The organism is Myroides gitamensis, assembly GCF_029894455.1.
Lineage (GTDB): Bacteria > Bacteroidota > Bacteroidia > Flavobacteriales > Flavobacteriaceae > Flavobacterium > Flavobacterium odoratum.
Map to the genome: position 1 here is coordinate 748,944 of NZ_JARYHN010000001.1, position 57,671 is coordinate 806,614.

Below are 57,671 nucleotides of genomic sequence, written 5' to 3' on the forward strand. Positions count from 1 at the left end.
AGGACAACAAGCTATTGATGCAGGTATGTTATCTGCAATCGCTGGTTTAATCGTTGTTTGGTTATGGATGGCATTCTACTATGGTAGAGCTGGTTGGTACGCAAATATTGCGTTATTAGCTAACTTATTGTTCATGTTTGGTATTTTAGCAAGTTTAGGTGCTGTATTGACATTGCCAGGTATTGCGGGTATCGTATTGACCATGGGTACTGCAGTAGATGCGAATATTATTATTTCCGAACGTGCGAAAGAATGTTTGCGAAAGGGTATGAGTTTGGCGGATACAATCAAAGAATCATACAGCTGGCATGGTGCTATGCGTCCAATCGTAGATGCTAACGTAACGCACATCCTTACAGGGGTTATCTTATTCGCTTTCGGATCAGGACCTATCAAAGGATTCGCAACTACTTTATTAATTGGTATCGCTACTTCATTATTTACTTCTATTTTCATCGCTCGTATCTTTATGGATAGAGATGTGAAAGCTGGTAGAACATTAATGTTTGCAACGAATATCACGAAAAACTGGTTTACAAACTTCAACTTTGACTTCTTGAAAATGAAGAAAGCAACGTACGGTCTTTCAGCTGTAATTGTTGTTGTTTCTTTTGCTTCATTCTTTATCAATGGATTTGATGAAGGAACGGATTTCGTTGGAGGTAGAACGTTCCAAGTGAAATTTGACAAAGAAGTTTCTGCGAATGATGTAAGTGAAAAATTAGGAGAAGCATTCGGAGTAAACGTTGAGGCTAAAGTTTTTGGTAACAAAGAGCAGTTGAAAATTACTACGAAATACAAAGTAGAAGAAGAAGGTGCTACAGTTGACCAAGAAGTAAACGAATTGTTATACAAAGGATTGAAACCTTACTATGCAAAAGATATTACATACGAAGAGTTCGTTAATGCTACAGAAGGAAAAGTTTACGGAGTTATTCAAGCTTCTAAAATCGGACCAAGTGTTGCAAAAGACGTAAAACAAAACGCATATTGGGCTGTTTTAGGTTCAATGGCTGCTATCTTCGTTTACTTAGTAATTTCATTCCGTAAATGGCAGTATTCATTAGGTGCTATTGTATCAGTTGCGCACGACGTAATCTTTGTATTAGGGGTTTACTCGTTGACATACAAATTTATGCCTTGGCACATGGAAATCGATCAACACTTTATTGCAGCAATCTTAACTGTAATTGGTTACTCGATGAACGATACTGTAATTGTATTTGACCGTGTACGTGAATTTATCGCTGGTAAAACAAAAGGAGATTTCAATAAGATTGTAAACGATTCAGTGAATACAACATTATCAAGAACAATTAATACATCATTGACTTTAATCTTTGTATTATTAATCATGTTCATCTTTGGTGGAGATTCAATTCGCGGATTTATCTTTGCTATGTTGATTGGTATTATTGTAGGTACTTATTCATCTCTATTCTTAGCTACGCCTGTATTAGTTGATACAATGCCTAGAAAAGATAAAGAGGAAATCGAAAGATTACACCAAGAAGCTCAAGAAGAATTAGCTGTTGAAAAAGCATAATAGCTAGCTTCAATCTATAAAAAGAAAACACTCTACATCAAGTAGGGTGTTTTTTTTTTGCAGGTAAGCGTCAAAAATGGAAAATTAAAGGGTATATCTGGACTTATAAACCTACTTGAAGTAACTATTTATAGGGGTTTGCGCAAAAAAAATGTGTTAATTATTTTTAATTGTTGTATTTTTGATACACGAAAAAGAAAGTTGGTTGAATAAGGATGATAGATTCTTCTTTACCTGCGAATGGAATTAATAGTAACCGTATAGATCCAATGAATAATTGAAAGAGCAAGGCAAGTAGGATTGGCGTTGTTTTTCGTTTTGGAAGTTATACAAACAAATGAATTGGAAAAAAAGTGCTAGAACATTCTTTACAACAAGCCATCAAAGTATATGCGAATGCAGATGAAGCATCTGCATACGTAGCTGATAAAATTGCGCAAATAATTAAAGCAAAGCAAGAGAAAGGCAACCTTGCTATTTTGGGATTAGCAACTGGATCTACTCCGAAAGGGGTATATAGAGAATTGGTGCGTTTGCATCAAAGTGAGGGACTAAGTTTTCAAAATGTAGTGACCTTTAACTTAGATGAATATTATCCGATGCATCCTGTAGAGGAACAAAGTTATGTTGCCTTTATGAAACAAAATTTGTTTAATCATATTGATATTCCAGCGCATCAGATTCACATTCCTGATGGAACGCTAGAATTGAGTGCGATACAAGCCTATTGTGATTTATATGAACAGAAAATTGTTGATTTTGGTGGGTTAGATATGCAGCTATTGGGCATTGGTCGCAGTGGACATATCGGATTTAACGAACCAGGGTCATTAGAGGAGTCTTTAACGCGTTTGGTACAATTGGATACTATTACACGTGAAGATGCCGCAGATGACTTCGGAGGAGCTGATAAAGTACCTACGCAAGCGATTACCATGGGAATTCAAACCATCGTTCAAGCGAAACAAATCTTTTTATTAGCGTTGAGTGAGCGTAAAGCCGCAATTATTCAGAAAGCTTTAAAAGGAGAAATTTCGACTGCAGTACCAGCAACTTTTTTACAGCAACTGGAACATGTTGAGTATATTCTAGATCAGAAAGCTGCAGCTTTGCTGTAAGAACTAACTGAAAAAGAACGTGATAAAATATAGATAAGCCAATCCTGAGGATTGGCTTTTTTTATCGTTAGTAAGTGGTAAATAGTTTCCGATGCATTATTCCAGTCTATACGTATCCATAATCGAGCGAAAAAGTTCAGCATTCGATGGAGGAGTTAAGATGACTGCGCTAATTTTCTTATTTACAATAGAGTGTAGGGAGTCGAACGTTTTGCCTCCAGTTGAAATAATAGGAAAATCAGGGTAGTTGCGTTGTAAGTGTTCAACGATTGCCACCGTATTAGAGCCTCCCGTAACGTTAAAACAAGATACTCCCGATTGGATGCGTTGATCAAAATCAAAATTCAACGTGGATACACTCGAAATAATAGGGATTGATAATTGCTGTTTCAATTTAGCAATGTCTTCATTTTTTAAAAGGTTGATTAACAATAACCGCTGCTGCACCATATTTTTGAGCCTGAATCGCTATTTCAATAGCGTGTTCCCCTTGGGTCATTCCGCCACCAATGCCACAAATAACCGGCCTATTCGAAAATTCGATGAGCGTTTTGATAATTTGTATCGAAGGAGGAAAAGGATATACGGCTAATAGTGCATCTGCATCGTTATTTTCAATCAATGCCAAATCAGTGGAATAGAGAATGGTTTTAATTTTATTTTTCTGCAATTCCAATCCTTTACAGTTTTGGGTGATATGTTTAGGGGTCGGTATTTTGGCTTGTTTCTTAGGCAGAGACTTCCAAAATAAAAATAAGTTCCAAAAACGCCTTTGAGGCATTTTGGAATTCCATATAGAATTTAGATTGGCTGTTGTAGACATGGCTTGCGTGTTTAAAAGATACAACGCAAAGATGTAAAATTTAGGTAATTCTAGAGCTTTACTGTAATTAGTTCATGTAAAACTGTAATGAATCTCGAATTTTTTGTAATGTAATTTAGATGAAAAACGCAAAAATGGAGTTAAATTAAATGGTGATCGGTAGCTATTTTAACCAATTCAATCATATTTTTAGCCTTAAATTTCTGTAAAAGATTTCTGCGATGTGTTTCGACAGTTACGAGAGAGATAAACAAATTTTGAGCAATAATAGCGGACGTATCTCCCTGAGCAATAGCCAAGAGAATCTGATGTTCTCTTTTTGTTAACCTCGGAATCTCAAAGTGGTTATGCGTAGGTCGAACCATAATTTCTTGAACTTCTTTACTCAGTGCTAGCTTACCTTCAAGGGCTTTTTCAATGCCTTCGAGAATTTCTTCTGAATCTGCATTTTTTAGAATATACCCCGATGCACCGTGTTCCAGCAGTTTAAAGATAATACTGCGTTCCGTTTGATTACTTAGTCCAATCACTAAAATATGAGGATACTGTTGTTTGATGCTTTTGCAAAAATCTAAACCATTGCCATCACTTAAAATAATGTCAAGCAAGACAAGGTCAACCTGGTTGGTTTGGATAAAATCCAATAAAGCCGTTCCTTTCGTAAACGAAAAGATTTGAAAATTAGAATCACTCAATAAGGATTTTATTCCAGCTATAATCATCGGATGATCATCTACAATTGCTAAGGTGAGTTGTTCTTTTTTATGCATGACAAGTAATGTTTAATGTGGTGCCTTCACCAGGAGCTGTGTTGATTTCTAAATGTCCTTCAATGAGTTCAACGCGATGAGTGATGTTTTTTAAACCTAGACCATAGGTAATCGTTTCTTGATTGAATCCCATCCCATTATCTTCAATGGTTAGGCTGAGTTCCCTTTCATTTTGACTGATTTGCACAATAATACTAGTGGCATGTGCATATTTAAGTACATTGCTAATGGCTTCTTGTGTAATGCGATAGAGGGCCAGCTGTATGGAGAAATCAAGACCATCTTGTATATCATAAGCTTCAAACTGAATAGGAAGATGCGGGTGACTCATGGATTCACACAATTCTTGAAGCGCTATTTCTAGCCCAAGATTTTTAAGCGTTTCAGGCATTAAATTACGAGAGATTCGCCTCATTTCTGCAATGGAATAATCCAATTTGCTCAGTAGATCTTGTTTCGATTCTGGTTGTGTTGCATCTTTCGAAACGGTCATTCGAATATTCGCTAAGATACCTCCCATACTATCGTGTAAATCTTGAGCGATGCGCTGTCTCTCTTGTTCTTCGCCTTGTAATATGGCTTGTGTTGCTTCATATTTGCGTTCGTTGTCAATGTGGAGCAGTTGCTCTTCATGTCGCAGGCGAATTTGTTTGTTGAGTTTCTTCTGATTTTTAAAGTTAATCCACGCCAAAAAGGCAATGATCAAACATAAAATAAAGGCAATAATCAGTAAAGTAAACTTTAAATTTTTATTCTTATTCAACAATTCACTTTCCTTTTTTTCTTGCTCCAATTGGTCTATTTCCTGCTGCTTTTCCCGCCGTTTGAAGCTGAATTTCCAATTGATTCATCTTCTCAAAAAGCTTTTGCTGATGTAAGCTATCACTTAAGATACTCGCTTTTTTCTGCCAATCATACGCACTTTTGAAATCCTGAAGGACTTCATTAACTGATGCTAATTGCGTATAGGTTATTTTGCGGTTGACGGGCTCTTTGACGATAATATTTTCCTTGAGAATTTGCTCCAGTAGTGCTTTGGCTTTGAGGTAATCCTTTTGCATCAAGTACACATTATACAGACGGAAATACAACATATTGAGTACCCTCAACTGTTTTTTACTTTTAGCTGAAGCTATCCCAAGATGCAGTGTTTCTAAAGCCTGTTTAAACTCTTGCCGTGTCGTATAGTACATGGCTACTTGGTAGTAGTAGTTGGGATAGTGTTGAGAATTAGGAAACTTTTTTAGCAGCTTGGTTGCTTGATCCAAGTAGATTTTAGCCGATTCACTATCTGGTTTATAGCAATAATTACTTACTAAATTCAAGTAGGTAATTAAATGTACTGTGCTTTGAGGTTCAATTTCTTTTATTACCTCTAAGGCTTTATCATGATATTCTTGAGCAGTATCCAGTTGGGCAACAGACATAAAGACAAGTCCCAGTTGAGTATAAAAATAGGCGAGTGCCTCTTTATTTTCTGTTTCTTTGGCCCATGGTATGCAGGTTTCTGTCAGTGTTTTGACCAAGATATCATAACCTTTATCTTCAATTTGAAGATAGGCGTAACTGTATTGGGCTTTGATGCGGATGTCTGCTAGATAAACTTTGGATTTAAGTTGCTCTATGGCTTGGAGATAATACGCTTTAGCCTTGTCTTTTTTACCCGTATTGGCATAGTATATCCCTTGGTAATAAGCAAGTGTACCTGTGTGAAGTTGTTTAACAGTAGGTGCTTGAAGAACCTTTTGTAAGGCCTTATAACTTTGAATGCTATCAGTCGGCGCCCAATATTCCGCTAAGAGGAGGTAATTTTTTAGTGCAATTGTATCTTGTCCATGTGCTTGGATTTGGGTATTAATTTGCGACAAGTATTGTTCCTCATCTAGAGGAATTAAGTACTGAGCAAAGGTTGTATTACAACCCAAGACGAATAGAAATAGAGATAATAGCGTTTTCGGCATCCGATGGTAATTAGGAAACAAATATCTGAATAAAAAAAAAATATTCGCAATAGGTTGTAAAAATCAGGGTAAACCCGTAGAAAAAAATCACGGTATGCGATGATTGTCGAAAAAGTAGAAGATAAAGAAATTTGTCTCTCACAACAAAAACAAAAATTAGTATGAAAAAATTCCAAGGAAAAGTGAGCCTATTAGCAGCAGTAGCTGTTATGGCTACCAGCGCATTTGTTACAAGCTGTAGTTCAAGTGATGACAATGGCGGAATTGATTTACCAGAAAGAGGATCAATTGACGCGGCTGTTGGAACGTATAAAGGATCAATGAGAGTCTATGATGATTTCACAGGAACAGGAAAGTATGAATTTTTTGATGTAATTATCCAGGTGACTAAAGTTGATGCACAACACGTGAAAGTAACAGCAAAATCAGGTGAAATTTATTCTCGAGTTACTGAAAAAGTAATGAAAGTAGAAGGAAATTACAACAATGATATCACTACTGTCACAGGGGATCTATCGGGTATATTTTGGTATCATGCAGATACAAAAACCATGGATGTTCACACAACTAAACAGGCAGAAGGAGAGATTATATACGTATTTGAAGGCGCAAAACAAGCTGGAAAATAAGCAATTCGGATGTTCCCATTAACTGATAAAAACTAGAATTAGTAAGAGGAAAAGCTCTTTTCTACACCTTGTAGGAAAGAGTTTTTTTTATGGTGTATCCTGAGGAATGGTCCATTGTGCCATATGCCAATTAACCTGATAAGGATACGATTCGTAATAGGCGTCATCTTCATTGATGGTATAGCCTTGTTTGGCGTTTTCTTGCGCCTTTAGCATGATATTTCGAGCTTCTGTTTTGTTGTTTTGAGCGAGAAAACACATCCCTTTATAGTACTGAGCATCGGAGAATTTAGGGTATTCTATCAATGCTTTATCCAAGTAATATTGGGCTTGGGTATATTCTCGTAGTTCATAGTAAATAATCCCCATGTAAAAGAGATCCAAGTAATGCAACCAAGATTCACCATGCTTTTGAATGGTGCGATTTAGATCTTTTTCTAAGGTGTTTTTGGCCTCTTCAAACGCATTAAGTTGTAAATAGCACAAAGCAATGTAAAAAGCGTATGAATGATCATTCTGATAGTCATAACCAAATTCTTGCTCTGCTTGTTGCATGTCTTTGATTGCGCTTTTATAATCCCGCTGAAAAATACATTTGAGGTATCCTCTTCGTCCCAAATAATTTTTTCGATCGTACCGTACCGCCTGATCATAACAAGCCACAGCTAAGTCGTACTTTTTGGTTTTCCAATACGGGAGTGCTTTATTCTGCCAAAGGATTGCAAGCGTAGAATCCTGTGCAAGGGCTAAGTCTATTTGATCTTGCCATCCTTGTTGAGTATAATGATAGCGATAAGCACCGTGGGTAAGGTATTGATCGATTAACTTTTCTTGCTTGGATTGCCCCCAACTAGCGAAAGATCCCCATAGAAAAAATAGCAGTATAAGTGTTTTCATTAGTAGGTGTTAATGAATCGTAGGATGTGACGACTAATATAGTAAGAAAGAGAATATAAATATTAGCTGATTGGCAATTCTACTTTATTTATTGAGAGATAACTATTCCAAATCGTTTTTTGAATCCGTTGTATTTTGAGATACCATTCAAAAAGAGCATCTTATTTAGTTTCATTTATTCTGTTTTTATATAAGAAACTGATTTTTACTGTATCTTGTTGTAAAATGTGCATTAGTATGGAAAAGAAAAAGATTTTTATTAGTTTACTTTTAGTAGGATTTCTTTTCAGTTGTACAACAAATAGAAAGATAGAAGAATATCAGGAAATACCTGATTATATTGAGTATGAGTCGTTGAAATTAACCTATTTAGATAAGATAAAGCGAAATAAGTATTACTTGATTCAAGCTATAAATAGTAAGAATGAGGTTGTTTACATTATTTCTTATACTAGAAATAAAAATAGTTTTACAAACCCGAGAGATAGACAAAAAATAGCACTACGTAAAGGAGAAGCTTTTGATTTTGTGACAACATCTGTATTTGAAAATGTAGTTCAAAATTTTAACTATATACGGCATATTATTATTTTGAAAGATACAATTTGGAGTAATGTAGAAAAGGAAAATAGACTATTCCAAACAAAGCCAAAAATATACCAAGGAATAAATACTGTTGGTTTAACTATTTATCAATAGAGTTTTTGAATTGATTAAAAAAAATAAGAGAATTGAATAATAAGTTAGTTAAAAACAAAAGGCATGAGGATAAATAAATTTTTAATAATCAGCTGTTTGATTTTGTTTTTTTCTTTCAGTGTGGGATGTCAACGCAGTGGAAGTTCTTATGATTTGCAATTGGATCATATGATGTTGATGTATGGAAAGGATATAGAAAAAGATATAGCGTGGTTGAAAGAAAGTCTTGTTCTAAAGAAGGATAGTACGGAAAAACGAGAAACAGAGTTGAAATACGCCACTGTAATTCGAGATATGGAATCCTATTTTATTTATTTAGAACGGCTTGATTCTATTAGTTTGGCTCAAGAAAAGAATCTTTTTTATACAAATACGAACGAAATAACGGGTGAAGGTAAAGTCTTTAACAAAAAGAGTAAGGAATTAATGGAGCAATTAGATCAGCTAGTACATGAACCATTCCTAAAAAGACGAATAGTGACATTGTTGGGGGTTTCAGATGTGAAAAATGAAGAGAATATTTATTTCAGATATATGGATTATTATTTTTTAGGACTTCCTCCAAAGACATTCAACTACCTCATTAAAATGCGCAAAAGAGATGTACTATTGATCATGCACGAAGTATTAGAACAATGACCAAGATTTACAGTTTTTGGCCTATTGTCATTACAACATCCTAATCTCACAACTTCAAAAAATTCAAAATATCCTTCCTAATTATTTATCCTATGATAAATGTAATGTAGGGCACGGACCTTAATTTTGTCCCGTTATTTTAACTCAAAAAAATAAAAAAAATGACAACTAAAAAAGTACTATTATCCGAGATTTTTCCAACTAAAACTAGAATTCGATTAGTAGCTGTATGGCTAATTGTGATTTTATTCCTGCTTTTTGGGCAAAGCTTCTTAGGTGATTCAATCACAGGGATGATTGCATTAGGAACATTCTTAGTTTTACTTTTTACTATTATTGGTGCAGCATTTGGGGTGGTGAAAGAAGCCGATGAACTGGCGCACAAATTAGGTGAGCCTTATGGAACGTTGATTCTAACTTTATCCATTGTGTCCATTGAGGTAATCTTGATTGCAGCAGTGATGTTAGGGCCTGGAGAAAATCCTACTATCGGGGAAAGACTCTATTTTTTCCGTGATGATGATTATTATGAACTTGGTTATTGGACTGTGTATCCTTTTAGGCGGTTTAAAGTTTGGTGAACAAGAATACAATGCTCAAGGAACGCTTTCCTATATGGGGATGATTATCATGCTTGGGGGAATTGGATTGATGCTACCTAACTTTATACAAGGAGCAGGTGGAGGTCAATTTACAACAACGCAAGCTGTTGTATTAGCTGGATTGGTAATTGTACTCTATGGTTTTTTCTTGTTGTTGCAAATGAAGCGCTACAAGCATTTGTATATTCAACCGAAGGCGGGAAACATGGAAATTTTATTTGCACAACGCCATGAAGTGGAAGAGAAGGAACATGCAGATGTAGAAGCAGTACCCGTGAACAAGAAAGAGATTTGGGTGCGTACCTTGATTTTACTAGGGATGATTCTACCTATTGTTTTGCTTTCTCATAATATGGCTGTGGTGGTAGATTACGGAATTAAAGCAGCGAATTTACCTCCTTTATTAGGTGGGGTATTGATTGCTATTATTGTATTTACGCCAGAATCTATGACGGCTGTTAAAGCCGCTTTAAACAACGAATTTCAACGTGCAATTAACCTATGTCATGGGGCATTTGTATCTACTGTTGGGTTAACAATTCCTGCTGTATTGCTTGTAGGGTTAATCACAGGGAAAACCGTGTTGTTCGGAATGACGGCCACAGAGACCATTCTCTTTGTCATCACTTTATTGCTGAGTTTGATGACTTTTATTGGCAAGCGAACCACACCCATTATGGGAATGATGCATCTAGTGCTCTTTGTTGTATTCATGCTTTTAATTTTTAATCCTTAATATAAAAACGTAAAATGGAACAGAATAAAGGACCCGTTTCACAATTTTTAGCAAGTAATTTTTTACATTTTAATGCTGCTTCAACGATTGATGCTGCCAAAGGTTATGAGGCACATCTAGCTGCAGGAGGGAAGATGTTGATTTCATTAGCTGGTGCAATGAGTACCGCTGAGCTTGGTATTTCATTAGCTGAAATGATCCGTCAAGGTAAAGTAGATATTATCAGCTGTACAGGTGCCAACTTAGAGGAAGACATCATGAATCTAGTGGCACATTCACAGTATAAGAGAATACCTAATTACCGCGATTTAACGCCTCAAGATGAATTGGATTTATTGCAAAATAAATACAATCGCGTAACGGATACTTGTATTCCAGAAGAGGAAGCTTTCCGCAAGATTCAACATCACATTGAAAAAATATGGAAAGATGCAGAAGCACAAGGAGAGCGTTATTTTCCACATGAGTACATGTATAAATTGTTGTTGAGCGGTGTACTAGAGCAAGAGTATGAAATTGACCCTAAAAACTCGTGGATGCTTGCTGCAGCAGAACGCAATTTGCCAATTGTAGTTCCAGGATGGGAAGACTCAACGATGGGGAATATTTTCGCTTCTTATGTCATTAAAAGAGAGCTACAAGCCTCAACGGTAAAAAGCGGTATTGAATATATGGTTTGGTTGGCTGAGTTTTACGAACAAAATGCTGTAGACCAAGGTATCGGATTTTTCCAAATTGGAGGTGGTATTGCGGGTGATTTCTCGATGTGTGTCGCTCCAATGCTCGTACAAGATTTAGAGAAAGACAACGTATTAAAATGGAGATATTACTGTCAGATTACAGATTCTACAACTTCGTATGGTTCGTATTCTGGTTGTATTCCAAATGAAAAAATAACTTGGGGAAAACTCGATGTCGATACGCCAAGCTATGTCATTGAATCAGATGCTACTATTGTAGCCCCACTTATATTTGCTTGGATTTTAGGTAAATAGTTTAATTCTTTACCCGTAGTTTGTCTGTGTTGTCAAACTACGGTTTTTCTTTTGTTATTCCCCTTTATTTTTAGTGATTGATGCCCTACTATTGATGAAAAAAGCCTACATTAGTTCTGTATGCTAAAGGACACACCATCATGGCTTTAAAAATTTATCCCGAATACCCTCTTGATGAATTAGAACAACTGATTATCAACGGCAATAAAGTACCCTACGGGGAATTTTTAATTTATGGAGACTTGGTGGAATCGCTAAGTAAAAGTGAGCACGATTGGTATGTGTGGTACAGCTTGCGCTTGCCTTTTCACGATAATACGAGAATTCAACGAGCCAAAGCCGATGCAGAACTCGATTTTATCATCGTTTCTCGTTTTGGTATCATTGTATTAGAGGTAAAAGGAGGCAATGTCTTTATTGACCAAGGGCGTTTTTGCTTTAAAGATGGAGATCACACCAAATGGTTGCCTCAAAATCCTTTTGAACAAGTAAAAGGCTACAAATACACCTTAATGAACAAGGTGTTCCCAAACTTCAAGCAGGTGCAATTTTGTGAAGCTGTCGCTTTTCCAACGACTAAAATAGCAATTGAAAGTACTATTTACGATAAGAATTTGATTTACAGTGATTATACACGAAAAAATGACTATGAAAACATAGAGCATTTCCTCTTGCATATCTATAAATACACCAAAGAAAAGCTAGAAAGTGTGCACCCTATTTCATTTAAAAAACTGAAGAGGAGTGATTTGAGCTATATCGTAAATACGTTTAGTCCTAAAGTACAAGACACCAATGTATTTGCTTCGAGAAATTCATTCCAATGGCTCAAAGAGCGAAACTTAGATTATTTGTACTCGTTGGCAGAGAATCCGCGCTTGATGATTGAAGGATCTCCTGGAACAGGAAAAACAACAATGGCAATGGCCTATGCTGAGATGCAAGTGGAACGCGAAGGAATTTACTTGTGTTGGAACGCGTTACTTTGTGCGTATAATCAACAGCGATTCAAAGAGCGAAATGTGCGTATTGATTGCATTACTTTTAAACAATTTATTGCAAAATATCATCCTCATGTAAACGAAAAAGAGGTGTACTATTTAAAACCATTGTCTTGTGCCAAATTAGTACAAGAAACAATGGAATATCTAGAGCAACAAGAACAATTGCCCGATTATGATTATATGATTATAGACGAAGCTCAAGATCTATTTGATCGAAATTTAGTGCTTTTGATTGACAAGCTTTGTGGTGATGCACAAGGATTAACACAAGGTAATGTGATGTTGTTGTATGATTTAGACCAAAGTTTTTCCCTTTTTGGCCGTGACGTTACGGAATATGCGTACTTTTTGAAAGACTATTTTACCCATTTCAAATTGCACAAAATAAGGCGAAGTGCACAGAAATCGCAAATTCGCCAAATCGCAGAACACATTCAGGAATCGCCGGAAGAATGGGAAGAGATAACGGTACATCAAGCGGAATACGATGAGATTGAATTGCGTTCTTTTGATGAGGTAGCCGTATTAAAAGAGGCAATCAAAGCCGTGATTGACAGTATTAATGATCCACATTCATCTCTAGAAGCACAGGATGTAATTGTCTTGGTGCAAAGTAAAGTTTGGCAACGCAGAAACAACGTAGCGAATTTGATCGCCGAACTACAAATGGAAGAGTTAACACCTGCGAATTTGACACTAGAACCGACGCAATTACAGTATACAACAGCATTGAAATACAAAGGACTAGAGCGTAAAAACGTGATTCTCATTGTCGATAAACCCGATCAGTTTACTCCTTTTGAATGGTATGTAGGTTGTACAAGGGCGATTGATAACTTAAATATTTGGCAGTTGCATACGTATCAAGAGCTTGAGGAAGATTAAGGAATTTGTGTGATTTCGTTGAAACAAGTATTTTTGCCCTAGAATAACCCATGAATTATGAGCGTAGCAGAATTATTAAAAAAGAGAAAAGAACAGTTAGAACAAGCCAATAAAGAAGAGGGAGCTCAATTTTTAGTTGCTTTTGCTCAAGGCGAGGAGGTGGTCGTTTTACCCTCGGGAATTGCATATAAAATTTTGACTTTAGGGACAGGGGAGAAGCCTACACTTGCAGATAAAATTGTTTGTCACTATCACGGAACCAATACTAAAGGAGAGGTGTTTGACAGTTCTATTGACCGTGGTCAACCGAGTACATTTACACTGCAAAAACTAATTAAAGCTTACCAAGAAGTAGTTCCTCTACTACCCATAGGAACGAAATTCAAAATGGTTACTCCACCTGAATATGCGTATAAAGAAGAGCACATCAGCAAACAAATCGGACCTTATAGTACCTTGATGTTTGAAGTGGAATTGCTTGCAATCGTGTCTTAATTAGGACACGAGCTATTTATATATTGCCTTTCTTTGCCTTTTGACGTAAGACATACACATATAAACTTTCCGTTTTTTCTCTTGCCCACGGTGTTTTTCTCAAGAATTTTAAAGCAGAATTAATACTTGGATCATGGGTGAAACAGCGGATATTAATTTGCTTGCCCAAGCCTTCAAAACCTTGATAATAATCGACTAATTCTTCGAGAATATCGGCGAGCTTTTTTCCGTGTAAAGGATCTTTTGAAGTTTCCATACGATTTGTTTTTTGGCAAAGATACCGTTTATTCTTTGTTTGAGCATGAGAGGATGCGTTTCAAGTTATCATCTTGATACAGTTTTTCTGCTGTATCATTTTTCGCATGCCTTTAAACAACGCTTTGGAGTAAATCCGTCTACTCTTTAGCCATCAAATTTTGGTGTCACCAATACAACAGCAGAAGTTACGAAAAAAAAAGAGATATAAAGCTGTTAAGTATCATGTTTTTACAATTTTTATAGGGGGAACTTTATCCTAGAAAATAAGAAAACTATGAAACAAAGAGTACCCATTTCGCAAATCATGACGAAGGTATTAATTGCAGTACCTACGACCAAAAAAATTAGTGAAGTCAATCAATTATTTACCGATTACAACATCCGACATATTCCCGTAGTAGAAGGGGAGCAGTTGGTGGGTATTATATCGAGTAATGATATTTTAAAGATCGGGTATAGCACTGCTAATATGGATCTAGAAGCAATCAATGCCATCTATGACGCTTATAAATTAGAGGATATTATGACGGTTAATCCCGTTGTAGTTGAGGATGATGTAACGATAAAAGAAGTAGCCGAATTATTAGTTGAACAACAATTCCACTCATTACCAGTGGTGGATAAAAACAAAACCTTGGTCGGAATTGTTACAACAACAGACCTCATTAATTATTTAATCGCTCAGTATTAAACAATACATGAGATTTGCTTTTTTGCCTTCTATTCTTAGAATAGAAGGCTTTTTTGTGGATGAACAGCAAGGAAAATGAAGGGATAAAAAAGGACAAACTGTAAAAATCCCATAAATAATAAAGGATGCCGCACAAAAATTCTACCTTTGTAGGGAAACCAAGTGAAGTGAAAATGAATTCTTTTGTTGCTTTAGATTTTGAAACTGCCAATGAACATAGAAGTAGTGTATGTAGTATTGGGTTAGTCTTTGTTGAGAACAGACAAATCGTCGATAAGTATTACGAGTTAATCAAACCTACTCCTAACTTTTATAGCTATTGGAATACAAAAGTGCACGGATTAACGGAAAGAGATACCACCCGAGCGGAGGAATTTCCTGAAATATGGGATTATTTACGCATGCGGATCAAAGATTTACCTTTGGTCGCGCATAATAGTGCATTTGATCAAAGCTGTTTGAAAGCAGTATTAGCGAGTTATAATCTACCCATTCATCAAAATCCATTCTATTGTACGTTTCGAAAATCGAAGCAAGTATTTCCAACTTTGCCCAACCACAAGCTCAATACTGTATCAGAATATTTGGGCTTTACACTAGATAATCACCACCATGCACTAGCAGATGCAGAAGCCTGTGCGCATATAGCGTTACACGTTTTTTAATTGATGCCTCAAGTAAGTTACGAATTGAAAAAGATGAATTACTTCATTATAGGTGATATTCACGGATGCTATTATACGTTGAATCAACTCTTAACCCATTGGAAGAGGGAAGAAGAAATGTTGATTTTAGTCGGTGATTTAATCGATCGCGGAAAGTATAGCGCTGAGGTTGTTTTAAAAGCGATGGAATTAACCAGCACCTATGACAACTGTATTATTCTCAAAGGCAATCACGAAGCAGAGCTCATTCAATATATTATAGAGGGAAGCAATGAAAATTGGACTCGTCAAGGTGGGGATGCAACTTTAGTTCATTTTGCACAAAAGGGGATTCAAAATGAGGTTATTTTGCCTTGGCTTGTAGAGCTCCCTTTGTGTTATGAAACGCCTCATTTTATAGTAACACATGCAGGTATTGCTGAAACGGAAGATCCTTTTTTAGAAGAAGGAGACGACAGTGTATTGTGGAATAGAAAGCCATTGAAGGCTATAGGAAAATTGCAAATACACGGACATACCCCTTTGAAATCGAATCAAGCGCAATACACGCCTGATTCTGATTCGTGGAATATTGATACTGGAGTGTATTATGGGTATGGCTTAACAGGGCTTAGAATTGCTGTTGATGCCACAGTAATAGAATGTTTGACCATTCCTACAGATCAACGAGATATACGCTAATTAGCAGTTTAAAAACAAGACGATTGCCATTCCCTGCTGAAGATTGGATTGAATCTTTAATTCCGCTTGAATGAGTGCCGCTCGTTCCGCCATATTACTTAAACCAATCCCGCGATGGGTTGTTTTTTTCATCCCGGAGCCATTGTCCTCAACTTCAAAAATAAGATGCGTATCATTGGTGTATATCTTCAATTTACAAGTGCTTGCTTGGGCGTGTTTATTGACATTCTGAAGCGCTTCTTGAATAATCTGATAGATGTTTACCTTTTGTATTGTTGATAGTTGATTCAGGCTTACATTATCTTCTACCGCAATGGAGAAATCCGTTTTGTATTTATTCGATTGCTTGTGAACCAATTCTATTAATAAGTTTTCAAACGATTTATTTTTAAAAATATTAGCCTGTGAAAAGGAATGAGAAATATCGCGGATTTTATTTTCCAAGTATACCAATTCATTCACTAACATTTCTTTTAAACTCTTGTTGGGAATTTCGAGCAATTGCGTATTAAAACGCAAGGTAAATATACTGTTGATGACTCCATCATGAAGATCTTTAGCAATGCGATTGCGTTCTTTTAGTGTCGTTACATGTTCGATGGAGTTGTTCTCAATCAGTAAGTTTAAGATTTGTTCGTTTTTGGATTTTTGACTATTGGTGTGCTCTAATTCTCTATTCTTCGATTTTAATCGAAACCAAATAAGGAAGAAAAGCAAACTGCCAATAACAGCAAAAGCACTCACATATAAGAGGTATATCTTTTGCTTTAACGTCTCGTTTTCTTGTTCCAAAAGAAAGGAGTTGTATTCAATTTTAGCAAATTTACTTTTGGTTTCAACCTGTGTATTCTCTAGGAGTTGCGTTAAGTCAACTAATTCTCTAATTAATTCTGTCGATTGTTGATCTGCATGAAAGAGCAGGAGTTCTTGTACAGCAAATTTCTTTTGCTTGTAAAACTTATTCTCATCCGCTAAATTATAGGCTTTTTGTAGCCAAAATAATGCTTGTTCGGGTTGATCGAAATCGTTATATATATTTGCAATTTCATGACAAGTATCAATGGCATAAAAGGGGTGATTGAGTTTGGTGTAAATTTCATAAGATTCAGTCAAATGCTCAATAATATTGTCGTCTTTCCCCTGATTATAGAGGGAGAGGTAATACGTCGTTTTTAGATGGGCATATAATTGTTTTGGGGCATTGCTTTTCTCAAAGTATTCAAGGGCTTTTAAAACAAAAAATTCAGCTTGTTTCAAATCGTTTAGTTCTTCATAAAAGACGGCTATATTACCCAATAAATTAGACATTGCCAGATTGTATTTTTCTTCCGGTAACGTCTTGTATATCCCTTCGTCTTTTTTTAGTATTTCATAGGTATCCAAAAGCGTTTGCAAAGCCTCGGGATGTTGAAAAAGATCTGTTACATAGAAGGTTTTTAATTGATTGGATTCAATGTGAATCGGATGATCTGGTTTTTTTTCCAATAGTTTTAATGCCTGATATAGCTTGTTTTCAGATTCTTTGTGGAACCCTACTTCGAATAATAATCGCGCTTGATAGTAGATATTTTCAGCCAAGGCTAAGCTATCTGCACTTTTGCCATAAAATCTTTCTGCTTTTAAGTAGTACGAATAGACGCTGTCTAATTGTTGATTGTCGTGATAGAAAACAGCGATATCTTCATAGATATCAGCCAAACGGGTATAATCTTTTTGTTTTTTCGCCTGTTTTTCAGCTATAGTAATTAAGGTGAAAAAAGCTTCTTGATTGCTGCTCCAACGCAATTGATTAATTAAATGATCCAATTGTTCACGAGACTGATCCTCGGATTGGAGGAACGCAGTAACTTCAGCTTCATATTTTTGTGAAATGCTGTCTTTTTGAGCGGGTGTTCGCTTATAAGCAAAGAGGTTGTCTAAATCCGTTTCGTGTTTGGATTGCTTGGGTTGACAACTGCTGCAAAGAAGTGACACAATAAACAAGATGTAGAAGGAGGGGGCTAATATCTTTTTGTAAATCATGAAAAAAATAAGAATGTTGTTGTTTATGTATTGCAAGCTATGCTTTAGGTAATTGAATGGTAACTAAAGTATAGTGTCCAAGTTCAGATTCAATGGTTAAATGTCCTTGGTGTATCGTAATAATTTTAAAAGCTAAGGATAGGCCTAATCCCGTTCCTTGAATGGGAAATGCATTCGATGAACGATAGAAAGGCAGCGTTAATTTCTCCAAATCCTCTGCTTTAATACCAATTCCACTATCCTTAATTTGGATGATAATGGACGTATCTGAGCTGTCTAAGAGAAGATCTATGGTTTGATTAAAGGAGAATTTATCCGCATTTAATATAATATTGGATAGGGCAAGACCCAACAGTTGTTGGTTGCCTTGAAGGTGTAATTTATGTAACTCTTCTTTTGTTTTTAGAATGAAATTAAGCTTTAAATCTTTGTGATGTAGCATGAGGTTATCAATCGTTTGCCACCAAAAAGACTCGAAATCAATAGGGGATACATCGTGATTTACTTGATCTAGTTTAGCTAATGTGAGCAAGTTATTGATGATTTGATCGGTGTAAATGGTATCCTGAATGATGGATTGTAAAGCTTGTTGATAGGCTTGCGGATCTCGCTCTTGGGTTAAGGTAATTTCAGCGGTCCCCAATACAGCGGCAATCGGTGTTTTTAATTCGTGTGACGCATGAGCAACAAAGGCTTTTTGACTTTCAAAGGATTCGTGTAATCGCTCAAATAAGGTATTAATTGCCTCACTCAAAGTGCGGATTTCATCCCTGGACATTTCCGTGGTAGAAATAGGCTCAGCTAAGGTATCTACATTTCTCGATTGTACGTGATGAATGATTTTCTTGATGGGTTGTAGAAACGATTCAGCAAAGAAGCGAGATAGAATAAAAGTAATTAAAAGGGCAATCAACAAGCTGATTAACATGATAGAACGCAACTGTTTTAGGGCATCTAATCCCGTTTGGTCAACAGCCTTAGCCATCACGATATAATCACCAGAATTATCTTTGTACAATACACCGAAAACGTATTCATCTCCTTGTTTGAACCACACCTTATTGTCATCCACAACCGCTTGTAGCACATCCTTATCCCATTTCAATTCATTTTCTGCAATGAAAATAGGATTAAAGTCAAGGGTGTAAATGCGGATCTGTTCTTGAGGGAGTGTGCGCGGAAATTTGCGCAATACTTCTTGAAATTCCGCATACGTAAAATTGTCTTCTGCTAAATAGTTATGCCCAACAATATACGCTCGATCCTCCAGTTGTTTGAAAAAGTTTTTCTGCCAATGATTCGCTACCACAAAATAAATAGCGACTAGTACAATAGAAAGTAATATGGTGAATAGACCTAAGAATTGGAGGGATAGTCGAGTGCGAATTTTCATTACAAAGTCTTTGTCTGTTAGTTCCAATTCACCTTCTTATTGCGGATGAATTGTTCTTCTTTAGTATTCGTTTCTATCTCAAACGCATAGCCTGTCTCTTTCTAGTTGTACTACAACAACAATTTTCAATCAGCTAGGAATGAATGACCCCTAAAGTAAGCATTTATCCTTAAATCACAACTGTATTCGACAGGGTTTACGTTAATTCGCAGGACAGCGCAAAGGTACGATTTGTTTTTATTGTTCCTTTTCGGATTGATAAAAGCAGATAAATAACTAGATTATAATAAAATAGATATAAAAAAAACGGAGTAAAAGATAGCTTTTACTCCGTTTATAAAGGACCACATCAGGGTGGTGTCTTATTTTTTTATGCGAATTTCTTGTGCTTCGTATTCGTCTTGATCTGCTGTAAAGATTTTAAATTTTACGTCAAATCCTTCTGGAACGTAAATTACGATAGGCATTCTTCCATTGTAACGTGTCGTTTCTGGTTGACCTGATACAAATAAATTTCTTTTTGGAGCATCAGGACATGCCATTTGAGTAGAGAATGCATCCCCATTGCTTTGGAATACATAGTAGTCATACCCCCAACCTTGTAAGTCTTTTTTCTCTAAAGTTCCCATTAAGCCGTAGTTGTTGCAACCATCTACTTCCATCATTTTTCCTACTCGAAATTCAATCTTTTTATTGCCATCTTGAGCAGAATGAGGTACTTCAATTACCATTTGTTTGTACCCTTTTTCTGGCTTTGGAAAAACAGATACATCTACTTTTTGCGCCATACTTGCTGTAGTTAAACTTAAAAAAACAATTAAAAATCCGATTACTTTTTTCATACTAAACTTTTGTTATTAAGAATTAATATGATAAAAGTAGTGAATTATATGCCGACATGTGAATTTTTAATAAAAGATTATCGTTTTACGTTTACTGTTTGTGTAGAGATTCAACGTGAGACTTCGCAAATAGAATAGTAAAACAATGGCGATTAGCAGTATAGGAATATTGGATGGTCCATTGGTGTAATTTGACAATTTCACTTACAATGGCTAAACCTAATCCTGTTCCATTTTTCTCTTCCGTTGCTCGATTAAAACGCAGGAAAATACGTTCAGGATCCAAGGCAGCCTCTCCAGTATTATAAAGTTGAACACCCGTAGCATCCAAGTGGAGGTGAATACACCCTCCAGTAGGGCAGTATTTAATCGCGTTGGATAATAAGTTGCTAAATAGCGATTCAAGCAAGAAGTAGATGCCTTCAACATTGGTGGTTGCATCTAGCGTTTGGGTAATTTGAATCTCTTTTTCAGCCGCTAATTCTTCGAAAAAACTCCATTGCGTAGCGAGTAGCTCCGCAAGGTTGATGTGTTGAAACTGTTGAAATTGATTGTTTTCAATTTTAGCGAGTAGCAAAAGATTTTTGTTTAATCGATTGAATCGAGAGGAAACGTTGTAAAGCGATTGCAACAAGTGCATTTGTTTTTGCGTAAGGTCTGTATCTTGTAAAAGCAAATCCAATTGAGAACGAAAAACCGCCAAAGGCGTTTGTAATTCATGGGAAGCATTGTCGATAAATACTCTTTGCTGCTTGAAAACAGCCAAGTTATTTTCAATCAGATGTTGTAGGTTGTTATTTAGCCGATTAAATTCTAGTGTTTTAGTGGGTTTGAAAACAGGTACATGACCTTTTTCTAAGTTGTAATGTTCAATTTGATTCAACGTTTGATAAAAAGGAGACCACAGTTTTTTGGCTAATAATTTTTGAATCAATACAATGGATAAAAAGAAAATCAATACGATTAACCCATATTCATACAGTAGGGTATGAAATAAGTCAATGGGTTCCACCATGGCAATTCTCGAGAGTAGGAGATAGGGTTGATTTTCAATGGTAATAGACGTGTATAGGGTTCGATATCCTACTTCATATCCTTCTGCTGGATTGAAAAAAGAAATCAATTGTGGTTCATTAACAAGGATAGCGGTATCATGTGGGATAATCTGCAAATCATAATTGTATTTATTCCACATGGTGATGTCTTGCTTCGTGAGTTCAGGCAGTTGATTATGCGTAAAATCATGGGTGCGATATTCGATCAATTCATCTAAATCTTCCGCATAACAAAACTCCATGACCCAATAAAATAAAGGAGCACAACCAATCAACAAAAGACTAGCGTACAGGATAAAATAGCGCTGGTACGTACTTAATAAACTCTTCATTCTTCAATCCATTGATAACCAATTCCGTATATGGTTTTTATTGTACAGTCACATTGATGATCCTGTAATTTTGCTTTCACATTTTTGATATGGGCATAAACAAAGTTTTGATTGTCAAGCATATCAGCCATATCTCCAGAGAGGTGTTCTGCAATCGCATTTTTTGAAACTACTCGTTTCTTATTACCAATAAGAAATAAAAGTAAAGCATATTCCGATTTGGTCAACAAAACGGGGTTATTATTTACAGTTACTTGTTTACTCAATAAGTTAATAGTCACATTACCCGAGATTAAATCATTGGTGGCAGTGGCTAATCGACGTCTCAATTGGGCGTGAATACGGATGCTTAACTCAGGTAAAGCAAAGGGTTTCGCTAAATAATCATCGGCTCCTAATTCAAGACCTTGAATTTTGTCTTCTAAGGCATTGCGGGCAGAAATAATCAAAATAGAACTGTCGATGTTTAGTTTCTTAATTTCTTCTAGTAGTAAAAGACCATCACCTCCAGGTAGTCCCAAATCCAACAAAATACAATCATAGGTATATAACTTCAATTTATCCATGGCTTCACGGAACGTGAAAGCTTGTTCGCATACATAATTAGCCTCTAAAAATTGAACTATGTTGTGAGATAGTTCGCGTTCATCTTCAACAAGTAATAGCTTCATAAGGAATGAATTTGAAACAAAGGTAGTCGGCAAATTTATAGAAATTTTGAATTTCAGTTTTCGTGCTGCTTTTGGATTAAAAAAGTGAAATTTTTCTAAAATTCAAATTTTCTACAAAATGAGTTCTTCCTTTTGTGTATCAATTCTAACGAATAGAATGAATTAAATGTACAACTAAATTTAAAATTACTTGTCGTATGATGCATGTAAATCGCTGGAGCAATATATCCGCAACTTCTTGTTTTGACTTACTAGGACGCACGGTTAAGCGCTTAATTGGCCTTGCAGTCGTGATTGGTTTCTTACTTCGAATGGTTTTGGCTTTTCAAGTAAGGGAAGATTTAACTCTACTCTCTTTCTTTAAATTGAGTGTGCTAGGCATCATCAATGATGTTAGTTTGACGTTATTAGTCTGCTTGTTTCTTGGAATACAATTCGTGGGAGTTTCCCATTTTAAATATAAAAAACCTTGGGGCTATCTTATTTTTGGATGCTATGCGTTGTTACTTGTTTACGTGTTATTCTTTACTACTATATTTCATGAGTATGGCAGTGTAGTACCAACAATTGCTCAAGGTTTTTTCTTGTATAAAACGCTGAGTTTTGGCTTGCGCTTATTTATACCTAAAATTCGAAGCGCTTGGAGCTATGGGGTTTATTGTGGCATTATATTTATTTATGCGGTTGTTTTTGTTCAATTTGTAGGACTAGGGGAGTATTTGTTTTGGGATGAATTTGGTGTGCGTTATAATTTTATTGCGGTTGATTACTTGATTTATACCAATGAGGTTGTTGGCAATATTGCAGAATCATATCCCATAAAAACGATTCTGATTGGCGTTGCAGCCGTAGCCGGTGTATTGACTTATTGGATCACAAGAGGAGCTCGTCCCGCATTTGAACAACCAATGGAAGCAAAGCAGAAGATGAGTGTTGTACTGGGGTATTGTATCTTGAGTTTAGGTTGTGTCGGAATTTTGAACTATACCACAAAGTTCCAAGCCACAGATAATGTTTATTACAACGAATTACAAGCCAATGGCGGGTATAAGTTTTATCAAGCATTTAGAAGTAGTCGCTTGGATTACAACCATTTTTACGAAAAATTAGATGAAAAACAAGCACAAGCTATTGTCAATACCATGTACAATAGTAAAGGTGTTGAAAATATACAAACCATCGTGGACTCTTTGCCTGCACATAAGAAAAATATTGTTTTGATTACAGTAGAGAGTTTAAGTGCGTCCTTTATGGAACGCTATGGAAATACAGATCAAATCACGCCGCATTTGGATCAATTAGCCAAAGAAAGCTTGGTATTTGACAATTTATTTGCAGTGGGTAATCGCACCGTTAGAGGGTTAGAAGCTGTGACCTTATCTCGACCACCTAGTGCGGGTGAGAGCTTAGTGAAACAAGAAGATAATGCTGATTTATATTCGCTGGGGAAAGTATTAAAAAATCAAGGGTATCAAGTACAATATTTATATGGAGGTGATAGCTATTTTGATAATATGAAGACCTTTTTTGGTGGGAATCACTATGAGATTATTGATAAAAGCGATTTAAAACCCAATGAAATTACGTTTAGCAATATTTGGGGCGTTTGCGATGAGGATATGTTTGATAAGGCCTTGAAAACGTTTGATGCCAATAGTGAGAAAGGACAGCCTTTTTTCAGCCATATCATGACGGTAAGTAATCATAGACCTTATACATATCCAACGGGTAAAATTACTATTGAGGGAGAGGAACAATCCCGTGATGGAGGAGTCAAATATACGGATTACGCGATTGGAAAGTTTATCGAGGAGGCAAAAACGAAACCGTGGTTTAAAGACACTGTTTTTGTTGTAATTGCGGACCACTGTGCATCTAGTGCTGGAAAAGCAAGTTTACCCCTAGAACGATATCGTATCCCAGCCATGATTTATGCGCCAGGGTTTATTGAACCCAAAGAAGAAAAGCGATTGGTTTCTCAAATTGACGTGATGCCAACCTTGCTTGGCTTGCTACATTTTTCGTATGATTCTCGTTTTTATGGACAAGATATTTACAAGAAACAATATGAAGAAAGAGCCTTTATTGCTACATATCAGAACTTAGGGTATTTGGAAAACAATATTTTAACCGTTTTATCACCCAATCGAAAAGTAGAACAGTTTCAAGTATCTGAGAATGAAGAGGGCGGTTATCTCATGGAAAAACAAAATCAATTGGACGAACATTTAGTTCAACGAGCAGTAGCGAATTATCAAATATCGAGTATAGTAAGGTGAAGTTGGTGAAGATGTGAAGTTGGAGGTGAGTTTGACATTTTTGTAGTTTGGTTTTTAAGAGGTTATTTGTGATGTTTTTGGTTCATCACAGATAGCCTCATTTTTTAGTACAAAATAGCCTACTTTTACGGCAGAATGGATTCCGTTTAACTAAAGATTTCGACTATGTGGTTTGTTTACGCCTTATTATCTGCTTTTTTTGCCGCACTAACAGCAATATTTGCCAAAATAGGAGTTGCTAATATTAATTCCAATCTGGCAACGGGAATTCGAACCATTATTGTATTATTTATGATTTGGGGAATTGTCTTAGTTAAAGGAGAGGCTAAAGGAATTAGTAGCCTTTCCAAAGAGAATTTAATCTTTTTAACCATTTCAGGTGTGGCAACAGGTTTATCCTGGATTTTTTACTTCAAGGCACTACAGCTTGGTGATGTTTCACAAGTAGCTCCTGTTGATAAATTAAGCGTAGCCTTGTCCATTATTTTGGCCGTTTTATTTCTCAATGAATCACTTACGTTGAAAACCGCAATTGGTGCTGGTTTAATTATTGCTGGAACTATTGTATTGGCCATAAAATAAAGCGGGTTGTTTTTTATGTGCGGTGTTTTTTGTAGGTTGCTTTTTTGCGGACTTGTATGACAATAGAGGCGTTTACGAGATGATTCATAAAAAAACAACTTTACGACTTTACAAATAGCAACTTCACTCAATAAAGATTATTTCCACAATTCCTTTAAAAACACCGTTTAAATTTTATTAGTTTTCAAAGAAAGATTGATTATAATCAATGATATATTTCTGTTCTATATAATCTCCCGATTTAAAATACTTTCTTACTTTACGAAAATCTATACTTATGCTATCACCTTTATTATTCAAGTATTTCTCGTAATAACGAGGTAAATCTCTTTTAAATTCTTTAAGCGTGATACCCTCTATTAAATTATCTCTGCTCTTTCCTTTCTTTTTAAAATAATCCCTAATCTGATTCTTATCTTCTTTCTCAATACAATGCAAAATACCATAGTAGTAATAGCGATAATCATCCTTTATCATTACATTTCTTCCATTATAGGGTACAAATCTATCTACTTTCTCTCTTTCTATAGGATAAACAGAAAGATTATAACCACCACTACAACTGTAATATTCTCCTTCAAAGCTTACTAAGGATATACTAATAATATCTGAAGGTTTTCGAGGTGTTATAGATAATTTTATTTTATTATCCAGTTTATAGATTGTATCTATAACCTTATCATTCTCAATCTCCAACTCATATTGTAAAGCAATAGAATCTTCTATTTCAAATTTTACCTTAATTCCCTTTCTACTAGTACAACTACTGAGTAAACAAAAACAACACAATAGTAGAACTACTTCTCTCATATACTAATCTTTTAAAAATATTGAATCAATTATACTTACTTCCGCTCCTCGGCGTTTGGCTATAATCTAAAAAATCTTTTTGCAATACTTTTGCAAGTACATTTTCGGATATTCCTAACAATTTATAGCTATACTTCTTTGTTGTTAGAGTTTTTAAAAAATTGTTCTGCAAATCTTTCCACTCTCTATTTGTTATAAAAGGCACATGTTATGAAGGTGTGCTATGAAGTATTAAAAGTAGGTACATCGAATAATTGAAATTTCACTCATAACCATAATCCATAACCTTCATCACCCTTTTCCATCAAGAAATATAATTCCAAATACTCGTATTCTGATTCAAACGGTTTAATTTCTCCTTGATTTTCGCGTGATTGGGTTGTTCCAAAGTTGGATCTTCTTTGAGTAATTGAATGGCTTGATGTCTTGCGTAGTGTAAAATCTCTTGATCTTGTACAATATCTGCAATCTTTAGCGGTAGGGTACCACTTTGTTGAGTGCCCATAATATTTCCAGGACCACGGAGTTTTAAGTCTACCTCTGAAATCTCAAAACCATCGTTGGTACGACACATGGTTTCCATGCGTATTTTACTGTCGTTACTCAATTTATCCCCTGTCATAAGGATACAGAAACTCTGTTCAGCACCTCGACCAACACGACCTCTTAACTGGTGTAATTGCGATAAACCGAAGCGTTCCGCACTTTCAATAATCATAACGGAAGCATTGGGTACATTTACCCCCACCTCAATCACTGTAGTGGCAACCATGATATTGGTTTCACCACGAGCAAAACGATCCATTTCTTTGTCTTTTTCTGCGGGAGTCATTTGCCCGTGAACAATACTCACGCTGTATTGTGGAAGAGGAAAATCTCTTGAAATCCCCTCATATCCTTCCATTAAGTTTTTGTAATCCAAGGTTTCACTTTCCTCAATCAGAGGATAGACAATATACACTTGTCGACCTTTTGCTATTTCTTGTTTGATAAAATGCCAAACAGCCAAGCGTTTTCCCTCAAAATAATGCATGGTTTGAATGGGTTTACGACCTGGAGGTAATTCATCAATCACAGAAATATCCAAATCTCCATATAAGCTCATGGCTAAGGTTCGCGGAATAGGTGTAGCCGTCATCACTAAAATATGCGGTGGAATCGTATTTTTCTTCCACAGTTTGGAGCGTTGTTCAACTCCAAAACGATGTTGCTCATCAATAATGGCCAACCCTAAGTTTTTAAAGATTACTTTGTCTTCAAATAGGGCATGTGTACCAATAAGGATATGTAAACTACCTTCTTCTAAATCGTGATGAATTACTCGTCTTTCTGCTGTTTTAGTGGATCCCGTGAGTAATTTTACTTGTATTCCCAAGGGAGCAGCTAATTCAGAAATACCAATAAAATGCTGTGTTGCTAAGATTTCAGTTGGCGCAACAATACACGCTTGAAACCCATTATCTAAAGCAAACAGCGTACTGATAAACGCCACAATGGTTTTTCCCGATCCTACATCCCCTTGTAATAGGCGATTCATTTGGGCGGGAGCTCCTACGTCATTGCGAATTTCTTTAATTACCCTTTTTTGAGCATTGGTCAGTGGAAAGGGAAGGTGATGGTTGTAAAACGTATTGAAATACTCACCTACTTGCGAAAAGGGAAAACCTTGAATCTTGCCTTTACGCGCAATATTTTTAATCAACAATTGCATTTGAATGTAAAATAACTCTTCAAATTTCAAACGAAATTGCGCTTTGTTTAATTCATCTGGATTTTTAGGGAAGTGAATATTCACCATGGCTTGATTCATTGGCATTAATCCCAACTTCGTGCGAAAATCTTCTGGTAAAGAATCGCGAAAAAGTGGGTGCGTTTCCTGAACCAATTGGTGCATTAATTTATTCATCGCCTTATTGGATATTCTAGCGCCAAGTTTCTCTGTAGAAGGATAGACCGCTTGCATACTTGAGGCGATATTATTCTTGTGTTCTTCTACGGTTTCCATCTCAGGATGAGGCATCGAATACACATAGTTAAAATGGTTGAGTTTACCGAAAATAACATAGGGTGTATTGAGCTTTAAATTTTCTTGTATCCATTTGAACCCTTGAAACCATACCAGTTCCAATTGGCCAGTGCCATCCGTAAACGTAGCGACCAATCGTTTGCCTCGTTTTTGTTCTACCGTTTTGAGGTGAATAATTTTTCCTACCAATTGCACTTCTGCTAACGTAGTTGTAAGTTCATTCACTTTGTAATAACGTGTGCGATCAATATATCGATTGGGATAGAGGTGCAGCAAATCACTGTATTTAAAAATACCTAACTCTTTTTTGAGTAAATCACCGCGTTGAGGTCCAACGCCTTTCAAGTATTCAATAGGGGTGTCAAGTAAATTATTATACATTTTGGATGAATGTCAAATTAAAAACCTCTAAGATACGGGTTTTTCAACGAAAAGATAAAGGAGTTTTGGTTAGAATCTGTCGCAATTTATTCTATTGATTTTTGTTTTGTTTGTGTTTTTATTTGGTTAGATTTAACAAAAAATAAAAGAAATGAAATACTTTGCTTTGTTGCTGATGGTGTTGCTGTTAACTTCTTGTGCAACAGTTCTTAATAAAGATTTACGATCCATTTATTTTTATTCTCAAAAAAATGTGGAAACCATAAAGGTGAAGGATTCTATTTACGAATTACCTGTTCAACTTAATTTACCTCGTGCAAAAGAAGATTTGAAGGTCGTTATGATGACCGATTCAACCGATTTAAACTATACAATCAAATCGCAATTAGATAATAAATTTATCGCTTTAAATTTAACCGGACTTATATTTGCGCCAGTCAATTATGCCGTAGACTTAACGAATCACAGGCGATTTGAATACCCGCGTATTGTTTATTTGGATCCGATGATGGCAGATGGAATGCCTCTCATAGAGGAGCAAATGCCAAAACGCATAAACAAATATATGGGCTATAAACCAAACACGAAAAAAGGTGAGATCTATTTTTATGGAACATTTACGCCGTATAGTTATATGTCGTTAGATATTCCTGATGTGAATGACAGACAAGAAGGGATAGGTTCTGGATTGGGAGAAATTGGATTTTCATATTATTACAGCAATAGAAGTTATCTTAGTGTAGGGGCTGGATTAAATACCACAATTAGGATTTTACCTATTTTTAATGATTTTGTTTTATATGCTTATACTATTAAACTCGCTAATTTTCATCAAATTAACCGTTTAAATGTTGGTTATGGTGTTTTTTGGGGACGCAACCAACGTAGCGAAGATATTGAAGGAAGAGGGCATAGTGATAAAGACTACGTCAAAATTAATAGCCATAATACTATAGGATTAGTAGCGGCAGCGAATGTTGAAGTGCTGAAAAATTTTCATATCGGATTGAGTTATAAACCCTCTTTATATCGTGTAAGTGCACCTAAAGGGCATGTGAACAATCACTTACTTAGTTTAGAGCTTACTTATAAATTGCGATTGCGCAGCAAATAGGAAGTTATCTTTAAATTCCTATACTTCACAAGAAGTTAACAGGTTTAATTGGCATAGTTGGGTTATTTGGCGTATTTTAGAAGGAAACTTAACGTAGGTTAAGTGCTGAGGTAAAAAAAGGAATGTAGTTTTACTTCAGAGAAAAATAAACGTTTAAAAAACCACGCAAATTATGTCAAATGTAGATTTAGTTATTGAAGAAAGAGCGGCAAGTATTGGTAATTTTCTAGTAGGACGATTACTGCCTTTCCGTCAAAAGAGAACCGTAGGTCCCTTTGCCTTTATTGACCACATGGGTCCAGCAGCAGTAAAAGAACATGATAATTTAGATGTTGACCCTCATCCGCATATTGGTTTATCCACGTTAACCTATTTATTTGAAGGCTCTATCATGCACAGAGATAGTTTGGGGAGTCATGTTGAAATTACACCTGGCGCTGTCAATTGGATGACTGCAGGTCGTGGGGTGGTTCACTCAGAACGCATGCCTGTCAATATACGCCAAGAAAAACCAGATACCGTATTGCACGGTTTGCAAATCTGGATTGCTCTACCTAAAGAGCTAGAGGAAATCGAACCTTCATTCGTACATATCGAAGCTAGTGAATTGCCAAGTTGGCAAGAAAATGGAGTGGATTATAAATTAATTGCAGGAAAAGCCCTAGGGCATGAATCTCCTGTTCCTGTGCACAGTCCGTTGTACTATATCGAAATTAAATCCAAAGATGCAGCAACAATCAATATTGGTGCGGGTTTATTTGGAGAAGCAGCTCTGTATATTCTCGAAGGAGAAGTGAAAAGCGGGGAACATACCTATGGAAATAAAAACATCTTAATCGCCAATGATAGTACGTTGTGTGAATTTGAGATGGCTCCGAATACGACCGTTTATATTTTTGGAGGAGATCCCTTACCAGAAGAGCGCTACATTCTTTGGAACTTTGTTTCGCATGATGTAGAACGCTTAGAAAAAGCAAAACAGGATTGGATTGACCAAAATTACGATGCTTTCCCTCTTATTGAAGGGGATGATAAGAGTTATGTCCCTTTCCCAGAAGGAATGAAGAATTTTAGAAACAAAACGAGTTAAATCAGAAAAAAAACATGGAAGTAAAAGTAATAGCCACATTAGGCAGTACCCTATATCAAACAGAAGTAAAAGCAGGAAAAAATAGCATCATCAGTGATGAACCAGCCGATTTGGGTGGTGGAGATACAGGATTGAATCCATTTGAATTATTGGCCTCTTCTTTAGCTACGTGTACAGCGGCAACGTTGCGCATGTACATCAACATGAAGAAATGGGAGGTAGGTGAGATTATCGTACAGGTTGAAATGGAGGATGATAAACCCAATCAAGTCGCTAATTTTAAACGTGAAATCACATTTACGGATGCTTCTTTGGATGAGGCACAAGAAAAAAGACTACTATCGATTGCAGAAAGATGTCCTGTACATCGAATTATAACAGGTAATGTAACAGTTGCAACAACCCTAAATAACTAAGAAGTGATGGAAATAAAACACGAACAAAACGAAAGTAAAGGGGCATTTACCGCTTGGATTGACGGTAAAAAAGCCGGAGAGATGACGTATAGCGTTGCAGGAACTGCTATGATTATCGTTGATGCGACTCATGTAGATGAAGCGTTTAAAGGTCAGGGGGTTGGACAAAAACTGCTCCAAGAAGGTGTTGTGCCATTCGCAAGAGAAAAGGGAGTGAAAGTAATGCCTTTATGTCCTTTTGCTAAAGCCATGTTTGATCGACATGCGGAATTAGCAGATTTACGGGCATAAACAGGAAATAAGTAGTAATAATTGAAAGAAAAGACTTAGTGGACAAAAAAGGAGGCCAGGCATTCCTTTGTCTGCTAAGTTTTTTTACCTTTGCACCTACGTTTAACTGCTAATAATATTGCTTTATGAATGAAAAAACATCATTTGGATTAATCACAACAATAGAAGTACCTTTTGCTATTCAAGCCATGGGAAGTTGTTGGGCTAAAAAAGGGTTATTAGTGGCAAACTATGTATCAACAGATGCAGAAGATCCTTCCGCCTTTGAATTGGTGTATACCTTGATTGATGAGGAAGGAAATAAAAGAGAGATTGTAGAATCTGAAGGGATTTTACCTACGTTGTTTTTGAACCCATTAGCTGCAAACTACGTGGCTGTAGTAGGGGATAAGGACGAAAGTGAATCTCGACAAATTCTACCTATTTTTAAACGCAATACAGTAGAACAGTTTTGCTTTGATAAGGATTTAGCAGGGCGTTTTGTCGGTTGTACAAAAGCATCTACTATTTTCTATGAAGTGGATATTTGGAAAGAAAGCAAACAAGACATCATGACTTGTTTGACTTTTAATGAACATGCTATCATAGGGTGTAAACAGGTTACGGTACCTATGCCTAAAGGCAATAAGGTATGTGTGCAAAACAATGAAATACACCTGATTACGGAAGTAGAATCAGGCTGGTTACACCGCCAAATTAACGAAAGTGGACAAGAAATCCGCAGTCGTGTTTTAGATTTTGATTTTCCTTTTGTACATGAAGCTTTAAGTTTATCTTTTGACCATAAATCATATTTGTTATGTGAGGAAAATGGAGAAATTGGCTTGGTAGAAATTGATGCAGAAGGCAATTGTCTTTATGCTGAATTGTATAATTTAGGCGATGAATTCTTCGGTACTTGGCATCCTCAACACCTTAATGCGGAAACAAGTGCTATCCAATTTACAACGGAACACGGGAATGGCTGGTTAGTTGTACGCAACGATAGTTTAGTGGAATTGGTGTACAACAAAAATAAAAGCGGGTATAAAAACCTACTGTCTCAAGAGGTGTTAAACCTAGAGACGAATGATTTGGCTGTTTCTTCTATCAGCCCAATCTCAGATACTAAAATCGGAATTGTATTCCACCCTCGTAAATCGCGTAAAGAAAAATACCAGAAGATTTACGTGTTGCAACATGGGGTTTAGTTGATGGTTTTTTGTGAGGTTTGTTCTTTGTGAGGTTTGTTCTTTGTGAGGTTTGTGCTTTGTGAGGTTTGTGCTTTGTGAAGCGGTGAGGCGATGAGAGGGTGAGGCGATGAGGTTGTAGGATTTATCGATTAAAGCGGATTGCCGCAAAAAAACCTCTTGCAAAAAAACGACTCTCCACCCTGTATGTCATGCTGACGAAGGAAGCATCGCATCCGTTACTCAACGCTTGTTATATTAATCAGTCGCTCTACAGTATTTCGTGAGGTTTGCTTTTCGTGAGGTTTGCTTTTCGTGAGGTTTGCTTTTCGTGAGGTTTGTACTTTGTTAGATTTATCGATTAAAGCAGATTGCTGCAAAAAAGCCTCTTAAAAAAAACGAAAAAGCAAAAAAACTTTTCGTGAGGTTTGTGCTTTGTGAAGTGGTGAGGCGGTGAGATTGGTGAGGCGATGAGGTTGTAAGATTTATCGATTAAAGCAGATTGCTGTAAAAAAGCCTCTTGCAAAAAAACGAAAAAGCAAAAAAACTCTTCGTGAGGTTTGTGAAGTGGTGAGGCGATGAGAGGGTGAGGCGATGAGAGGGTGAGGCGATGAGGTTGTTAGATTTATCGATTAAAGAAGAATAATAACTCATAACCTTTAACCCATAACTCATAATCCAAAACCCTTCACCCATAACTCTTCACTCATAACCTACCCCCCTTACAAAAAAATGTTAAGTTTTCTGTTTTTCTTTTCAATTCCTCTACTTTTGGAAACTTGAGTAAAAAGTAGAGACAAAAGAAAACAGATGAGTATAAATTTAGCTACGTGGAACGTAGATCCAGAGATTTTTAGAATAGGGGATTTTGCTGTTCGCTATTATGGTGTATTATTCGCTATTGGTATGATTTTGAGTTATCAATTCATGAAGCGAATTTTTAAACGAGAGGAAATCGGAATTCAATATCTAGATAAACTTTTGATTTATATTGTTGTAGGAACGGTAGTGGGGGCTCGATTAGGGCATTGCTTGTTCTATGATTTTGCCTATTATTCACAACATCCTTTAGAAATTATTTTACCTATTGCCAAAGTAGATGGTAGCTACCATTTTGTTGGTTTTATGGGCTTAGCGAGTCATGGTGGAGCTATTGGTGTATTGTTGAGTTTGGCGTTATTTTGTAAACGATATAAAACGAACTTATTACAACTCTTGGATCGCCTGGTAATTGCAATTCCTATCACTGGTGCATTTATTCGCTTTGGGAATTTTATGAATTCCGAAATTTACGGTAAACCGACAGATTCTATTTTTGGAATTGTCTTTTTACGTGATGATACTATTTCGAGACATCCAACCCAACTATATGAAGCTTTCGCTTATTTAGCTGTAACGATTCTCTTGTATGTTTTATACCAAAAGAAATACAGCGGGTACAAAGGATTGCTTTTTGGTCTTTTCTTGATTTTGATGTTTACAGCGCGTTTTGTACTGGAGTATTTCAAAGAAAATCAAGTTGCTTTTGAGGATGAGATGGCCTTGAATATGGGGCAAATTTTGAGTATTCCCTTTATGATAGTGGGATTGGGCTTGGTTATTTGGAGTTTGCGAAAACCCAAAGAGGAGTCGAATCTGCGTATTGTAGATCCAAAAGGGATACAAGATAAAGTGGAAGATACTGAAGCAGATCCAACACAGGATAAAACACAGATTTAAATAAACGATACAATCGAATAATATAACATAATCAAACCTTCTAACCATTGCGGTAGAAGGTTTTTTTATAGGAGTGAACTTAATGTAGGTTAAGCGTTTTATTGGTTTAGATGTTGTAATTTTATAGTATATTAAAAAACAAGAAGTTATGGAAATAGGAATCAGTATGTTTGGAGATTTGCGTTTGAATAAACAAACGAATACTTATCAAGCTCCACAACAACGTTTAAACGAGTTAATTGAAGAAATCAAACTCATGGATCAAGTTGGACTTGATGTGTTTGGAATAGGGGAACACCACCGTCCAGATTATGCCGTTTCAACTCCCGATATTATTTTAGCTGCAGCAGCTAGTGTTACGGAAAAAATTAAGCTAACCAGTGCAGTAACTGTTTTGAGTTCTAATGATCCGGTTCGCGTGTATCAATCGTTTTCAACCATTGATTTATTGTCGAAAGGACGAGCTGAAATTACGGTTGGACGTGGTAGTTTTATCGAGTCATTTCCGTTGTTTGGTTATAATTTAGACGACTATAATGAGTTATTTACAGAGAAATTAAATCTCTTATTGAATATCAATGCTACGGAAGAACCCTTGACTTGGACCGGGAAGCACCGTGCTTCGTTACAGGCCCAACAAGTCTTTCCACGTGCAGAAAAGCCATTGGATGTTTGGATTGCAGCTGGTGGAACGCCAGAATCGGTATTGCGTGCTGCTAAATTAGGTTTGCCTTTGGTCTTTGCAATTATTGGAGGAATGCCAGAACAGTACAAGCCTTTCTTTGATTATTATAAAGCAGAATACTTAGCGGCAGGACATGATCCTAAAGCGATGCAAATTGCGACGCATTCTCACGGTTTAGTTGGGGTAGACGGAAGTCAATTGTCTAAAGAATACTTTGATTTATACAAAGGACAAATGGACCGCATTGGTGCATCGAGAGGATGGCAACCGTATACGTTTGAGCAATATGAAGGGGGTAGAAGTAGAGATGGGGCTTTGTTTATTGGTGATGCCAATCAGGTGACTGATAAAATTTTGTACCACCAAGAGATGTTCGGATTAACCCGTTGGTTGATGCACATGGACTTAGGAGCACCAGATCATCAAACGATGATGAAATCCATCGAATTGTTGGGAACTAAAGTAGCTCCAGCAGTTAAAAAAGCACTGCAACAATAAGAAAATTCAACGAAATAGTTAAATTTGTTTTTTATAGATTTTTGGTTCGAAGAGATTGGAGTATTCCAATCTCTTTTTGCTATTTAACTAAGACATCATGATATACATAGAAACAGAACGATTAATACTCAGAACATATAAACAAGAGGATGTAGCGGCTTTTATTCGCTTGAATAGTGATCCAGAAGTGATGCGCTATTTTCTTGAAAAGAAAACGCCTGAGGAATCGGAGGTAATGATACAAAAATTTAACCGCAATATAGAAGCGGATGGATTTGGAGCATTTGCCGTAGAGGAGAAGACAACGCAACAATTTATCGGTTTTATTGGGTTGAACACTTTTACTTTTGAGGCGGATTTCGCTCCAGCAGTAGAAGTGCTTTGGCGTTTATTGCCTGAATTTTGGAACAAAGGCTATGCCACAGAAGGAGCTAAGGCTTGTCTTGATTTTGCGCAGAAGCAATTGAATTTGAATCGCGTATATGCTTTTACTACCGTGTCAAATAAAGCTTCAGAACAGGTGATGATCAAAAGTGGTATGACGTATGTCAAAAATTTTAATCATCCGTTAGTTCCTGTAGATCATCCGCTCTTGGAACACAAACTGTATGTAAAAGAATATAACTAGAACTCATAAAAAAAGAGCACCTAAAGTGCTCTTTTTCTGTATTAAATCGTTTGATTATGCTTTCGTTTTTGAAATTTCTTTCACTAAGATATAGCGAATAGAAGGTGCATCAGCAGGAGGGTTTGGTACGTCTTCTTTGCGTACTTCTAACGTGTAGTTATACCCTTCTTCGTATTCAAAACCTTGGATTGATGAATAGAATAACGTCCATTCTCCATCTTCTGTTTCTCTTACTTGTAAACATTTCATAGGTCCAACTCCTGTACAATCTACTTGTTTAGGTCCTACATACATCGTTACAATGTTTTGTACTTCTTTTGTTTCAGGTGTTTCTGTTTGATTCATCGTTTCTTCTACGATTACTTCTTCTTTTTGGTCTTTTTTCTCTTGACAGCTTACAAAAGCAAACATACCTACCAAACTAGCAATTAAAAATGTTTTTTTCATAGTAACTAAAAATTTTACTGTAAAAACTACGGATAATATTTAAGAAAATTTACTTTTTTTAGTTAATTGTATGATAATTAAGGTTGTTTGTGAGGTTTGTGCTTTGTGAGGTTTGCTCTTTGTGAGGTTTGCGCTTTGTAAGATTTATCGATTAAATGGGAATATGCTATTTGTTACTGCATCCAGTTATTTTAATCAGTCAATCCGTCTAGTCAATCCGCTCAGTATGTCATGCTGATGCAGGAAGCATCGCATCTGTTAGTAGGTTGCTTTTTTGCTTTTTTGTGAAGTTGTGGGGTTTCTCGATTAAAGAAAAATTCAGGCACAAAATGCAAAGCACAAACCTCACAAATAACAAACCTCACAAAGCGTGAAGTTGCTTTTTTGTTTTTTGTGAAGTTGCAAGATTCGCTGTGATAGAAGGTTTATTCCCTTTTTATAAGGAATTAGCAGTCCGATCGTGCTCACGAATAGTATGTCTCCCTGACGGAGGAAGGGTCGCATTCCGCGCTCACACCCTGCAGTAGAGCAACTAATCGGAGTATTATTAAAAGTAAACAAGCGTTGAGATTGGTGAGGGGATGAGATCGGTGAGGGGGTGAGGTTTGTGCTTTGTGAAGTCGTAAGATTTATCGATTAAATGGAAATACGTTATTTGTTACTGCATCCAGTCAATCCGTTCAGTTAATCCGCTCAGTATGTCATGCTGACGCAGGAAGCATCGCATCTGTTAGTAGGTTGCTTTTTTGTTTTTTTGTGAAGTTGTGGGTTTTATCGATTAAAGAAAAATTCAGGCACAAAATGCAAAGCACAAACCTCACAAAGCACAAACCTCACCCTCTCACCCTCTCATCGCCTCCACCCCCTCACCATCTAAGTACTATACGCATAGATGCGTTGTTTTTTCAAGGATTTAACGAGCGGACTAACGTGTTAATTAAAGTATTTTACCTACTAAAATGTTAGTTTTATTACTTATATTTGCGTTTATTTTAAAACTAAAACCGTATTAAAATCTAGATAATGAGTTTAGACGAAAAATTTCATGACGATATGGGAGATAACCACATTGCTTCTAGCGATGCGACTCCATTAAGAAGTGATGCGTTTGATCGCACAGACGAAGAAAAGATAGAGTTAATTAAAAAAGACGTTGAAAATATTTTAAATACACTGGGGTTAGATCTAACTGATGACAGTTTGAAAGGAACGCCAAATCGTGTAGCAAAAATGTTTGTGAAGGAAATTTTTGGTGGATTAAATCCAGCAAAAAAACCAAGTTCTTCTACGTTTGATAATAAATACAAGTACAACGAAATGCTGGTAGAAAAAAACATCGTTGTTTATTCTACTTGTGAGCACCACTTATTGCCAATCGTTGGACGTGCACACGTAGCGTATATTTCAAATGGTACGGTTGTTGGTTTATCTAAAATGAACCGTATTGTTGATTTTTATGCAAAAAGACCGCAAGTACAAGAGCGTTTGACGATTCAAATTGTAAATGAATTAAAACGCGTATTGAATACAGAAGATGTTGCTTGTGTAATGGATGCAAAACATTTATGTGTAAATTCTCGTGGAATTAAAGACATCGAAAGTAGTACGGTTACTGCTGAATTCGGTGGACGTTTTAAAGAAGAAAGCGTAAGAAAAGAATTCTTAGATTATATTAAATTAGATACTACATTCTAGTATTCCCTTATTAAATCAGAACTATGGCATTATATCAAGAACAACAATTAAAAGTTTACAACTCTCTTTCGGGAGAAAAGGAAGTTTTCGTACCGATTCACAATGGAAAAGTAGGAATGTATGTTTGTGGACCAACGGTTTACAACTATGTACATTTGGGAAACTGTAGAACTTTTATCTCTTTTGACTTGGTATTCCGCTATTTGAAACATTTAGGATATCAAGTGCGCTATGTACGTAATATTACGGATGTGGGGCATATGGTTGACGATGCGGATGAAGGAGAGGATAAAATTGCCAAACGCGCGCGTATTGAGCAAATTGAACCGATGGAAATCGTGCAGAAATACACGGTGAATTTCCATAATATCCTGAAACAATTCAACAACTTACCACCGAGTATTGAACCTACAGCAACAGGGCATATCATTGAGCAAATTGCTATTATTCAAGGGATTATTGATAATGGTTTTGCTTATGAAGTAAATGGATCTGTTTACTTTGATGTAGAGAAATACAACAAAGAACACCATTACGGTATCTTAAGTGGACGCAAGATTGAGGATTTACTGTCAAATACAAGAGATTTAGATGGTCAATCGGATAAACGCAATCCATTGGATTTTGCGCTTTGGAAAAATGCAGAGTCTCAACACATCATGCGTTGGCCTTCTCCATGGGGAGATGGATTCCCAGGATGGCACTTAGAGTGTACCGCAATGAGTACTAAATATTTGGGGAATCACTTTGATATTCATGGAGGAGGAATGGATTTAAAATTCCCTCACCACGAATGTGAAATTGCTCAAAATGAAGCTTGTACAGGTAACACACCCGTAAATGTTTGGATGCACGCTAATATGTTGACGTTAAACGGCAAGAAAATGGCAAAATCTACGGGAAATAATATTTTACCGAATGAGTTGTTCTCTGGAGAGAATGCTATTTTGAGTAAAGCATTTGCACCTGCAGTTGTTCGTTTCTTTATGTTACAAGCACACTACAGAAGTGTGTTGGATTTCTCAGATGAGGCTATCTTAGCTTCTGAACGCGGATTCAATCGCTTGATGGAAGCGGTAAAACACAGCAGTGAATTGCCTGTTTCTGCTCAATCTACGGTTGATATTCAAGGATGGAGACAACAGTGTTATGACGCAATGAATGACGACTTTAATAGTCCGATTTTGATCTCTCATCTTTTTGAAGGAGTGCGTTTAGTGAATGTAATTAAAGAAGGAAAAGAGCAAATTAATGCAGAAGACTTAGCCTTGTTTACTTCGTTGTTACACGCATTTGCATTTGATGTATTGGGATTAGAATCAACTAATATCATGGCAGCAAATAACGACAAATTAGAAGGCGTTGTGAGCATGTTAATTCAAATGCGCAATGAAGCCAGAGCAAATAAAGATTTCGCTATGTCTGATCATATTCGAGATGAATTAGCGAAGCTAAATATTCAATTAAAAGACGGCAAAGAAGGAACATCCTTTTCTTTATAATTTCATAAAAGCTATAGGAGTGATTCTATAGCTTTTTTTTCTTAATCTCATTTTATGTTGCGAAAGATACTCATTGCACCTTTTATATTATTGGTGCGCTTTTACCAAGGGGGGATTTCACCGTTTTTTCCACCGACATGTCGCTACACGCCCACGTGCTCGCATTATACGATTGATGCATTGAAGAAACACGGCCTGTTTAAAGGAGGATGGTTAGCAATAAAGCGAATCAGTAGTTGTGGACCCTGGGGAGGGAAAGGGTATGATCCGGTACCTTAATGTTTTTTTACCCTTGATTGTTAAATAATTTTTCTATTTTTACGTATTCACTGAAGCGGAATACCGCAATAACAATATAACAAATTCGAATAGTATGATTTGGAATCCTTCGGAAGGTTTTGATTTAGGTTTTATGCAATTGCGTTACTACAGCTTGATGTTTGTAGTGGCATTTGGTTTAGGTTGGGTCGTAATGAAAAAGATATACGATCGCGAAGGATTAAGTGTAGATAAATTGGATAAGCTATTCATTTATACCGTGTTGGCAACTTTGATTGGTGCGCGTTTAGGACACGTATTTTTCTATGATTGGGATTATTTTAAAGATCATTTACTTGAGATTATCTTGCCTGTTCGCTTCTCACCTAAATTTGAAATCGTTGGATTTAGCGGGTTAGCAAGTCATGGTGCTGCTATAGGGATTATCCTTACGATGTACTTCTACAGCAAGAATGTCATCCAAAAACCAATTTTGTGGATTCTAGACCGCGTGGTTATTCCGGTAACATTAGGGGGAATCTTTGTGCGTTTAGGGAACTTTTTCAACTCAGAGATTGTTGGACACGAAACGACAAATGCAATGGGAATTCGCTTCATTCGCGATACGTATAGTCCACGTCAAGCGATGGAAATCACAGGAATGAATAATCACAATGCCGCTTATGATGCGATTCAAAATAACCCACAGTTTGCGGAGTATTTAGCAGCGGTTTTACCGAAGCATCCAACGCAGTTATATGAGGCATTTGGCTATGTTATCGTATTCTTGATCTTGTATTTCATGTATTGGAAAACGGACGTGCGCAAATACGGAGGGTATATCTTTGGTGTATTCTTGGTTTTGTTGTGGATGGTTCGCTTCATCGTAGAATTCGTGAAGGAGAGTCAAGGTGGATTTGAATCTACTTTAGGTTTACTATCAACAGGACAATGGTTGAGTATTCCATTTATCCTTGCAGGGGTTTACTTATGGGCAACAGCTAAAAAGAGAGTATACGCGTAGTATATTCCACTATTGATATCAGATAGCACTTCTTTATTCTAAGAGGTGCTATTTTTTTTTGGAGTGTAATTGTTTTGTTCTAAAATACTTACGATTTTACCTGATAAAAAGAGTAAAAATTATTGCATTATTGTTTGCCAAAGTCAGTAAATGCGCTATATTTGCACTCGCAATACAGAAGTAAAGCAGACTACTGGAGAAATGGCAGAGTGGTCGATTGCGGCAGTCTTGAAAACTGTTGACTGTAACAGGTCCGGGGGTTCGAATCCCTCTTTCTCCGCTGATTTATAAATGATAACTTTTTAAAAGTCATCAAAACAGCTTAAAACCTATGATTCTCAGTGAATTATAGGTTTTTTCTTTTTTAGGGGTATCGCATTTTATTCAAAAATGCTCAAAAAAAAGTTACAGATTCGGTGCACAAAAAAACAGGTAAGCGATGTGCACCTTTTAACTGAGCAAACCCTGACGCCAAAGGGTGCCAGAGAGTTTTAAACTGTGTTTTTGGAACGTTTTAATTCGACATTTATTAATATTTAAAACAGTTGAATTATGTTAGAAAAACAGTTATCAATTAATTTCTTTCTCAAACCAAGTAGAGAGAAAAGTGATTTAAGAGGTGTTTACCTTAGAATCACAGTAGATGGTATTCGCAAAGAGACTTCTCTGAGTCATAAATGGGATATCAACAGATGGAACCAAAAAGCAGGTCGTGCCAATGGTGCTAAAGAAGATGCTAAAACGCTAAACTACATCTTAGATACAGTCGTATCTAAGATTACCAAGTACAAATTAGAACTCTTAAGTAATGAAGAGCCTATTACTGCTTCTGTGCTTATGGATTACATCCAAGGCAAAGGAACTAGTAAGACTAAAGTTTTAGAAGAATTCCAAAAGCATAACGATGAAATCTTTAGACTTGTACCTAAAGAGTATGCTATTGGAACACATGAAAGATATGTAACAGCAAGATCGCATGCCGCTGAGTATATCCGTTATGTATATGGTAAAGAAGATATAGAGTTTAGAGAACTCAATTATGAGTTTGTAATTGGCTATGAACACTATTTAAAGACCGTCAGAGCGTGTTCTAATAACACAGCTATAAAGTATATCTCAAACTTCAAGAAGATTGTTCTACGAGCAGTTGCTAAAGGAATTATCCCTTCCAATCCATTTGTACAATACAAACCTAAAAAGACTAAGCTCAACAAGAAACCACTAAGCAAAGAAGAGTTATCTATTTTAGAAAACAAAGAATTCACTAATGAACGATTAGCTACTGTAAGAGATGTGTTTGTTTTTCAGTGTTATACGGGGCTCGCTTATATCGATGTATTTCAGTTAAAGAAAAGCGATATTACAAAAGATGAAGAAGGTAATCTGTGGATTAGAATCAACAGACAAAAGACAGATGCTAATATCACTATACCACTACTTCCAAAAGCTATTGAGATAATGGAAAAACATAAAGATCATCCTGCTTGTATTGGTAAAGATATAGTGCTTCCCGTTCGCTCTAATCAAAAGATGAATGAGTATTTAAAAGAGATTGCTTCACTTTGTGAAATAAGCGAATTAAATACCCATAAAGCAAGAAGAACTTTTGGAAGTACTGTAACTCTTGGTAATGGTGTACCTATTCATGTAGTAAAAGAAATGTTAGGTCATCACTCTGTTAAGCAGACAGAGGAATATGCTCTAACAGAAGAAGAGTCTATCAAAACTGAAATGCAGAAATTAAAAGGTAAACTTGAAGTAAAATCAAGTAAACATGCCGATAGTTACACAGACTTAATTGAGAGTTTAAAAAATCTAAATCCTGATAAATTAGCTCAGCTAACTACTTTTATTAATCAGTTAAATGGATAACAAAAACTCCCTTGGATTCTCTACAATTTCTAATAATTCAACTGTGGTATTTGTAGTAAGGAATTCGAGGGAGTTTATTTTCAAGCTATTTTTTTATTATAGATAAATATTTTATTTATAGCTGTCAGTGTTCCATAATTATCTATCAAGTAAATTAACTCTAAGTGATGCCAATAAACAAATTATAAGAAAAATAAAGAAACGATTAAGACACCTGATCTTATTTATATAATCTATATATAACTGAAGAAAATGACTACTCTTTTAGAAAAGAAAACATCATATAGGAACTCTTATTATTTATAATCTATAATCTATATATGTAATAAATTAAGATCATTTTGAGATTCAAAAGAGTTTTAATTTATTGGAAATGAACAAATAATAATTTAAAGTAAGTTCGCAAAATAAAGCTTTGGTTAGATTTCAGACTAAAGTCTATCTCCCCCCTTTAGATAGGATTAAGAATCAATAATTAATTGTAAACTGAAAAATTAGTCGTTTTTTAAGTTTTTTACTTATTACTTTTTTAAGTTTTGTTAATTAACAAAACTTAAATATCTAATATTAATATAAAATTAACAAACTATAAGCTTATACTGCCTTTCTTGTTAATAAATAGGGTTTTTAGCTTTGAATTTATACATTTGATTTTAAGCTAGTTAATTTTTTTTCAGGAGCTCATGGAAAAGCTTTAATATAGTTTAATAATATTAGTAGTAATAATTAATTTTTTTTAAAATGAGAAAATTTGAATCGTTTGACAAAAAAAATATAGAGTTAAAAAAGAACTCTATGTTAGCAGTAAAAGGAGGTACTTCAACAACTGGTTATATAGTTGCTGGCTATTCTGAAAATGAATATCCTTCTGATGACAAAGGTAATATAGATTATGACAAAAAACCTATTTTAGTAGATTTTCCTGATTTGTAAAAGAACCCAAGAAAGGACTTAATTTTAAGTCCTTTCTCTTTAAATATAAATTTATGAGATATTTAGTTTTAATGTTTATTTTAATGTTAACCATAAGTTGTAATAGTCTTAAAAAAAATAACGACATATCTTCTGAAATGGAAAGTAAAAATAATTTAGCAATGAAATTGTGTGAAATGTATGGGCTTGATCAAGGAATACGAACAAAGGAATTATCTAAAGATGTACAACATATTATGCCTAAAATTGACTCATTAAACTTTATTAAATTAGTGGAATTTGTAAAAGAGCATGGAATGCCAAATAAAGATCTTGTTGGTCAAGAAAATTATAAAAATGAATGTGTTCAATTAGCAGCATTTTCAATTCTATTACATAATCCACATAGACTAATTGAAGATGAGAAATTTTATAATCTATTTTTAAATGAAGTAATGGAGAATAGAATGAAAGGAGAAGTATTTGCATTAGTAATTGATAAATATTATTGGGCTACTAAGAATGAAGTGGTTTATGGTAGTCAATTTGGAAAACCGTGTATTGAAAATAAAAATGAAGTAAATGAAAGAAGGAAAAAAATTGGTTTGAAAGAACTAGAAAATTCTGAAGACTTTAAGAATTGTAATTAATATGTTCACAAAATGATTTTAATTTTAACTACTGAAGAAGGAGATTTTTCTCACAAGAAAATAATTGATTGGTTAGAATATTATAAAGCTGATTATTTAATTTTAACTGGAGAAGGTATTTTAACTGGAAAAACTAAATTATTAATAGAAAACGGTAACCTATATGCAAATGACATAAACTTGACAAAGAGTGTTTCATGTGTTTTCTATAGAAGGTGGTTCTCAAATGTACAGTATAAATTAAGCGAAGATAAAGGGTTAAATAAGGGATTAAATAAGAATATATCTTTGGAGTTGGCTGAGATTAAAAATTATTTATATAATAACCTGAATCATGTTGAATGGATTCCAAAAGCTGATTCTATTTATGTTAATAAGATAAATGTTTTGAACAAAGCTTATTCAGTGGAATTAGATATACCTAAATATATCGTTACAAATTCTAAGAATGATCTTGTTGAATTTCACAAAAAAAATTCTCCTCTTATAACAAAAGCAATAGGAAATTTTTATAAGACTCTTTCTGAAGAAAATCTATTATACAATCCTATCTATACAAAAGAATTAAGTGCGGATTTTATTGCACAATTACCAGAGAACTTTATTCCTTCATTTTTTCAACAAAAAATTGAAAAACGATTTGAATATAGAATTTTATATTTTGATAAAATATGTTATACTGTGGCAATACTATCACAAGAAAATTCTCTTACAGAGCTTGATTCAAGAAAGAACTCAGATTTAATTGAAAGTAGATTAGTACCAATTAATATTTCTGATGGTTTAAGCAATAAAATAATAAGGCTCATGGAAACTTTAGAGTTGAATATTGGTTGTTTAGATTTTATTCATTCTATAGATGGTAAAGATTATTTTTTAGAAGTCAATCCTGTCGGTCAAATAGGAGGGTATTCAGAGAGAGCACTATTAGACTTTGAAGAAAAAATAGTTAAATATTTAATTGCAAAAGATGAAAAAATTTATCAAAGAAACCGATGAATTAAATAAACTTGTTTTGAAGGGGCAATTGCCTATTGCATTTTTTAATACAGACATAGTAGAACTTAAACAAGATTCTAATTCTCAAAATGAATGTATGTTGAAAATAACATTCTCACAAAAATATCAACAGGTCAATATTCCTATCCTTGATACATTTTTAATAATTAGTAAAATTTATGGTATCTAATAAATATTTAATATTACTTCCTAGTACTTTTATTACTCAAGGACATACGAATGCTTGTATAACTGATACAGAAAAATCGATCTATTGCATTGTGCCCAATTTTTATGCAGAAATCTTTAATACTAGAAATTTAATTGATATACACAAAGAGGTTGCAAGTAGAAATATTTTAGAAAAAAACGATATACTAGCTTTTTTTGATTTTCTTGTGGATAATCATTTCTGTATTTACTCAAATACAAAAATAGATTTTATATATTTTAATAAGAAAAGTCTAGTCCAACCTTATGAACTGAATACTATTATTGTAGATAGTATTTCTTATAGTGATTTAGTTGAAAAAATAAATAGTATTAAAGAACTAAACTACGAATGTATTCAAATTAGACTATTTTGTACTCTAGAATATAAAAATTTAAAAGATATTATAGATATGTTGTCTACAACTAGTTTGATAAATATTGAATTAGTTTTTAATTCAATACCTAGTACATTGGAGAAAGAATACATCCAACTTTTTAATCAAAATATATTTTCCAAATTTATAATAATGAACTATGAGTTCGAAGTATGTTTATTAGATAACTATATTTATACATTTCAAACAAAATTAATCGATGAAAAGCAATGTGGAGTTATTAGTGAAAGAACTTTTGTTCCTACTTTAAGAAATCAGTTATTATCTAGAAATTGTAATAGTTGTTTGTATAAGAAAATTTCTATTGATAAATTAGGATATATACGTAATTGTCCTTCTATGCAATTTCATTATGGGACAATTAAAAATATATCAGTAAGTAAGGTTATGTCTCTTCAAAGCTTTAGATATTATTGGGATTTATCTAAAGATAAAATACAGATATGTAAAGATTGTGAGTATCGCTATATTTGTACAGATTGTAGAGCTTATTTAGAAGATCCAGAAAATTGTTTTTCAAAGCCTTTAAAATGTGGATATAACCCTTATAATGGAAAATGGGAGGAATGGATTTCAAATCCATTGAAACAAAATGCTATAAAATTTTACAAACTGAAGAATAGTTATGAATAAATTTCCTAACTATATTCAAGCTGATTCAAAAGACTGTGGTCCAACTTGTTTGAAAATTATTGCTAAATTTTATAGAAAAAAATTAAACATACAAAAGCTGAGAGAACTTTGTGAAACAACAAGAGAGGGTAGTACTTTATTTTCGATTAGCAATGCAGCAGAGCAAGTAGGATTTAGAACAATGGGAATTAAAATTTCTCTTTTGGATCTAAAGGAGGCACCATTACCATGTATACTATTTTGGAATAAGAATCATTTTGTAGTTCTATATAAAGTGAAGAAAGGAAAGTACTATATTTCTGATCCTGCATTTGGTTTATTAGAATATACTGAACAAGAAGTTCTAAATTATTGGATTGGAAATAATGCTACAATAATCTATAGAAGAGGGGATTGCTTTATTACTAGAACCCACACCTCATTTCTATAGTAATGAATTGGGAGAGGAAAATAAGGCTAAATTTGGATTTAGATTTTTGTTTAAGTATTTGTTTAAATATAAAACTTTAATCACTCAGTTAGCTATTGGTTTATTAGCTGGTTCACTGTTACAATTGGTATTTCCATTTTTAACCCAAAGTATCGTGGATGTTGGAATTCAAAATCAAAATTTACATTTTGTGTATTTGATTTTGATTGCCCAACTATTTTTGTTTTTTGGTAAAACAGCCTTGGAATTTGTTCGACATTGGATTCTATTGCATCTATCTATACGAATTAATATTTCGTTGATTTCTGATTTTTTCATCAAACTAATGAATCTTCCCATCTCCTTTTTTGATGTTCGTATGACTGGAGATATTATGCAACGAATCAATGATCATAAACGTATTGAACGTATTTTGACCAATTCCTCTTTAGATGTGTTATTTTCATTTGTGAATATGCTAATTATGGGAGGAATATTGGCCTATTACAACTTGCAAATCTTTGCTGTATTTGTAATAGGGAGTCTTCTATATTTTGGATGGATTATTTTATTTCTTAAAAAAAGAGAGGCTTTAGATTACAAACGATTTTCTGAAGTAAGCCAAGAACAAAGTAAGGTAATTGAGCTGATTAATGGGATGCAGGAAATAAAATTGCACAATGCCGAAAAACAAAAAAGATGGGGATGGGAACATATCCAGGCTCGTTTGTTTAAGGTTTCGATTAAAGGGCTAGTATTAGAACAAGTACAAGGTATTGGTTCGAATTTTATCAATGAACTCAAAAATATATTTATCATTTTCTTATCTGCTAAACTAGTTATTGATGGGGAAATTACTTTAGGTATGATGATGGCTATTTCTACTATTGTAGGTAGTTTAAATGGTCCAATAGCAATGCTTATTAACTTTACTAGAGAGGCACAAGATGCAAGAATTTCATTAGCTCGTTTAGCTGAAATTCACAATAAAGAAGATGAAACAGAGCAGGATGTCGATTCACTTAAAGAAATTCCAAAAACAGCAGATATCTACTTAAAAGAGGTTTCATTTCGCTATATAGGTGCCCAAGCCTTTGTTCTTGAAAATTTGAATTTGAAGATTCCTTCTCAAAAAATAACAGCGATTGTAGGGACGAGTGGTAGTGGTAAAACGACATTAATGAAATTATTATTGAAGTTTTATGCTCCCAATGAAGGGGTGATCCAGTATGGAAATACAGATTTGGAAAAAATAAATCAAAAAGCGTGGAGAAATCACGTAGGAACGGTTATGCAAGAAGGCTATATCTTTAATGATTCTATTGCAAATAATATAGCAATTGGGGAGGATATTATAGATAAAAAGAGATTACAATATGCGGTTGAAGTGGCGAATATTCAATCTTTCATCGAAAGTTTGCCTTTGCATTATAATACGAAGATTGGGATGGAGGGGATCGGTATGAGTACAGGGCAAAAGCAGCGTTTACTTATCGCTAGAGCCGTTTATAAAAATCCCGAAATGTTGTTCTTTGATGAGGCTACAAGTGCATTAGATGCTAATAATGAAAAGGCAATTATGGAAAAGCTAAATGTCTTTTTTAAAGGAAAAACAGTTGTTATTATCGCTCATCGGTTGAGTACGGTTATGAATGCAGACAATATCGTAGTACTAGATCAAGGCAGAATTATAGAACAAGGTAATCATTCTGACCTTGTAGATTTAAAGGGAAACTACTATCAATTAGTCAAAAACCAATTGCAGTTAGGAAATTAGTTATGTCTAAATTAGATGATATAGAATTACGCAGTGAAGAGGTACAAGATATACTTACTGCAATGCCACATTGGATGGTGAGATGGGGAAATATACTATTGTTAATCATTATTGTATTGCTCTTTGTTTTTTCTTGGTTTATACGTTATCCAGATATCGTTCAAACGGAAATAATTATTACCACACAAATTCCTCCCGAAAAATTAGTAGCAAATTCTACGGGAAAAATTGCGCATATTTTTATTTCTGATAAAGGAGTTGTTACCCTACATACTCCTTTAGCCATTATTGAAAATCCTGCAAATTACAAGGATGTTTATGCACTTAAAAATTTAATTGAAACTTTGGATATCAATAATTTAGATTTCAATTTTCCAATTGAAGAGGCCTCTATTTTACAGTTAGGGGGGATTGAATCAGCCTATGCGAATTTTGAAAAAAGTTACCTCGAATTCAGTATAAATAAAAATTTAAAACCTTATCTTATTGATAAACAAGCACAGAATTTCGAGCAAATACAAGAGGAATCGAGGTTACAGTTGCTACTGGAACAAAAGGAAATTGCAAGTAAGGAATTGACCTATAAACGAACTGAACTGGAACGACATAAAAAATTGTTTGACAAAGGGGTTATTCCTGCACAAGAATGGGAAAGTAAAAATGTGGAATACCTGCAGCAAGAAAAAAGCATCAATAGTTTAACTTCACAAATCACCAACATCCGCTCTTCGTTAAATGATTTAAATAAGAGTAAAAAAACGACGTTATTAAGTGAATCGAAGGATGATTTAATTCTGAAACGCAATGTGATTTTAGCCATCAATCAGCTTAAAAAATCAATTTTAGATTGGGAATTAGCTTATGTGATTCAAGCATCAATTGAGGGGAAAGTCACATTTTTACAAATTTGGAAAGAAAATCAAAATATTACAGCTGGAGATAATGTGTTTGTAATTATTCCAGAAAACAACAATTTTATTGGAAAAGTGAAAGCAACGGCTTTGAATTCTGGTAAGATAAAAGTGGGACAGCGAGTGAATATCCGATTAGCAAATTATCCAGATAGAGAATTTGGAATTGTGCAAGGTGAGGTAAAGTCATTTTCTCTTATCCCTGATAAGGAGAATAATCTATTAATCGATATTGATTTACCAAAGGGACTAAAATCATCGTATAATAAAGAGCTTTTATTTCAACAAGAAATGTCTGGTACTGCCGATATTATTACGGATGACTTAAGATTAATTGAGCGCCTATTATATCAATTCAGAGATTTATTTAAACGCGATTAGGATGAAAAAGTATATTTTATTCCTTTTGTTTTTGCCTTGTAGTGTGAGTGGTTTGTATGGACAAGATACCTTGACTTTTAAAGCTTGTTTGGATCTGGCTTTTACAAATAATCTAGCACTAAAGGAAGCCTTTCTAGAGGAAGAGTTATCTGCTATTCAGTATAAAAGCAGTAAGATGGAGCTGTACCCTAATTTAAATGGGAGTATTTCCAATAATAATGCATTTGGGAGGAGTATTGATCCGTATTCCAATTCATTTATCGATACAAAATTTAAATCGTATTCAGGAAGTATTGCTAGTAATATTACTTTGTTTAATGGGTTTTCAAAAATAAACACCATAAAAATGACGAAAGCTGAAGTTGATATCCAACAAACAGCAATCGATAGGATTAAGGATGATATTACAATTCAAGTCGCCTCTTTGTATACTACAATATTATATACAGAAGAATTAATTAAAAGCTATAAAGAACAGAATCAAATTTCAAAACAACAAAAGGATTTTTTACAGGTTCGATTTGAAGAGGGCGTCATCGCTGAAAGTGAATTGTTTAAACTCGATGCACAAATAGCATCAGAGTCTGTAAATCTGATTACGATAGAGCATGTATTAAAGATGTATTACTTGGATTTACAACAACTAGTTAATGTTCCTATTACCACTAAAATGCATTTACAAGCACTAGATGTACTCGAAATAAAAGGAGATTTTGACGATTTATATCTTTTAGATGTAGAGAAGACGTATCAAGAAAATCCTAGTTTTTTGATAACAAAAATGCAAGAAGAGAATGCGAAACTAAATATTAAACTTAGTCAAGCAGCATATTTACCATCATTGAATTTACAGTTAAACTATGGTTCTTTTTATAGCGATAGCAATAGTAATTTTAACTTCAATGAACAGTGGAATAACAATAAGAATTATGGCTTTAGCTTATCACTTTCTATCCCCGTTTTTAATGGTTTTTCTGTTCGTCAAAATGTAAAAAGAGCGAAAACGCAATATAAACAGAGTTTGGTACGCACGGATATAGAAAAGAATAGATTGATAAAAGTATTGAGTCAAGCAAATAATGATTTAGTTGCTTCTCAAGAAAAATTAAAATCAGCAGGAAGCGCTTTATTGTTTGCACAGAAGACATTTGAGGCTGATCAATTAAAATATGAATACGGTAAAATTAGCTTAACGGAATTGTTATTGACACAGAAAGATTATTTCAATAGTCAAGCAGAACTAATAAAAGCCAAATATGAATATGTTTATAATAAGGGAGTTATTGGGTTTTATAGTGAAAATAGTTTTTCGTTTTAATTTTAAATTGTATTTATTATACCTTAAAAGACTTATGTAATACTACTATACCTTTTACTTTTCTTGAGGCTTTCAAAAATATTGGAGAAGTATAAAATTAGCCTAACTATCATCAATCTTTAGTTCTACAATAAAACAAAGTAGTTTATCTGATACATTCTTACAATCACTCGTTAAAAAGATTTTCAATATCCTTTTTGTTGTAGTAATATGAGCTTAGTACCTTACGATACCTCAATTTACCACTGATACGTAGTGTTTGTAGTGAAGCTGGCGAAATACTAAGTAATTGTCTTGCTACTTTAGCCTTTACCCATTCAAGAGAGGTTTCTTTCTTTTGTTTAGCTAAGATTTCTTTTAGCTCTCCAATGATTGTTTGAGCAAACAATCTTAAGTCTTCCTTTGTGATCTGATTTTCCATGATAGTTGTTTTTTAGGTTAAACAACTAAGATATATTAAATTAAAAAGGTTAGTGTTCTGTTGGAACTACTGAGGTGGTTTTGGCTTTGAATGATAAAAATATCTATTTGACTGAAATCCACATAGCAATATTGTCATAGTATCTATCATTATCTTTAATAAAATTTGGTGTAGTACCTATCTCATTAAAACCTAATTTACGATACAATGCTATTCCTGCTTGATTTTCTGCATAAACATCTAATGTTATTATTTCTAAAGAATCATTATTCCTAGCCCATTCTAGAGCTTTATTCAATAATTCTTTACCTAAACCTGTGCCTCTCCACTTCTTTAATATTCCCATACCAAGTATTGCTGTATGCATGAGCGCCTTTCTATGATGTCCAGTAATATCGAGATTACCTATTAATTCACCATTACATTCAGCAACTAACATAATTGAATTATCAGAGGAAATAAGTTTCTTTATCCACTCCGACATATCTAATTCAGTTTTATTGAATTCATCTGCATTAATAGGAATATATTCTGAATCATCTAAATATTCTTTGATTAGGTTTAATAGTTCTTTAGCATCAGTAATCTCTGCTTGTCTAATTAAAACTTTTATCTCTTTTTTTAGTAGAATCTGTTGTTGAATAAATTTCATTCTATACTTTTAGATAAATATGTAAATGCCTTATTTACTTGAAAGCAGTTTTTCTAAATAAGCTATTTTCTCTTTTTCTGCTTCAAGTAATCGCTCATAAAGTTTTTTATTTTCTTCATAAGCTTCTACTAATTTATCAAGGGGATTGAATGTAGGATTGTATAAATTCTTTATTGCAGAAGAATCATCTTGAAAGGTATTATTGGTAATAATATTCATCACCTTGTCGTCTGAATATTCTTTAATTACCTCAATAGGTACCTCTAATATTTTAGCAATGCTTTCTAATTTAGTTTCCTCAACAGACTCACTGTTTTCAATAATCGATACTTGTTGCTGACTAATGCCTAAAAGCTCAGCTAACGTTGTTTGCTTCATTCCTTTTATTTCTCGGATTCGACTAATATTTCTTCCTATATGTTTTTGAGTGGCTGTTGTCATGGCTTAATCTGTTTAGGAGTTTTACAAATGTATTAAAGAGGTTTCTAAACCTATTACATATCTATTACTAATAATAGTGTAAGATACTAATTTTCAATTGTATTATACAAGTAAAATTAGTTCGGTACCGCTAAATCCATTGCAAACTTTGACAGTATTAATAATCAAAACACTGTCACTTTATGAAAACTAAATTAGAAATCAACGAATTACAAGGTATTCCTCTTGTCGTTCAAGAGAAACTATTCTATGAGATCAATAATGGGAATGTTGAATTAATCTTTGCAACAAGTCCTCATTTTTCAGCTATCAAGCAAATATCGGTTGTTCTAAATAAAGATATATCAGAGGCTAAAAGGCAAGAACTACAAGAATCTTCTTGGACTAAAGAAGTGTTTGAACAGTTTGGTGTAGTTGTAACGTTTTGTAAACACATTGTATTCCCTTTTGAAAGCGATTTTCACTTTACTTATATCTCTCTTTATCTGAATCCACAGTTTATAATCTATTCTCGTAAAGAAAGTAGTTGGGGAAGTTTATTACAGAACTTTTATACTTTTTCAATTAGAAAACAACTCCTACAGCTTGATAATTGGGTATTGGAGATAAAACAGAAACACGAGGATTATAAAGCTCGTTTTATAGATTCACTTGTTAAACAAAAGCAATTTCAAGCTGTATTGATTATGTATGCGCATATTATACGCCTTTACCTTTACAGTGTACAAAGCATGTTGTTTCCTAAAAGTGCTTTAATCTTTAATTCAGATGTAGAGTTATTGGAATCAATAGAAAATAACTACCCAGAACTAAATAAAATCTTCATTAATAATGAGATTGATAAAGTGTATCTGTATAATCTATTAAATGTTGATAGTAATAGCGAGACGACAATTGAAGAAAATGATCTTGCTAAGCTTGAGAGTGCATGTACTGCTATAAGTAAACAATTTGAAAAAGGAGTCAATAACTTTTTTACTCCAAGAATTGAGTATCTACTTAGTGATTTGAAAGGAAAGCAAATTTTCTCTAAAGTAGAATATGAACAGTTTATGCTTAATGCTGTGATTAAAAGACTTCTTCAAAGCTACCGCATTGACTTAATCTATTTGATAGAAAGTAAAGTTTCTAATGACTCTATAGAATTCCTCTTGTTTATAGTCGGTACTGATATTAAGATTCAAATGGAACAGCACATGTCAACCTTAATTCGAAATCACTTTAATCAACGAGTAGAAATTACTTGCCTACTACATAAAACCACTTGGACAGAACGTCATGGTACAAAGTTCTTGCCTTTTATCTACAAGCACATCACAGATGATAATATAGTATATAGTAGAACCTCAAAAAAGCATTCTAAGTTTATTCTTCCTGTTTTTGAACTACCCGAAGATACCGATAGTTCTAATTGGCAAAGGGACTTTTGGAAGCTATGTCAAGATAACTTAGAGAGTCAATGGTTACAAATGGATTTGTTTAGTTGTTCTACCTATCAGATTGGACATGTTGTACAGTTAGGAAGTATTTTCAAGCAATTGTGTCTTTCATTTTTATATAAGAAGCTGAACTATGTACCCCATTTTGCTAGTCCTCGTTACTTGTGGAAACTCGTGCAATGGGCTGATAGAGATTATAGCAATCAGTTAATGAATACAGAACAGTCAGATGCTCTTTTCTATTTTCTAAATACAAAACTGCCTTACTTTCCAAGACAATCAACCCCCGTTAGTACTCCTACGCAAGAGCAGTATTTAAACACACTGCACATTTGTAATCACTTTTACAATCACCTTAAAGAATTATATACCAATTAATAACCCTTAAATATTTTAAATTATGGAAACTAAATTTCAATTACTAAAAGAGCAAAAGTTCCCTGAGAACTTAGAGAAAAAACTAATAAGTAGTATAACAGATAAACAGGTTACTACTATTTGGCACGGAGGAGTTTATGATTCATCCTATGACCTTGAAGTATTTTGGCTTCGCGTAAAAGACAAAGAGGAAGCTACTAAAGTATTTAGCAAGGAATATACTAAAGCACTCTTTGAAAACAGTAATTATCATATTGTATTATTAGACGATAACGATTTTGAATTACAAAATAAAGCAGGAAGAGCATTTACTAAATTATGTTTAGGTGATACGCTTTTACTCTACAAGGATGATAGTATAGAACTTCCAAGAAGTGATGGTTATTCGTATGATGTAGAGAGGTACAAGCTCAAATATATAGAAACCTATAAGCGTTTATCATCTTATTCAGATGATTTTATCAAAGAGAAAACCTCAGGAGTGTCTTATCTCTATTTAAAATTCTTTGAGCATGATTTAGATGTTATTGAAACAATGCTCTTTGGAACTACTAATACACAATGTGACATTACAGAGAGACTGTTATTGCTTGAGCGAGTATTTGCTCCTATCAAGAGCCTTTTTATAAAGAAAGAAGAAAACTTATACTACATAATAGATTCGATTGATAGGGACTCTGAAACTGCATTATATGATGATTGGGCGTTAGCACTTCAGAAAGTTCAAGCGAAGTTACATAGTATAGTTATACAGTTGCTTGAGAAACTTGAAGTAGATTCAAGATCATATAAGATAAAATCAAAAGTTAAGGCAAAGAAGAAAAAAATATTCAAGCATTTATATCAATTATTTCCTCTAACTAAGACTAAGGGAGTAGAGGAAATTTACAAATTTCATGAAGCTGTAATCTTCGAAGCTGAAAGAACAATTAAACATTTTTATCTTTTAGTACTTACTACTAAAGAGGAAATTGACGAAGTACAAAAAGTAATTGATAGTTTTAGTTGTAAAGATGATAATGTTAGATTTACGATTATCGCTCATACAAGACTTTTTATTCAAGAATACAGCTTTGAACACATCTATTTCTTTGAAAAGGTAATTAAAGAAGAAAATATAATCTACTCAAATGGGTATTATCCTTCCATTCATTGGATGAGTAATTATGATTGTGATTATAGCGAAAGTGCCTTCAGATTAGATTATTCAATCACCAAAATTAATAAGTTAATCAATAAGAATATTGTGAATCCTAAAAAGGAAGGCTTTATCTCTACAAATAGATTACATAGGTGCTTATATATAAAGTTACAGATGTATGTACTTTTTCACACGTACTATTTACCCCACACGACAAACTTAAAAACACTCATAGATTTAGCTCTTTATGCAGACAATGAAAATGCATCTAAGCTGAATAAACTGTTTAGTCAACTAGATTCCTTTTTGCTTACCTACACTCAGAAGAATACTGGGCAGAAAGACAATAATTTAATTTTAGATAACTCTACTATTGATTCATTAAAGCAGTTCTTTGATTTTATAGATGCATAAAGTAATAAATGGGGGATATTTTTTATTAATAATTGCACAAAGTTAGGCAATGCCTAGCGGTTCGCTAACAAGAAATTCCCCCATAAATGCTTGACTAAAGCCTTCGCTTTATTGCGTTGCTTCTTGCGCTCGCTAAGCCATTACCAATTGTGGCTCCATAATTAATTTAAAAATTTAATATTATGGAAACTACAGTTTTAAACAAAGAATGGCTTATTGCCTCAGAAGTAGAATTAATTTACAAATCAAAAGTAAAAGCTTCACAGAGACCTCAAATTACATCTTCTTACAGTGCCTATCAAATAGCATTAAAGGCTTGGGATAGTAACAAGATTGAATTATTAGAACAGTTTAAAGTACTTATGCTTTCAAACAACAATAAAGTACTTGGAGTATTAGAAGTTTCCTCAGGAGGGATAACAGGTACAATAGTAGATTTAAGAATTATCTTCTCTGCTCTTTTAAAAGCGCATGCAGTGGGATTTTTGATCGTACATAACCATCCATCAGGAAAATTAGCTTCAAGTGATGCTGATAGACAAATTACAAGAAAGATTAAAGAAGCAAGCAAAATACTTGATATTACTCTTTTAGATCATTTAATTATAACAGCTGAGAGTTATTACTCTTTTGCAGATGAAGGCATCTTATAAGGTGCCTTTGTTTTTTTAAAGAAGTAAAACTGTAAAGATGCTTTTACAGTTTTACTTCTTTATTGTTTTATTGAAATACTTAAAAAATAGGTTTATTCTTTTCATTAAAGCTTGTGGTTATCTCTTGTTCGAATTCGTTAAAGTGATGCTCTAATAGATTATTTAGATAAGTATAGACAGATACCTTATTTTCGCCTATTACTTGAACTATACGGTTTAACTTTTTATGGAACTCTGGGCGAATATAGACAGTTTTACCATCTTTTGCTTTAGTAGATACTTCTTTTAAAAAAGTATCTACATAATTCTCTATACTCTTAGTCGTTTGTACTTGAGCTGATTCTCTTAATTGATTAAGTTTTTCCATTATAAAATAGGTTTGAATTTGTCATTAAAATATTGGGTAATCTCAGAGTTATACTGCTGTAGATGTTGTTTTAAGATATTGTCTAAATAAGAGTAAAGCGTTGTTTTTTCTTCTTTAGCCAGTTGGGTTATACGAAGTAATACTTCGTGATACTCTGGTCGGATATAAACGACCTTTCCTGCTCTTGATGAAGGAAATTCATTAATTAGAAAAAGCTCTTGGTATTTAGTAGTTGTTATTTCTTTCTTTGGCTTCTTCTCTTTGACTTTTGT

The 57,671-nt window shown here is 34.5% G+C and carries 58 protein-coding genes, 1 tRNA gene and 1 pseudogene (2 of these 60 cut by a window edge); 40 read left to right on the forward strand and 20 right to left on the reverse strand.

What is annotated here, in order from left to right; translation table 11 throughout:
* Positions 1–1,546 carry the 3' portion of a protein translocase subunit SecDF gene (secDF, locus tag M2306_RS03335; protein ID WP_115090719.1) on the forward strand. Its footprint begins 1,451 nt before the window's first position, so the window shows 1,546 of its 2,997 coding nt (coding positions 1,452–2,997); its start codon lies beyond the left edge, outside the window; the stop codon is at positions 1,544–1,546.
* A 353-nt stretch (positions 1,547–1,899) separates the two neighbouring features.
* Positions 1,900–2,664 carry a glucosamine-6-phosphate deaminase gene (nagB, locus tag M2306_RS03340; protein WP_259187964.1) on the forward strand — a complete coding sequence of 255 codons (765 nt, stop codon included), beginning with the start codon at positions 1,900–1,902 and terminating at the stop codon, positions 2,662–2,664.
* Positions 2,665–2,760: 96 nt separating this feature from the next.
* Here the strand turns inward: nagB and M2306_RS03345 are convergent, their stop codons facing one another.
* The 5 genes from M2306_RS03345 to M2306_RS03365 form a co-directional block, all read right to left on the reverse strand.
* Positions 2,761–3,114, reverse strand: coding sequence for a hypothetical protein (locus M2306_RS03345; RefSeq protein ID WP_498882753.1), 354 nt, complete (start codon positions 3,112–3,114; stop codon positions 2,761–2,763).
* Positions 3,071–3,487 (reverse strand): hypothetical protein, encoded by a 417-nt coding sequence (locus M2306_RS03350; RefSeq protein WP_498882754.1) that lies wholly within the window; start codon positions 3,485–3,487, stop codon positions 3,071–3,073. The genes M2306_RS03345 and M2306_RS03350 overlap by 44 nt, the downstream gene beginning before the upstream one ends.
* 140 nt (positions 3,488–3,627) lie before the next feature.
* Positions 3,628–4,257 (reverse strand): response regulator, encoded by a 630-nt coding sequence (locus M2306_RS03355; protein WP_115090716.1) that lies wholly within the window; start codon positions 4,255–4,257, stop codon positions 3,628–3,630.
* A complete protein-coding gene (locus M2306_RS03360; protein WP_498882755.1) occupies positions 4,250–5,050 on the reverse strand; it encodes a sensor histidine kinase in 801 nt (266 codons plus the stop codon). Before M2306_RS03360 ends, M2306_RS03355 begins: the two co-directional genes overlap by 8 nt.
* Positions 5,025–6,218: a tetratricopeptide repeat protein gene (locus M2306_RS03365; protein ID WP_498882756.1), complete on the reverse strand. Its 1,194-nt coding sequence runs from the start codon at positions 6,216–6,218 to the stop codon at positions 5,025–5,027. The genes M2306_RS03360 and M2306_RS03365 overlap by 26 nt, the downstream gene beginning before the upstream one ends.
* A gap of 161 nt (positions 6,219–6,379) precedes the next feature.
* On the opposite strand from M2306_RS03365, the gene M2306_RS03370 reads away from it, so the two are divergent.
* Positions 6,380–6,847 (forward strand): hypothetical protein, encoded by a 468-nt coding sequence (locus M2306_RS03370; RefSeq protein ID WP_115090714.1) that lies wholly within the window; start codon positions 6,380–6,382, stop codon positions 6,845–6,847.
* Positions 6,848–6,934: 87 nt separating this feature from the next.
* Here M2306_RS03370 and M2306_RS03375 read toward each other — a convergent pair whose 3' ends face one another.
* On the reverse strand, positions 6,935–7,744 hold the full coding sequence (locus tag M2306_RS03375; protein WP_259187973.1) for a tetratricopeptide repeat protein: 810 nt from the start codon (positions 7,742–7,744) through the stop codon (positions 6,935–6,937).
* A 237-nt stretch (positions 7,745–7,981) separates the two neighbouring features.
* Between M2306_RS03375 and M2306_RS03380 the strand changes: the two genes are divergently transcribed.
* The 7 genes from M2306_RS03380 (at position 7,982) to M2306_RS03410 (ending at position 13,799) form a co-directional block, all read left to right on the forward strand.
* A complete protein-coding gene (locus M2306_RS03380) occupies positions 7,982–8,443 on the forward strand; it encodes a hypothetical protein (RefSeq protein WP_259187974.1) in 462 nt (153 codons plus the stop codon).
* A 63-nt stretch (positions 8,444–8,506) separates the two neighbouring features.
* Positions 8,507–9,082, forward strand: a complete 576-nt coding sequence (locus M2306_RS03385) for a hypothetical protein (protein WP_259187975.1) — start codon at positions 8,507–8,509, stop codon at positions 9,080–9,082.
* Between the two features lie 161 nt (positions 9,083–9,243).
* A complete protein-coding gene (locus tag M2306_RS03390; protein ID WP_498882757.1) occupies positions 9,244–9,663 on the forward strand; it encodes a calcium:cation antiporter family protein in 420 nt (139 codons plus the stop codon).
* Positions 9,611–10,420: a calcium:cation antiporter gene (locus M2306_RS03395; protein WP_498882758.1), complete on the forward strand. Its 810-nt coding sequence runs from the start codon at positions 9,611–9,613 to the stop codon at positions 10,418–10,420. The genes M2306_RS03390 and M2306_RS03395 overlap by 53 nt, the downstream gene beginning before the upstream one ends.
* Before the next feature lie 14 nt (positions 10,421–10,434).
* Positions 10,435–11,415, forward strand: a complete 981-nt coding sequence (locus M2306_RS03400) for a deoxyhypusine synthase family protein (RefSeq protein ID WP_002985599.1) — start codon at positions 10,435–10,437, stop codon at positions 11,413–11,415.
* Positions 11,416–11,555: 140 nt separating this feature from the next.
* Entirely contained in the window at positions 11,556–13,304 is a 1,749-nt protein-coding gene (locus M2306_RS03405) for a nuclease-related domain-containing DEAD/DEAH box helicase (protein WP_259187976.1), read from the forward strand.
* A gap of 57 nt (positions 13,305–13,361) precedes the next feature.
* Complete coding sequence (locus M2306_RS03410) at positions 13,362–13,799, forward strand: FKBP-type peptidyl-prolyl cis-trans isomerase (protein ID WP_259187977.1); 438 nt, start codon at positions 13,362–13,364, stop codon at positions 13,797–13,799.
* Positions 13,800–13,815: 16 nt separating this feature from the next.
* Here the strand turns inward: M2306_RS03410 and M2306_RS03415 are convergent, their stop codons facing one another.
* Entirely contained in the window at positions 13,816–14,055 is a 240-nt protein-coding gene (locus M2306_RS03415) for a VF530 family protein (protein WP_259187978.1), read from the reverse strand.
* A 276-nt stretch (positions 14,056–14,331) separates the two neighbouring features.
* Between M2306_RS03415 and M2306_RS03420 the strand changes: the two genes are divergently transcribed.
* From M2306_RS03420 to M2306_RS03430, 3 genes are all read left to right on the forward strand, one after another.
* Positions 14,332–14,748 carry a CBS domain-containing protein gene (locus tag M2306_RS03420; protein WP_259187979.1) on the forward strand — a complete coding sequence of 139 codons (417 nt, stop codon included), beginning with the start codon at positions 14,332–14,334 and terminating at the stop codon, positions 14,746–14,748.
* A gap of 125 nt (positions 14,749–14,873) precedes the next feature.
* Positions 14,874–15,413, forward strand: coding sequence for a 3'-5' exonuclease (locus M2306_RS03425; protein WP_259187980.1), 540 nt, complete (start codon positions 14,874–14,876; stop codon positions 15,411–15,413).
* Positions 15,414–15,416: 3 nt separating this feature from the next.
* Positions 15,417–16,094 (forward strand): metallophosphoesterase family protein, encoded by a 678-nt coding sequence (locus tag M2306_RS03430; RefSeq protein WP_259187981.1) that lies wholly within the window; start codon positions 15,417–15,419, stop codon positions 16,092–16,094.
* On the opposite strand, the gene M2306_RS03435 is transcribed toward M2306_RS03430, so the two are convergent.
* From M2306_RS03435 to M2306_RS03455, 5 genes are all read right to left on the reverse strand, one after another.
* Complete coding sequence (locus M2306_RS03435) at positions 16,095–18,068, reverse strand: sensor histidine kinase (RefSeq protein WP_259187982.1); 1,974 nt, start codon at positions 18,066–18,068, stop codon at positions 16,095–16,097.
* An 85-nt stretch (positions 18,069–18,153) separates the two neighbouring features.
* Complete coding sequence (locus M2306_RS03440; RefSeq protein ID WP_259187983.1) at positions 18,154–19,509, reverse strand: sensor histidine kinase; 1,356 nt, start codon at positions 19,507–19,509, stop codon at positions 18,154–18,156.
* A 362-nt stretch (positions 19,510–19,871) separates the two neighbouring features.
* Entirely contained in the window at positions 19,872–20,351 is a 480-nt protein-coding gene (locus M2306_RS03445) for an ecotin (RefSeq protein ID WP_115090703.1), read from the reverse strand.
* Positions 20,352–20,442: 91 nt separating this feature from the next.
* Positions 20,443–21,738, reverse strand: a complete 1,296-nt coding sequence (locus tag M2306_RS03450) for a sensor histidine kinase (protein ID WP_259187986.1) — start codon at positions 21,736–21,738, stop codon at positions 20,443–20,445.
* On the reverse strand, positions 21,735–22,409 hold the full coding sequence (locus tag M2306_RS03455) for a response regulator transcription factor (RefSeq protein ID WP_259187988.1): 675 nt from the start codon (positions 22,407–22,409) through the stop codon (positions 21,735–21,737). The genes M2306_RS03450 and M2306_RS03455 overlap by 4 nt, the downstream gene beginning before the upstream one ends.
* Positions 22,410–22,606: 197 nt before the next feature.
* Here M2306_RS03455 and M2306_RS03460 point away from each other — a divergent pair, with 197 nt between their 5' ends.
* The gene (locus M2306_RS03460; RefSeq protein WP_259187990.1) at positions 22,607–24,688 is read left to right on the forward strand and encodes an LTA synthase family protein; all 2,082 of its coding nucleotides are present in this window, start codon (positions 22,607–22,609) and stop codon (positions 24,686–24,688) included.
* A gap of 165 nt (positions 24,689–24,853) precedes the next feature.
* Positions 24,854–25,270 carry an EamA family transporter gene (locus M2306_RS03465; RefSeq protein WP_002985567.1) on the forward strand — a complete coding sequence of 139 codons (417 nt, stop codon included), beginning with the start codon at positions 24,854–24,856 and terminating at the stop codon, positions 25,268–25,270.
* Positions 25,271–25,447: 177 nt separating this feature from the next.
* Here the strand turns inward: M2306_RS03465 and M2306_RS03470 are convergent, their stop codons facing one another.
* Complete coding sequence (locus tag M2306_RS03470; RefSeq protein ID WP_259187992.1) at positions 25,448–26,080, reverse strand: hypothetical protein; 633 nt, start codon at positions 26,078–26,080, stop codon at positions 25,448–25,450.
* 304 nt (positions 26,081–26,384) lie between these two features.
* On the reverse strand, positions 26,385–28,487 hold the full coding sequence (gene recG, locus M2306_RS03475) for an ATP-dependent DNA helicase RecG (RefSeq protein WP_259187993.1): 2,103 nt from the start codon (positions 28,485–28,487) through the stop codon (positions 26,385–26,387).
* Between the two features lie 151 nt (positions 28,488–28,638).
* Here recG and M2306_RS03480 point away from each other — a divergent pair, with 151 nt between their 5' ends.
* The 8 genes from M2306_RS03480 to M2306_RS03515 all read left to right on the forward strand — a co-directional run bounded on the left by M2306_RS03480 (position 28,639) and on the right by M2306_RS03515 (position 36,097).
* Positions 28,639–29,601: a hypothetical protein gene (locus M2306_RS03480; RefSeq protein WP_115090697.1), complete on the forward strand. Its 963-nt coding sequence runs from the start codon at positions 28,639–28,641 to the stop codon at positions 29,599–29,601.
* 172 nt (positions 29,602–29,773) lie between these two features.
* Positions 29,774–30,691, forward strand: a complete 918-nt coding sequence (locus M2306_RS03485; protein ID WP_002985563.1) for a pirin family protein — start codon at positions 29,774–29,776, stop codon at positions 30,689–30,691.
* Between the two features lie 14 nt (positions 30,692–30,705).
* On the forward strand, positions 30,706–31,107 hold the full coding sequence (locus M2306_RS03490) for an OsmC family protein (protein ID WP_259187994.1): 402 nt from the start codon (positions 30,706–30,708) through the stop codon (positions 31,105–31,107).
* 6 nt (positions 31,108–31,113) lie between these two features.
* Positions 31,114–31,398: a GNAT family N-acetyltransferase gene (locus tag M2306_RS03495; RefSeq protein WP_002985558.1), complete on the forward strand. Its 285-nt coding sequence runs from the start codon at positions 31,114–31,116 to the stop codon at positions 31,396–31,398.
* A gap of 125 nt (positions 31,399–31,523) precedes the next feature.
* Entirely contained in the window at positions 31,524–32,588 is a 1,065-nt protein-coding gene (locus M2306_RS03500; RefSeq protein ID WP_259187995.1) for a hypothetical protein, read from the forward strand.
* Between the two features lie 789 nt (positions 32,589–33,377).
* On the forward strand, positions 33,378–34,286 hold the full coding sequence (lgt, locus tag M2306_RS03505; RefSeq protein ID WP_259187996.1) for a prolipoprotein diacylglyceryl transferase: 909 nt from the start codon (positions 33,378–33,380) through the stop codon (positions 34,284–34,286).
* A gap of 148 nt (positions 34,287–34,434) precedes the next feature.
* The gene (locus M2306_RS03510) at positions 34,435–35,469 is read left to right on the forward strand and encodes an LLM class flavin-dependent oxidoreductase (protein WP_259187997.1); all 1,035 of its coding nucleotides are present in this window, start codon (positions 34,435–34,437) and stop codon (positions 35,467–35,469) included.
* A 97-nt stretch (positions 35,470–35,566) separates the two neighbouring features.
* Positions 35,567–36,097 (forward strand): GNAT family N-acetyltransferase, encoded by a 531-nt coding sequence (locus M2306_RS03515; protein ID WP_259187998.1) that lies wholly within the window; start codon positions 35,567–35,569, stop codon positions 36,095–36,097.
* Positions 36,098–36,151: 54 nt separating this feature from the next.
* Here the strand turns inward: M2306_RS03515 and M2306_RS03520 are convergent, their stop codons facing one another.
* Positions 36,152–36,544, reverse strand: a complete 393-nt coding sequence (locus M2306_RS03520; protein WP_259187999.1) for a DUF4377 domain-containing protein — start codon at positions 36,542–36,544, stop codon at positions 36,152–36,154.
* Positions 36,545–37,567: 1,023 nt separating this feature from the next.
* Between M2306_RS03520 and folE the strand changes: the two genes are divergently transcribed.
* The 14 genes and pseudogenes from folE to M2306_RS03590 all read left to right on the forward strand — a co-directional run bounded on the left by folE (position 37,568) and on the right by M2306_RS03590 (position 51,493).
* Complete coding sequence (folE, locus tag M2306_RS03525) at positions 37,568–38,239, forward strand: GTP cyclohydrolase I FolE (RefSeq protein WP_060873444.1); 672 nt, start codon at positions 37,568–37,570, stop codon at positions 38,237–38,239.
* 23 nt (positions 38,240–38,262) lie between these two features.
* Positions 38,263–39,741, forward strand: a complete 1,479-nt coding sequence (gene cysS / locus M2306_RS03530; RefSeq protein WP_115090689.1) for a cysteine--tRNA ligase — start codon at positions 38,263–38,265, stop codon at positions 39,739–39,741.
* Between the two features lie 54 nt (positions 39,742–39,795).
* A complete protein-coding gene (gene yidD / locus M2306_RS03535; protein WP_002985543.1) occupies positions 39,796–40,020 on the forward strand; it encodes a membrane protein insertion efficiency factor YidD in 225 nt (74 codons plus the stop codon).
* Positions 40,021–40,114: 94 nt separating this feature from the next.
* Positions 40,115–41,023, forward strand: a complete 909-nt coding sequence (gene lgt / locus M2306_RS03540; RefSeq protein ID WP_374759762.1) for a prolipoprotein diacylglyceryl transferase — start codon at positions 40,115–40,117, stop codon at positions 41,021–41,023.
* Positions 41,024–41,218: 195 nt separating this feature from the next.
* Positions 41,219–41,303, forward strand: a tRNA-Ser gene (locus M2306_RS03545).
* 272 nt (positions 41,304–41,575) lie between these two features.
* Positions 41,576–42,895 carry a site-specific integrase gene (locus M2306_RS03550; RefSeq protein ID WP_259188001.1) on the forward strand — a complete coding sequence of 440 codons (1,320 nt, stop codon included), beginning with the start codon at positions 41,576–41,578 and terminating at the stop codon, positions 42,893–42,895.
* Positions 42,896–43,636: 741 nt separating this feature from the next.
* The gene (locus M2306_RS03555; RefSeq protein WP_115090686.1) at positions 43,637–43,828 is read left to right on the forward strand and encodes a hypothetical protein; all 192 of its coding nucleotides are present in this window, start codon (positions 43,637–43,639) and stop codon (positions 43,826–43,828) included.
* Between the two features lie 53 nt (positions 43,829–43,881).
* Positions 43,882–44,457, forward strand: a complete 576-nt coding sequence (locus M2306_RS03560; RefSeq protein WP_181816693.1) for a hypothetical protein — start codon at positions 43,882–43,884, stop codon at positions 44,455–44,457.
* Positions 44,458–44,469: 12 nt separating this feature from the next.
* Complete coding sequence (locus tag M2306_RS03565; protein WP_259188002.1) at positions 44,470–45,456, forward strand: ATP-grasp domain-containing protein; 987 nt, start codon at positions 44,470–44,472, stop codon at positions 45,454–45,456.
* Entirely contained in the window at positions 45,428–45,646 is a 219-nt protein-coding gene (locus tag M2306_RS03570; protein ID WP_115090684.1) for a hypothetical protein, read from the forward strand. Before M2306_RS03565 ends, M2306_RS03570 begins: the two co-directional genes overlap by 29 nt.
* Positions 45,636–46,697 carry a grasp-with-spasm system SPASM domain peptide maturase gene (gwsS, locus tag M2306_RS03575; RefSeq protein ID WP_259188003.1) on the forward strand — a complete coding sequence of 354 codons (1,062 nt, stop codon included), beginning with the start codon at positions 45,636–45,638 and terminating at the stop codon, positions 46,695–46,697. The genes M2306_RS03570 and gwsS overlap by 11 nt, the downstream gene beginning before the upstream one ends.
* Positions 46,690–48,883: pseudogene (locus tag M2306_RS03580) on the forward strand (peptidase domain-containing ABC transporter). The gene gwsS and the pseudogene M2306_RS03580 overlap by 8 nt, the downstream one beginning before the upstream one ends.
* A 2-nt stretch (positions 48,884–48,885) precedes the next feature.
* A complete protein-coding gene (locus M2306_RS03585; protein WP_259188005.1) occupies positions 48,886–50,175 on the forward strand; it encodes an HlyD family secretion protein in 1,290 nt (429 codons plus the stop codon).
* Between the two features lies 1 nt (position 50,176).
* Complete coding sequence (locus M2306_RS03590; protein WP_259188006.1) at positions 50,177–51,493, forward strand: TolC family protein; 1,317 nt, start codon at positions 50,177–50,179, stop codon at positions 51,491–51,493.
* Between the two features lie 166 nt (positions 51,494–51,659).
* Here the strand turns inward: M2306_RS03590 and M2306_RS03595 are convergent, their stop codons facing one another.
* The 3 genes from M2306_RS03595 to M2306_RS03605 form a co-directional block, all read right to left on the reverse strand.
* Positions 51,660–51,914, reverse strand: a complete 255-nt coding sequence (locus tag M2306_RS03595) for a helix-turn-helix domain-containing protein (protein WP_259188007.1) — start codon at positions 51,912–51,914, stop codon at positions 51,660–51,662.
* Positions 51,915–52,017: 103 nt separating this feature from the next.
* Positions 52,018–52,566, reverse strand: a complete 549-nt coding sequence (locus M2306_RS03600; RefSeq protein WP_259188009.1) for a GNAT family N-acetyltransferase — start codon at positions 52,564–52,566, stop codon at positions 52,018–52,020.
* 30 nt (positions 52,567–52,596) lie between these two features.
* The gene (locus M2306_RS03605) at positions 52,597–53,007 is read right to left on the reverse strand and encodes a helix-turn-helix domain-containing protein (protein WP_259188010.1); all 411 of its coding nucleotides are present in this window, start codon (positions 53,005–53,007) and stop codon (positions 52,597–52,599) included.
* Positions 53,008–53,189: 182 nt separating this feature from the next.
* Here M2306_RS03605 and M2306_RS03610 point away from each other — a divergent pair, with 182 nt between their 5' ends.
* The 3 genes from M2306_RS03610 (at position 53,190) to M2306_RS03620 (ending at position 57,032) form a co-directional block, all read left to right on the forward strand.
* Positions 53,190–54,824, forward strand: a complete 1,635-nt coding sequence (locus M2306_RS03610; protein WP_259188011.1) for a hypothetical protein — start codon at positions 53,190–53,192, stop codon at positions 54,822–54,824.
* 22 nt (positions 54,825–54,846) lie between these two features.
* A complete protein-coding gene (locus tag M2306_RS03615; RefSeq protein ID WP_259188012.1) occupies positions 54,847–56,379 on the forward strand; it encodes a hypothetical protein in 1,533 nt (510 codons plus the stop codon).
* A 182-nt stretch (positions 56,380–56,561) separates the two neighbouring features.
* Entirely contained in the window at positions 56,562–57,032 is a 471-nt protein-coding gene (locus tag M2306_RS03620) for a JAB domain-containing protein (RefSeq protein ID WP_259188013.1), read from the forward strand.
* 79 nt (positions 57,033–57,111) lie between these two features.
* Here the strand turns inward: M2306_RS03620 and M2306_RS03625 are convergent, their stop codons facing one another.
* Both M2306_RS03625 and M2306_RS03630 read right to left on the reverse strand, forming a co-directional pair.
* Positions 57,112–57,399, reverse strand: a complete 288-nt coding sequence (locus M2306_RS03625) for a DUF3408 domain-containing protein (RefSeq protein ID WP_259188014.1) — start codon at positions 57,397–57,399, stop codon at positions 57,112–57,114.
* On the reverse strand, positions 57,399–57,671 hold the 3' portion of the coding sequence (locus M2306_RS03630) for a DUF3408 domain-containing protein (RefSeq protein ID WP_259188015.1). 162 nt of this gene lie beyond the right edge of the window; 273 of the gene's 435 nt are visible here — the last part of the coding sequence; its start codon lies off the right edge, out of view — the gene reads right to left on this strand; the stop codon is at positions 57,399–57,401. The genes M2306_RS03625 and M2306_RS03630 overlap by 1 nt, the downstream gene beginning before the upstream one ends.

Bases quoted from the DNA above. Each gene is read 5' to 3' on its own strand.
- M2306_RS03345 (WP_498882753.1), bottom strand. From the start codon at position 3,114: ATGGTGCAGCAGCGGTTATTGTTAATCAACCTTTTAAAAAATGAAGAC.
- M2306_RS03350 (WP_498882754.1), bottom strand. From the start codon at position 3,487: ATGTCTACAACAGCCAATCTAAATTCTATATGGAATTCCAAAATGCCT.
- M2306_RS03355 (WP_115090716.1), bottom strand. From the start codon at position 4,257: ATGCATAAAAAAGAACAACTCACCTTAGCAATTGTAGATGATCATCCG.
- M2306_RS03365 (WP_498882756.1), bottom strand. From the start codon at position 6,218: ATGCCGAAAACGCTATTATCTCTATTTCTATTCGTCTTGGGTTGTAAT.
- M2306_RS03370 (WP_115090714.1), top strand. From the start codon at position 6,380: ATGAAAAAATTCCAAGGAAAAGTGAGCCTATTAGCAGCAGTAGCTGTT.
- M2306_RS03375 (WP_259187973.1), bottom strand. From the start codon at position 7,744: ATGAAAACACTTATACTGCTATTTTTTCTATGGGGATCTTTCGCTAGT.
- M2306_RS03380 (WP_259187974.1), top strand. From the start codon at position 7,982: ATGGAAAAGAAAAAGATTTTTATTAGTTTACTTTTAGTAGGATTTCTT.
- M2306_RS03385 (WP_259187975.1), top strand. From the start codon at position 8,507: ATGAGGATAAATAAATTTTTAATAATCAGCTGTTTGATTTTGTTTTTT.
- M2306_RS03390 (WP_498882757.1), top strand. From the start codon at position 9,244: ATGACAACTAAAAAAGTACTATTATCCGAGATTTTTCCAACTAAAACT.
- M2306_RS03395 (WP_498882758.1), top strand. From the start codon at position 9,611: ATGAACTTGGTTATTGGACTGTGTATCCTTTTAGGCGGTTTAAAGTTT.
- M2306_RS03400 (WP_002985599.1), top strand. From the start codon at position 10,435: ATGGAACAGAATAAAGGACCCGTTTCACAATTTTTAGCAAGTAATTTT.
- M2306_RS03405 (WP_259187976.1), top strand. From the start codon at position 11,556: ATGGCTTTAAAAATTTATCCCGAATACCCTCTTGATGAATTAGAACAA.
- M2306_RS03410 (WP_259187977.1), top strand. From the start codon at position 13,362: ATGAGCGTAGCAGAATTATTAAAAAAGAGAAAAGAACAGTTAGAACAA.
- M2306_RS03415 (WP_259187978.1), bottom strand. From the start codon at position 14,055: ATGGAAACTTCAAAAGATCCTTTACACGGAAAAAAGCTCGCCGATATT.
- M2306_RS03420 (WP_259187979.1), top strand. From the start codon at position 14,332: ATGAAACAAAGAGTACCCATTTCGCAAATCATGACGAAGGTATTAATT.
- M2306_RS03425 (WP_259187980.1), top strand. From the start codon at position 14,874: ATGCCGCACAAAAATTCTACCTTTGTAGGGAAACCAAGTGAAGTGAAA.
- M2306_RS03430 (WP_259187981.1), top strand. From the start codon at position 15,417: ATGCCTCAAGTAAGTTACGAATTGAAAAAGATGAATTACTTCATTATA.
- M2306_RS03440 (WP_259187983.1), bottom strand. From the start codon at position 19,509: ATGAAAATTCGCACTCGACTATCCCTCCAATTCTTAGGTCTATTCACC.
- M2306_RS03445 (WP_115090703.1), bottom strand. From the start codon at position 20,351: ATGAAAAAAGTAATCGGATTTTTAATTGTTTTTTTAAGTTTAACTACA.
- M2306_RS03450 (WP_259187986.1), bottom strand. From the start codon at position 21,738: ATGAAGAGTTTATTAAGTACGTACCAGCGCTATTTTATCCTGTACGCT.
- M2306_RS03455 (WP_259187988.1), bottom strand. From the start codon at position 22,409: ATGAAGCTATTACTTGTTGAAGATGAACGCGAACTATCTCACAACATA.
- M2306_RS03460 (WP_259187990.1), top strand. From the start codon at position 22,607: ATGATGCATGTAAATCGCTGGAGCAATATATCCGCAACTTCTTGTTTT.
- M2306_RS03465 (WP_002985567.1), top strand. From the start codon at position 24,854: ATGTGGTTTGTTTACGCCTTATTATCTGCTTTTTTTGCCGCACTAACA.
- M2306_RS03470 (WP_259187992.1), bottom strand. From the start codon at position 26,080: ATGAGAGAAGTAGTTCTACTATTGTGTTGTTTTTGTTTACTCAGTAGT.
- recG (WP_259187993.1), bottom strand. From the start codon at position 28,487: ATGTATAATAATTTACTTGACACCCCTATTGAATACTTGAAAGGCGTT.
- M2306_RS03480 (WP_115090697.1), top strand. From the start codon at position 28,639: ATGAAATACTTTGCTTTGTTGCTGATGGTGTTGCTGTTAACTTCTTGT.
- M2306_RS03485 (WP_002985563.1), top strand. From the start codon at position 29,774: ATGTCAAATGTAGATTTAGTTATTGAAGAAAGAGCGGCAAGTATTGGT.
- M2306_RS03490 (WP_259187994.1), top strand. From the start codon at position 30,706: ATGGAAGTAAAAGTAATAGCCACATTAGGCAGTACCCTATATCAAACA.
- M2306_RS03495 (WP_002985558.1), top strand. From the start codon at position 31,114: ATGGAAATAAAACACGAACAAAACGAAAGTAAAGGGGCATTTACCGCT.
- M2306_RS03500 (WP_259187995.1), top strand. From the start codon at position 31,524: ATGAATGAAAAAACATCATTTGGATTAATCACAACAATAGAAGTACCT.
- lgt (WP_259187996.1), top strand. From the start codon at position 33,378: ATGAGTATAAATTTAGCTACGTGGAACGTAGATCCAGAGATTTTTAGA.
- M2306_RS03510 (WP_259187997.1), top strand. From the start codon at position 34,435: ATGGAAATAGGAATCAGTATGTTTGGAGATTTGCGTTTGAATAAACAA.
- M2306_RS03515 (WP_259187998.1), top strand. From the start codon at position 35,567: ATGATATACATAGAAACAGAACGATTAATACTCAGAACATATAAACAA.
- M2306_RS03520 (WP_259187999.1), bottom strand. From the start codon at position 36,544: ATGAAAAAAACATTTTTAATTGCTAGTTTGGTAGGTATGTTTGCTTTT.
- folE (WP_060873444.1), top strand. From the start codon at position 37,568: ATGAGTTTAGACGAAAAATTTCATGACGATATGGGAGATAACCACATT.
- cysS (WP_115090689.1), top strand. From the start codon at position 38,263: ATGGCATTATATCAAGAACAACAATTAAAAGTTTACAACTCTCTTTCG.
- yidD (WP_002985543.1), top strand. From the start codon at position 39,796: ATGTTGCGAAAGATACTCATTGCACCTTTTATATTATTGGTGCGCTTT.
- lgt (WP_374759762.1), top strand. From the start codon at position 40,115: ATGATTTGGAATCCTTCGGAAGGTTTTGATTTAGGTTTTATGCAATTG.
- M2306_RS03550 (WP_259188001.1), top strand. From the start codon at position 41,576: ATGTTAGAAAAACAGTTATCAATTAATTTCTTTCTCAAACCAAGTAGA.
- M2306_RS03555 (WP_115090686.1), top strand. From the start codon at position 43,637: ATGAGAAAATTTGAATCGTTTGACAAAAAAAATATAGAGTTAAAAAAG.
- M2306_RS03560 (WP_181816693.1), top strand. From the start codon at position 43,882: ATGAGATATTTAGTTTTAATGTTTATTTTAATGTTAACCATAAGTTGT.
- M2306_RS03565 (WP_259188002.1), top strand. From the start codon at position 44,470: ATGATTTTAATTTTAACTACTGAAGAAGGAGATTTTTCTCACAAGAAA.
- M2306_RS03570 (WP_115090684.1), top strand. From the start codon at position 45,428: ATGAAAAAATTTATCAAAGAAACCGATGAATTAAATAAACTTGTTTTG.
- gwsS (WP_259188003.1), top strand. From the start codon at position 45,636: ATGGTATCTAATAAATATTTAATATTACTTCCTAGTACTTTTATTACT.
- M2306_RS03585 (WP_259188005.1), top strand. From the start codon at position 48,886: ATGTCTAAATTAGATGATATAGAATTACGCAGTGAAGAGGTACAAGAT.
- M2306_RS03590 (WP_259188006.1), top strand. From the start codon at position 50,177: ATGAAAAAGTATATTTTATTCCTTTTGTTTTTGCCTTGTAGTGTGAGT.
- M2306_RS03595 (WP_259188007.1), bottom strand. From the start codon at position 51,914: ATGGAAAATCAGATCACAAAGGAAGACTTAAGATTGTTTGCTCAAACA.
- M2306_RS03600 (WP_259188009.1), bottom strand. From the start codon at position 52,566: ATGAAATTTATTCAACAACAGATTCTACTAAAAAAAGAGATAAAAGTT.
- M2306_RS03605 (WP_259188010.1), bottom strand. From the start codon at position 53,007: ATGACAACAGCCACTCAAAAACATATAGGAAGAAATATTAGTCGAATC.
- M2306_RS03610 (WP_259188011.1), top strand. From the start codon at position 53,190: ATGAAAACTAAATTAGAAATCAACGAATTACAAGGTATTCCTCTTGTC.
- M2306_RS03615 (WP_259188012.1), top strand. From the start codon at position 54,847: ATGGAAACTAAATTTCAATTACTAAAAGAGCAAAAGTTCCCTGAGAAC.
- M2306_RS03620 (WP_259188013.1), top strand. From the start codon at position 56,562: ATGGAAACTACAGTTTTAAACAAAGAATGGCTTATTGCCTCAGAAGTA.
- M2306_RS03625 (WP_259188014.1), bottom strand. From the start codon at position 57,399: ATGGAAAAACTTAATCAATTAAGAGAATCAGCTCAAGTACAAACGACT.